This window comes from Acinetobacter sp. YH01025, from assembly GCF_013420185.1.
GTDB lineage: Bacteria > Pseudomonadota > Gammaproteobacteria > Pseudomonadales > Moraxellaceae > Acinetobacter > Acinetobacter indicus.
Window position 1 is genome coordinate 1 of the sequence record NZ_VOYR01000009.1, and the last position, 56,993, is coordinate 56,993.

Genomic DNA, 56,993 nt, shown 5'->3' on the forward strand with positions numbered 1-56,993 from the left:
GAACTCAACCATTTTAGCTAAATCCTTGTTTATCAACAAGTTTTTATCAACATCACCGCCGATGGATGTGCATTATAGAGCAAATAAAACCTGACGCAACCCCTATTTTTAATTATTTTGGGAAATACGACACAACTGTTTATTTATTCAACAAAAATACACTTATTTTTCTTTTTTCACTAAAAATGGGACCGGATTGGCCAAATGATCACCTAATTTTTCTGCCTGATTTTTTTCCTGCCATTTTAAGGCGCGACAATCAATATATTCACAATAGCCGCCTTCGCCCTGTTCTTCGACATCATTTATTTTGACCTGATAATGAAAACTGCCGACATAACCTGCAGCCAAGCCAAATTTAAAATCCCCGCGGCTTTGTGCCTGAATATGGATACGCGTGCCATCTGCACCGCTGTAACACCATTCAAATTCACGCGGCAGATACATGCTTTGCCGGTTTGGAGTCATCACCGCCGGATAAACCCGGTGTACTTTAAAATATACGCCTTCATCAAATAGCCGGCTTTGACCGCTGCTCAGGTCACGCAAATACATCCGCGACTGCAAAATCCGGTTAAAGCGGTCCCGCACTTGGGCCAGTAATAACTGCCGTTGTTGCTGCAGATTAATCACCTGATAGGTAAAAAAGGCTAAAGGTAGATAAGGAAAATTAATGGCTCGCGCATATTCAAAGCTGCCGAGTTGCTGGATCTGATAATGTTGCTGTTTATATTGAAGCTGTCCACTGCATTCACACAGCAAAGACCAGTGATCGGCCAGCCCCATGCGTAGCTTGGCAAAATAGGAAATCACCGGGGTAGTACGAATCTTCAGATCAAAACTGAGTTCAGAATCCAGACGTTGGACCCGAAACTCCGGAAAATGTCCTTCCAGCTGTTCCCGGCCACCAAACTGAAACAGTGCCGGCTTGAAATAACATTCTTTTTCCACTGAATAACTGCTGAGCTGCCCCACCATATGTGGACTGGAACTGACCAGTACCGTAGCAGTATCCAGCGGATGGGTTTGAATCGCGCTGTCATTACGCAGCATCGGGGCATTTGGCTGCCCAATCAGGCTCAGGAAATTAAGATAATGTAAGGGCGCGGGCAAATTGGGAATCATCAGCCCTTGATGAATAATTTTATATTTCTGGTTCGGGGCGTGAAAAGGCAGCTGCTCAAGCTTGAGTTGATGTGGAGCTTGATTCAGTTGTTTGGATCGATCGAGAAAATCTTGAAACATCTGCATAGCAAGCTCCTGGGTGTCATCTTGTTATGATTCGGCGGTTTTTCTCGCCATATAAGTGGTCACAAAACCTGATAATGCATAGATGATAGAAATCACCAGAATACCGACCGGAATATTATAGGTCATGGCCGCCAGTACAAAAACTGCTATCGGCAGCACAATAAACGGCACCCGCTTACGGTCCAATGTCTTAAAGGAATAATATTTAATATTGGAAATCATCAGCAAGCCAACCACCACAATAATCACGGCGTTGATGATCTGAATACCAAAGTCCTGAATATTATAAATTTCAGGAAAATCGCGGCCGACCCAGACCAGCGACACCAGCATTAAAGCCGCCAATGGACTGGCTACACCAATAAAATAACGCTTATCAACCACGCCAATCTGCACGTTAAAACGCGCCAGACGGAAAGCCGCACAGGCGGTATAGACAAAACAGCAGGCCAAGCCAATCCGGCCCAGATCATTCAGGCTCCAGCTATACATTAAAATTGCCGGGGCCACACCAAAGGCCAGCATATCGGACAAGGAGTCAAACTGCTCACCAAACGGACTTTGCGCACCAATGGCACGCGCAACACGACCATCTAAACCATCAAATAAGGCCGCCAGGAAAATGGCATAAATGGCCTGGCTATATTCGCCATTCATGCTGGCAATAATTGAATAAAAGCCCGACAGTAAAGCCGCGGTGGTAATGAGATTAGGCCACAGGTAGATGCCACGGCGTTTGACCTTTTGCCCCTCGCGGGTACGTTCCTCTTCCACCACTTCAAATGTGATTCCATCGTAATCATGTTCACGCGTCACGGAATCACCCTCGGGCTTCGGTGTGTTTATCATTATTTTATTCCTAACTCTAACCTAATCTCTGTTGTGACTGCTTGGGTTATTCGCCAACCAGCCAGCGTACTGCTGCATGTCCACCATTGTCCTGCATGCGTAAATGCGGGAATAACCATTGTAAGGCTTCATCTGCATCTTCAGAGAATTTCCAAGGTGGATTGATCACCAGTAAACCACAGCCATTCAAGCCAACCGGGGTATCATCTGGCCAGACACAGATTTCGCAAACCAGCTGACGGCGAATGCCCGATTTGTACATTTTCTTTTCAAAACGTTCAATCATGGCGCGGTCTTTAATTGGATACCACACCGCAAACACGCCTGTTGGCCATTTTTTATAGGCCGCGACCAGCAGTTCTACCAGCTGCGGGAAGTCTTTACGTTCCAGCTCATAAGGCGGGTCAATCATGACCAGACCGCGTTTTTCTTTCGGTGGAATCACCCCAAGCAGACCTTCGTAAGCATCACGTTCATGCAAGCCAGCACGACGGTCACGGATATTGCTGCGCAATTGCTGAAAAACATCACGCTGCATTTCAAACACCGTGGCTTTATCCATCTCACGCATGCCTTGTAAGGCAAACCATGGTGAACCCGGATAAGCACCCTTGCCATCCGTCTCGCGCATCTGCTCGACCAGATTCAGATACTGCTTCACGCCTTCCGGTGCATTGCGGATAATCGAGTCATCCAGTTTGACCAGACGGTGAATACCATTTAAGAACTCACCCGACTTCTGTGCAGGTGCTAAAGATAAGTCGTATTTGCCTGCACCGCCATGTGTATCAATATAGCGATAAGGTTTATCTTTGGCATTTAAACGTGTCAGTAACTGAAGCAAAAGCACATGCTTCATGACATCGGCAAAGTTGCCTGCATGGAAATGGTGACGGTAATTCATGTTTCTTTAATTCCTGAAATCAACCGGTATTTTAGCATGAAAAAAAGTTTCATTCAGAGGCTTATCTTGCTCTAAAATAGTTCCCCCGCTTTTTTATCCTTGTTCGAGTTTTGCCTATGCAAACACATTCTCTACCACCATCCTGGAATCTGGCACAGATATTCAATGATCTGGATCAATCCGGTTATGCCCTGATTGATGATGCCTATCCACAGGATTATGTACAAGCTTTGGTAGCAGAATGTACCGCACATTTGAATGAGTTTCGTAACGCAGCCATTCAAAACGGTGTGGTCAGCCAGATTCGCAGTGATCATATCTTATGGCTGGATTCAAGCCTGCCGGTTGCCGAGCAGCATACCCAAACCTTAATGGCGCTGGCCGAGCAATTAAATCGTGCCTTTTTTCTGGGCATTAAGGAAGTCGAAGCCCATTTTGCCTGTTATAACGCCGGCGAATTTTATGCCCTGCACCGCGATAATCCGCAAGGTAAAAATGGCCGGATGATTTCCTGCGTCTTTTATCTGCATGAACAGTGGCAGGCCGATTGGGGCGGTGAATTACGCTTGCAGGACAAACAGGGCGAATGGCAGATCATTGCGCCACAGCCCAACCGGATGGCCTTATTCCAAAGTGATTTGCTGCATGAAGTGCTGCTCTCCAAACAGCAGCGCCTTTCGATTACTGCCTGGCTGCGTAGTGATCCACAGTTGTGGTGATCCTTTAAATCCTGGCAAGTGGCCTCATATAAACCGTATTGTGAACTGAGGATTGTGCCGATGCGTGATACCACCCAACCGATTATTCAGCGTATCGGTGAAACTGACCAGCTCTATTTACAGGGCAACACCCCGGAACTGGCGCTGGAACGTGCTTCATTACGCCTAGAACTGGTGATGCTGAGTCAGGTCCGTCAGGAGCAGACCTATTTCCTGCAAGAAGCGATTGTATTGCTGGAGCAGGGCCGGGTTGAATTTGAGGAAATGCCGCTGTCCTTATATTTAAATCTGTCCTTAACCCTGGCCAAGGCCTATATGCTGTATTTTGAAATCAGCCAGGAAACCCGCTTTGCCTTAATTACCCAGCAGATTCTAAAACCGCTGACCAATTATAATCATGGCGATATTTACCTGTTTCTGGCCTATGCCAGCGCAGCGAAAAAAGAAAATGCCCTGACTCAGCACTGGCTGACCAAATACCGTAAAACAGCCGAGTTTGATGCCGATGTACTACGTGAACATACTGCCTTTGAACACTGTCATGGTCAAAGCTGGTTTGTGCAGCTGATTCAGCCGCGTTTACACTAAAGCTCAGCACGAAAAAAATATTTAACAACAAAAATGCCTCATTGATTGAGGCATTTTTTATGGACTACAGAAACGCTTGAATCTTCAGGCGGGATTAAGCGGTTTGGGCTTTATAGGCATCCATATGTAATTGTTGATTCAATTCATCGACCCAGATCGCCCAGTCATCATCCTGGACCAGATGACTGATTAATAAAGCACGCTGGGATTTATTCCAGAACGGCGCATCATGCAAAGAAATATGGGAAGGCAGTTGATGGGTACGTACATAAAGTTCAATGGCCGCCGGACTATTGGCTAAACCAAGTTGAGAAAATAATAGAGCTAAGGATGGTGTGTTGTGATTGAGCATCTCGCCCTCCTTATATATCAGATAAATTGTAGTTATTTATCCATCTAACTTATAAGATAAAGCAAAAAAAACCTAGTCTTTGCGACCAGGTTTGTTGTTTCAATTTGTGATTAAAGTTCGCAAGAGCCGGAAAGCTTATGTTCGGTATGTAATTGCTCGTTTAAGACATCAATCACGATGGCCCATTCATCATCACTTTTCCAGTGACTGATAATGAAATCGTGCTGGGCCTTGCTCCAGAATGCGGCTTTATGTAGGGGAATATCGGAAGTTAATTGATGGCTTTCAATAAATTGATCAATGGCTTCTGAACTGGACTCTAGACCCAGCTGCTCAAATAACAGTTCTAATGTGGGTTGCTGATCAAACATGGCGCCCTCCTCAGCATTTTTTTACTGTATTGTAGCTTTACGTTATAAGAATTCTGCACAAAAGCACAGCCTTGTGACTGCGCTTGTTGTATTTTTTTGTACCAAAGCATGTAAGGCGGATGAACCTGATTGAACTGGCTCCGGCTTATTGCGCCAGCTTGTCGCTTTCAACGTGTAGTAACTGGTTTAATTTGTCGATAATCACAATCCACTCATCATCCTGATGCCAGTGTTCGCGTAAAAAGGCGCTTTGTCCCTCACTCCAGAATCCAGCATCGGGCAAGGTCACTTCTGCCGGCAATTGATGGGCACGCACAAATTGCTCAATAGATGCTTCGTCTGCGGCTAAACCCAGTTGTTCAAATAATAATTCTAAGGTCGGCTGTTGTTCGAGTACCATGGAATGACTCCGTATTTTTCTAGGCGAAGTCCATAAACTAGCAAATCCGGAACAGCATTAGGGCTACAGGCCGATGTATTCTTGTTATGTTTTGTGAGGTTTGTCATGGCGCTGATCAATACAACAATCCATACAGCTGCATAAAAAAAGCACCCCAAATGGAGTGCTTTTTCTAACTTAGTTCAACACTAAATTATTTCACCATGTCAGCAATTGCTGCACGTTCTTCTTCAAGCTCGTTTAGCGTGAAGTTGATACGCTCACGGCTGAATTCGTCGACTTCAAGACCTTGAACGATCTTGTATTCGCCATTTTCGCAAGTTACAGGGAAACCGAACATTACGCCTTCAGGGATACCGTAAGAACCATCAGAAGGAATACCCATGGTTACCCATTCGCCGTTTGTGCCAAGCGCCCAGTCACGCATATGGTCGATTGCAGCGTTTGCAGCAGAAGCAGCAGAAGACAGACCACGCGCTTCGATGATTGCAGCACCACGTTTACCAACAGTTGGAAGGAATACGTCTTTGTTCCATTCAGCATCGTTGATTTTGTCTTTCAAGCTTTCGCCGTTTACGTTCGCAAAACGGTAGTCAGCATACATTGTTGGAGAGTGGTTACCCCAAACTGTCATGTTTTTGATGTCAGAAACTGCAACACCAGCTTTTTGAGCAAGTTGAGTCAACGCACGGTTGTGGTCAAGACGTAACATTGCTGTGAAGTTCTTCGCTGGAAGATCTGGAGCAGATTTCATTGCGATGTAAGCATTCGTGTTCGCAGGGTTACCTACAACAAGAACTTTAACGTCACGGCTCGCAACTTCGTTCAGCGCTTGACCTTGACCGATGAAGATTTCACCGTTGACTTTAAGAAGGTCAGCACGTTCCATACCTGGACCACGTGGACGTGAACCAACTAAAAGTGCATAGTCAGCATCTTTGAATGCAACTTTAGGATCATCAGTACCGATCATGCCAGCCAATAATGGGAAAGCACAGTCGTCAAGTTCCATCATTACGCCTTTCAGCGCTTGTTGAGCTTTCTCAACAGGAATTTCTAATAATTGAAGAATAACTGGTTGGTCTTTACCCAACATTTCACCGCTAGCGATACGGAATAATAGGCTGTAACCAATTTGACCAGCAGCGCCAGTAACGGCAACGCGAACAGGTTGCTTCATGTAATTATCTCCAGTTGAGAGGATAGTTAATGCGATTAAATAGCTGTTCTATCTAATCTTAATAATCATAAACGGCAAAGATTGTACTCCAATCCTTTGTCAGATGCATGTAAAAGGCTATGGATTTCAACAAAAGTCTGATAGGAAATATAAATAAAATGCCGAAAAACGTCGGGTTTTAGTATGAACCTTTAATAATAAAGGCCGATGGACACTGGGTTTCCACGCTACTGCTGCACTGTTTATAGCGCCCATTCGGGCTATAGCAGATTTTCAATTCAGTTAAATAACTTTTGGCCTGATGCGAAGTGCACTGAAAGTGAATGCTCTTGGAATGCATGCCCGGATTCAGGCGAATAAACAGCCGGTTCAGTTCATTCTGCTGCACCACGGTAGTTTCCTGACCGGTCAGCACCGCCGGGACTTTCAGCCGGTCGGCATAGTTAATGATGGTACGGAAATACTGGCTGGCATTCATCGGTACGCAGCCACCAATACCCTGCCACAATTGCACCCGGGCATGTTCATCGGGCATGACCCGTGCCACCACTTTGGCCTGAATGGGAGACAGTTTGGCTGAAGAGCTGGTTTCGCAGTCACGACGGGAGGTTTCCGGATACAGCCCGGTAATATTCAGCGAGTAGCCTTGCAGGCATTTCCGCTGCTTGGCGCGGTTGCTGTCAAACATGCACACGGCGGGTGTCATTTGTACATCCATGACATAGCCCTGCACCGTGGCAGCACATGCAGCACTACTGAGCAATACCCCCGCCCCACCCGAAATCAGGATGAGGATTCCCGCTGGCTGCCCCCCGGCTGTCAATTTCTTCATTCTCAAACTTAGCACCTTCTCGTGTCGTTTTGAGTCCCATCCTCCTGCATCCATGCAGGAGACACCCCATCTTGTTTACTGCGTATTGCGCATTGGAATCTGCTGCATACGTTTACTGATTGATTGCGCGCCCTGACCCAGCAATAATCCATAGTGCGTGGCATTGGTCATGACGTGTTTAACGTAATCGCGTGTTTCCAGCAACGGAATGGATTCGGTATATTGATCCGCTGCCATGTTTTGAAATTCAGGCTGCCAGCGACGGGCACGGTTTGGCCCGGCATTATAGCCCGCAGTTGCTAAAACCGAGTTATTACTAAGCTGACCCTGGATGGTCGACAGATAAAACGTGCCATAACGAATATTGGTATTCATATCGGTGAGTGCCGCCGGATTATAGGTTTCCCTCATTTGGCGGGCAATTAAACGCGCGGTATCCGGCATAATCTGCATTAAACCACCCGCCCCGACATGCGAACGCGCCGTAGTCACAAAACGGCTTTCCTGACGCATCAGGCCATAGGCCCAAGCCGGATCAATCCCGGCGTTCTGGCTGTGGCTGACCACATAATTCTTGTGCGGCATAGCATAACGGTACTGATAGTTATGCTGCTTGGTGGTGCGGTCTGCCGCATAAATGGCCCGGTCATACCAACCCATATCGGTGGCGCGTTTGGCTGCAGCCAATAACAGACCATCATCATGTTTTAAATAGGCCTGACGCACAGCCCAGTTCCATTCACGGTTAATATAACTGGCCGGTGCATTAATCTGGCGCAAGGCAAAGGCGCGTCTAAAGTGAATATCCTGATTTAAACGCTGCATATCCTGCGAACTTGGCTCACGGCTCACAGGAATCGAAGAATAGCTGTATCCGAGCTGATCTTTGGCCAGCAAATTGTGGTAATCATCACCCTGAGCCAAACGTTTATAAATCGCGTCAGCACTGCGTTTTGAAGTGGCATCGCCACGCTGCTCAGAGGCACGCGCCAGCCAGTACTGCCAGCGGTCTTCCTGCTTTTGCGACACGCTCATGGCATCAATCGCGCGAATTACACTTTCCCAAGCACCAAAACGAATCGCCTGACGGGCATAAATTTCCGCTTCTTCCGGGCTAAATGGCAGTCCATAGCTGGCATCCAGCGCATTCAGTACTTCACGGTTAAAATTGTTCTTCATGACGGTGGTGCCGCCAATATAGCCCACAGCACGATACAAGGCGCGCTGCACCGACTGCGGGGTACCTTCTGCAGCACGTTTCACCGCAGATAGAGCCGAGTTCAGGTCGGTATCGGCCAGGCGGCCCAAGGCATAAATCAGATAAGCCTGATCTTCAGCACTGGCTTTTGGTGCAGACCATAAATAGTTAAGCGGATTGGCCTGAATGCTATTCAGCTGCGACAGACTCAGGTTTAAACCTAGTCCCTGTGCAGTGGCAAGCGCCTGTCCGGATTGGCCGGCACGCAGCTGCACCCACAAACGCTGCTGTTTATCTTCCTGGGTCATCAGTGGGCTGGATAACATCATCCGGCCCAGACCGGTACAGGATTCCGGCTGCGAATTGGTGGTTAGCCAGACATCTTTAAATTCGGCAAAAACCAGCGGATCACCCGACTGGGCACGCACCTGCGCCACGGCACAGCTTTCGGCACGGTCGGCATTGGTCACATACGGCAGCACTGATACAGCATTGCTAAAATCGGCCTGTTTGACTTTTTCTTCGACATAATCGGCAGCCAGTTTTTCTGCCATGGCCGACTGTGGATAACGCTGGGCAAACTGCACAATCGAAGCGGGTGACTGAGTGGCCAGATTGGTATTTAAAATCCAGTATTCCGGATAATAGCCGAGCACATCATTTTGCATGGCACTTTGATATTGCTGCAATAAAGAGAGGTTACTGGTATTGGCTGCCCGCAGCGCATCATTAAACTGCTCTTCGGCTGCGTACAAGGTTGGGAAAATGCTCAGTGATGCCAAACCTAACACAAGCTTTTTGCAAAAAATTCTTTTCTTTTCAGTCCATGTGCGCATGTGCCTATTTTCAGTCATTACTTCGCCTCTCCTCTCTTACCGCAATATACTAAAACAGTTTCATTATTCTCAAACACCTCAATTGTTGTGTTATGTAACCTCATGATTAAACAATATTAATTTTCGAACAATTTTAATTGATAAATCAATCTTCTGCTTCCCTCATTTAGGGCTATAAGTTTATACCCAGTTCCTGTTAAAATACGCGTTTTTCTATCACCTCTGCCGTTCAAACATTTCAGAACGGACGATCTCGATTTTATCCTTCAGGAGCCTACATGACGGTTCAAACCTTCATTCCAAATGGTGCCAAAGCTGCCTCAGAAAACACTGTTACCCAGCCACAGCACACCCCAGCCGACGGTTCAGTGAAAAAGCTGTACATCGAAACGCAAGGGTGTCAGATGAATGAGTATGACAGTCATCGTATGGCAGATCTTTTAGGCGATTCTCACGGCTATGTGCTGACCAGCAATCCGGCCGATGCCGATATCCTGCTGATGAACACCTGTTCCATCCGCGAAAAGGCACAGGAAAAAGTGTTCTCGGAACTGGGCCGCTGGCGCAAACTGAAAGAAAAAAATCCGGATCTGGTGATTGGCGTGGGTGGCTGTGTTGCTTCTCAGGAAGGTGACAATATTCAAAAACGTGCGCCGTATGTCGACATGGTGTTTGGCCCACAAACCTTGCACCGTTTGCCACAAATGCTGGATCAGCATAATGATCAGGTTGAAAAACCGAAAAAAGAAAAAATCAAGCTGGTGGATATTTCCTTCCCGGACATTGAAAAATTCGACTTCCTGCCAGAACCGCGCGTCGAAGGTTTTAAAGCCTTTGTGTCGATTATGGAAGGCTGTTCCAAATACTGTTCTTTCTGCGTGGTGCCCTATACCCGTGGTGAAGAAGTTTCACGTCCACTCGATGACGTACTGGCGGAAATTGCCGGTTTAGCAGAAAAAGGTGTGCGTGAGATTTCACTGCTCGGTCAGAACGTGAATGGTTACCGCGGTGAAACTTTTGACGGCAACATCTGTACCTTTGCTGACCTGTTGCGTTTGGTCGCCGAAATTCCGGGGATTGGCCGTTTACGTTATACCACTTCGCATCCGCTAGAATTTAATGATGACCTGATTCAATGCTACCGCGACTTGCCACAAATGGTGTCGCATTTGCACTTGCCGGTACAAAGTGGCTCCAATGATGTATTACAGGCCATGAAGCGTAACCACACCATTGATGTTTACATCGAAAAAATTGCCAAGTTACGTAAAGTGCGTCCGGACATGCATTTGTCTTCTGACTTTATTATTGGCTTCCCGGGCGAAACCGACGAGAACTTTGAAGAAACCTATCAGTTTATTCAAGATATGGACTTCGACCATTCGTACAGTTTTGTCTATTCAAAACGTCCGGGCACCCCGGCGTCTGAACTGCCGGACAACACTCCGGAAGATGTCAAAAAAGAACGTCTGGCCAAAGTGCAGCAATGGATTAAACAGTCCAGTATTGACAAAACTGATGCCATGCTCGGCACCGTGCAACGTGTGTTAATTGAGAGCGTGTCGAACAAAGATCCGAATGTGCTGGTCGGCACGGCGGACAATACACGTTTGGTAACATTTATTGGTGATCCGGCTTGGGTCGGACGCTTTGCGGAGATTGAGATTACCGAGATTAAAACTTTAAATTTAGTTTATGGTGAACTCTTGAATCTTGAACCAGACGTGGCGTAATGTAAGGAAACAATACGACTACTTCTGAATAAGGAATTCTCTTGACTGCAGCAATTCGACGTACAGTAAATTTTCCTGGCATTTCAATGGAACGTCTCAAAAGCATGCTCGGTGCTTATAACGGCCACTTGAAACAGATTGGACAGCGTCTAGATGTGCAAATTTCTCATCGAGGTGATGCCTTTTTTATTGATGGTGAAATAGATGCAGTTGAGAGAGCCGAGCTCTTGCTTCAGCGTTTATATGAAGAATCGGAAAATTCCAGCCAGATTAGTGCCGACACCTTACACATGATGATTCAGGGCAGCCAGACTGACCGTGAATTGCAGATTGATGAAGAGCAGGAACATACCGGTTTAGATGCGGTCTGGTTACAGACCCGCAAAGGCCGGATTAACCCGCGCGGTGCCAACCAGAAACGTTATGTGCAGCGTATTTTACAAAGCGATATTTCGTTCGGGATTGGCCCAGCAGGAACCGGTAAAACCTACCTGGCGGTAGCTGCAGCCGTCGATATGCTGGAGCGTAATGAAATCCAGCGGATTTTACTGGTTCGCCCTGCGGTTGAAGCCGGTGAAAAACTCGGTTTCCTGCCGGGTGATTTAACCCAGAAAATTGACCCGTATTTGCGCCCGCTGTATGACGCGTTATATGAAATGCTCGGCTTTGAAAAAGTCGCCAAGCTGATTGAACGTCAGGTGATTGAAGTCGCGCCGCTGGCCTATATGCGTGGTCGTACCCTGAACCATTCTTTTGTGATTCTGGATGAAGCGCAGAACACCACACCAGAACAGATGAAAATGTTCCTGACCCGTTTGGGCTTTGGCTCACGTGCCGTAATTACCGGTGACGTGACTCAGGTCGATTTACCGCGTGGTCAGCAGTCTGGTCTGGCGCATGCCCTGCGCGTGCTGGAGCACGTCAAGGAAATTCATATTACCCGTTTCCATTCACGTGATGTGGTGCGTCATCAACTGGTGCAGAAAATTGTTGAAGCCTACGAAGGCTGGGACAGTGAGCAACAACGTCTGAGTGCAGAAGCCCGTGCCGAACGCAAAGCCCGTCAGGAAGCGCTGATTGCAGAAAACGATGCCAAGGCCGATGCGCAGGACTAAACTGATCTAAGGATATATTTTGAAACTGAGTCTTTCTCTACAACAGGATGTTCAAGCCCCTGAACTGGTCTTGAAACGTGGCTATATCAAAAAAGTTGTAGAAACCACCTTGCGACATATTGGCACCCAAAGTGACTGTGAAATCGGGATCGCCTGTGTCGACAATGAAGAAAGCCATAAACTGAATCTGGAATATCGCCAGAAAGACAAACCGACCAACGTGCTGTCTTTCCCAAGTGAACTGCCCGATGAAATGGCCGAATTTCTTGATGCCTTCCCCATTGGGGATTTAGTGATCTGTATTCCGGTGGTGCTACGCGAAGCGAATGAGCAAGGCAAAGCACCGCTAACCCATTTCACCCATATGCTAGTGCATGGCACCTTGCATTTGATGGGTTATGACCATGAAACTTCAGATGAAGATGCTGAAGAAATGGAAGGCATTGAAATTGAAATTCTGGATAAGCTCGGTTTTGAAAACCCGTATTTAGAACGCGATTAAAGTAAAAAATGAAGAAGCGGGCTTAGGCTCGCTTTTTTTATAGGGTTTATTTTATGATGAGATGAATAAAAATAGATAAGCCACAATCATGAAATACGTTGTTATTTTTAAAGCGAAAATTAAAACACTTGATCCTCTGTATTTTGCCACAGCACAGCAGTTACGTCAGAAAGCCTTAAGCCAATTCCGCTGCATTCATTTTGAAGCATTAACAGAAGGTTTATCTGAAATCGCCCTATCCTATTGGCATGATCTTTCAGATATACACGCTTGGCATTTAGATGCGGAACACCAAGTCGCACAACAACTCGGACATAACACTTGGTATGAAAATTTCAGTGTTGAAGTTTGTGAAGTATTACGTCACTACAAACGCTAGCGCACCTCAAACTCCGCCTCAGCCGGGTCAAAACGCCAGGTCCGGATAATGCGTAGCTCGGAAATATCTTTCATCTTGGCATCAAAGGCACCAAAAGGAGCAGCTTTACGCACAGAAGCCTTGGCAGCTTCATCCAGCATGGTATGCCCCGAGCTTTCAATTAAACGAATCGCACGAATCCCACCGTTGGCATTTAAAATCACCATTAAACGCACCTCACCGGCCAACTGTTGCTGCTTGGCCGCTTCCGGATAATAACGGTTACCATAAAATTCGACTTTCTGACGGAATCTTTCCAGATAACCGGCTGCGACATCCTGCTTGGCCTGAATTCCATCTACGGTTTTAATTTTCTGCTGACGGCTGAAATTTTGCTGACGCTGTAAATACTGCGCTTCCAGACTGGCCACCATCGCCGCTTTGGCCTGAAACTGGCTGTTTAATTCTTCCAGCGCTTTTTTACGCTGGTTTTCCGCCGCCTGCTTTTGCCAGCTTAAGGTGGTCATTAGCACTTTTTCTTCAAAGCTCAGTTCACGCTGCTGCTGCAAACGCTCCAGACTTTCCAGCTGCTGATCACCGGCACTCTGTTCAATCATTGGTGCGAGCATATCGCTGGACATGCGGTGCGCTTCCCGGAAGGTGCCAGAACCCTGCTGGTCGGCCTGTGCTAAAAAGTCGGCATCCTTAATTTCGGTGGCACTTGGTCTTAAGCTGACTGCAATTTCCTTGACCGCGGCATCGCTTTGCTGTGGCATGACAAATTGCACCGTTAACACAGCCAGATGCGAAAGTGCCGCCAGCGTCAGTACGGTGCCAAATAGTGGATCTTTCCACCACTGCTGCGTCAAAGGTGCAAAATGAAATTTCTTTAACATCACATTAATCCGACAAAATCGCGGATTCCCCAAATCGTATAAAACGAGATAAAATAAGACTGGTTTTTACTTTTGAAAAAAAGCGAGACACTCGTCAACATGTCGTGTCACGATAAATAAAATCTTGAAAATGGTGCAGTTTATTTTGCTAAACTGCAAGCTTCAATTGGCGTATTTTTAATACAATTCGACAAGATCTCTGCAAAGTTAATAAAGATTAACCCATTGGAATGCCCTGTATGTCCCCTCTTATCTCTCTCATTTCAAAACGTTTACGTCAGATGTATCAGAAGGCTGAAGGATTTATTGAAGATGAGCGCGAATTTCCAATGTCTCAGGTTTTTCTGAATGCGACCTTTCAGCGCTTTGTCACCGACAATGTCAAAATGCTGAAAGACTTACATGCCGATTTACATGACGACTGGCTGCGTCTGTATGCGACCCTGGACTACAACGGGCTGTATATTACTTTGTCGGTAGATTTGAAACTGGTGCAGATGGAACTGAATAAAAATGTCCAGCTGATTGTATTTGAACAGATTAGTGATACCCAGGTGATTGAAGCCAAATATCCAAGCATCCTGCATAAGCTGGGTGTGCGGTTTGCGCTGTTCTTCTATCAGAAAGTGCTGAACAAAGATCCACTGGGCATGATTCTGCAAAAACTGAATGTGATTAAAGTTAAAGATGATCTATTACATTTAGACCTGAACCGCTGGCTGGGCAAGAACCGCTCGATCATTGACACTCTGGGCAAAGTGCATGTCAATCATGCGGTGTTGCGTGAAGCCGAACTGGTGGTCATGGGCAATGTCAACCTAACCACCCTATTTCGAAAAATTGCTGAAGATCGCGATCGTGAAGAAGCCGAAGAAGCACAAACGGCCACAGAAGTGACGCCCATCAAACAGAAAAAGAGCTAAAAGCTCAAACAGAGAGATTGCAGATGCCGATCAGGATTGCTACACAAGCGTTACATAAAGTGCATATTTGCAAATTTTCTCTTCATCATTCAAGCGCATAATAGAACAAAGCACAATGTGCGCTTATTTACAGCAATAGGAAACAATTTACTTATGGCTAAACACGTATTGAAAACGATGGGCATGGCAGCGGGAGTTTCGACTGCACTGTTATTTGCAGGGTTCTCAAACCAGACTTTTGCCATGAGTCCATTCCAAGCCAGTTATCAGTTCAGCTATAACGGCAAAAACCTTGGCTCTGCGACCCGAACCTTAAGCAAATCCGGCAATCAGTGGAACTATGTTTTTGCCGCCAAAGCCGGCGGGATTGCTTCGGCCACGGAAACCAGCCGCTTCACCTTTGAAAATGGCAAAATTGGTTCTTCCAGCTTTAGCCGCAGCAGCAAAATCCTGATTCATAACAACACCATGAGTATTCACTTTAATCCGGCTGCGAAAAAAATTAATACCAAAAAAGACAAAGAGTCGCGTTCATTTGCCTGGAAAGCCGGTGTACTCGATGAGCTAAATGCCGAATTGCAGATTCGTGAAGACTTAAAAAATGGTTCGCTCAAATCGACCTATTACCTGGCCGATGCCAAGGAGGTCGAAGCACGTAAATTTGTACGCCAAGGCAGTGAAAGCGTAAAAACCAATTATGGCACCTTTGACACCATTAAAGTGGCGATTAAGCATGACAAGCCGGGCCGTGAAACCATTTTCTGGTTAGCGCCAAAACTGGACTACTTACCGGTGAAAGTGACCCATCTGGACAAGAAGAACTCTTATGGCCTGCTGTTAACCGGCTATAAAGGCCCAACAAGTTAATCATTTTCTCGATTTTTGCTTGCATTTTTTCAGGTGCTTTTTAAAATACGCTTTTGCTTTAAAAAGCACCTGCTGTTGAGGATTCTCCCGTGCACGCACTAGAACAGAAAATCTTAGCTGAAGGTATCGTTCTGTCTGAAGAAGTTCTGAAAGTCGATTCTTTCCTAAACCATCAAATTGATCCGGTCATGATGCAGCAAATTGGTCAAGAATTTGCGCGTTTGTTTAAAGATGCCGGCATCACCAAAATTATTACCATTGAAGCGTCAGGTATTGCACCGGCAGTCATGGCAGGTTTAGAGCTGGGCGTTCCCGTGATTTTTGCACGTAAATATCAGTCTTTAACCCTAAAAGATGACCTGTATCGCTCTAAAGTGTTTTCATTCACCAAACAGGTCGAAAGCACCATCGCGATTTCAAACAAGCACATCAGCTCAAGCGACAAAGTGCTGGTGATTGATGACTTTCTGGCCAATGGTCAGGCGGCTTTAGGTCTGGCTGACCTGATTCATCAGGCCCAAGCGGAAGTGGTCGGTATTGGTATTGTGATTGAAAAATCCTTCCAGCCAGGTCGTGACCTGCTCCTGGAAAAAGGCTACCGGGTTGAATCTCTGGCGCGTGTGAAGTCACTGGCCAATGGTACGGTTGAATTTGTTCGCGACTAAGACTTTGTCTGCAATTTATATCTAAAAGAGCACTCAGGTGCTCTTTTTTTTATGGCGATGTGATTTACAAAATTCTCTACCACGCTCCAGACCGAATGGCTTAGCATAAGCCTAACGGCAAATTCTGAGCGTTTTGACCAAGGTCAGCTAACGCCTTTTGTCCTAAGCTATTGGCTCTTTGGATTGACCCAGCATTTTTAGAAGGCACTCTACACTCATGACACAAGACAATCCGTTGATGGAACACAGTATCGTCTGTCCGAAATGTGGCTCAAATCAGGTTGAAAAGCGCAACCACGAACAAAACTTACAAAAAATTGGCGGAGTATTGCTCGGGTCGGCCGGAACAGCAGCCGGAACTGTCGGCGGGGCCGCCTCCGGTGCCTCTTTAGGCGCTGCCATAGGCACCGTGGCCGGACCGTTGGGGGTGATTATGGGCGGTACCATTGGTACCTTTGTGGGTGCAATTAGTGTTGGGATCACTGGCGGCTTTTTAGGGCATCGCTTTGGTAAAAAAGCAGGTGTAATTGTCGACCAAAATATCTTTCTTGATTTTCATTGTCTGAAATGCAAACACCGTTTTAAAGAACAAATCAAACCTAACCAATCTTAAACATACCAAACACAGATTTTCATATAAAAAAGTGCTGTATAAAACAGCACTTTTATCACATCTTTTTATTATTTTACTTGCACATTTTCGGCTGCAATTACTGGCTTTTGAGCTGCTAAATATTGAACTTCTGCAGGTTGTTTTTGGGCTTGTTGTTCTTGTGGGAAGTTCAGACTATGCACAATTTCAGTTGCAGCTACGCTCGACCACGAGCAGCCTAAACTCAATACAACTATACCGATTAACGTTAACTTATTCATTTCCACTTTTCCTCAATCTCTCATTATTACAGCAGTCCATTGTGCTTGATACATATACCTGCACGAAAAATGCTGTGTGAACCGTGACAGAAAACTCTGCTTTAAAAGTGGCTATTAAATGTGAAAAGTGAAAGACTGAATATCACTACAAATAGTGATTTTGCGTGAAAAGTAATTAGTTTTTTCGTGAATAAAAATATTCAAACCGCTGCAGCCAATGAAGCTCAAATACAATCAAGGTGTAAAACATTCTGTTCGTTTTACACCTGAGTTAATGATTCAGAAGATTACATTCCCTGTAACTTTTTCACCATTTCGCCTAAACGTTGCCCTTGTGCTGCACACAAGATTTTTTCATCCTGACTTAAACTCTGGTCATGACGCGGGCCACTGACATGCGATGCACCATACGGTGTACCGCCGGTTTTGGTATTGGATAAAGCCGGATGAGCATTGCTGAGTCCCATAATCATCATGCCATGATGAAATAACGGCGGTAGCATGGTCAGCAAAGTGCTTTCCTGGCCACCGTGCTGTGAACCGGAAGAAGTAAATACACAGGCCGGTTTATCGTGCAGGGCGCCGCTTAGCCACAGACTGGTGGTCTGATCCCAGAAGAATTTCATTTCCGAGGCCATATTGCCAAAACGGGTCGGCGAACCAAGCGCAAGACCAGCACAGTTGGCCAGGTCATCCAGGCTACAGTAAATATCACCTTCGGCCGGAATACTCGGCTCGGCAGTTTTGACCACCGCGGCAATATTCGGTACTGTACGTATTTTTACCGCTACGCCTGCTGCCTCTACCCCGTTGGCAATCAGATGGGCCATTTCACGGGTGCTGCCATATTTGCTGTAATACAGAACTAAAACATAGGGTTGCATAATGTTATCTGTAGAGTAAAAAAGAAAACTATACGGTATTTTGCTGTATTTTTGGTTAAGCTGGCACAGGAAAACACAGAAAGATCACTAAAAAAATCGAGACTTTAGCCGCATGATTGTTGAGTATTTAAAAAAGCTGCCCTTTTATGACCACCAGTGGTTTCAATTCGTGCTGTTTGTATTACGCCGTTTTGAAGCAGACCGCTGTCGTGAACAGGCCGGCTCGCTCACCTATACCACACTGTTTGCGGTGGTGCCAATGCTGACGGTTTTTCTGGTCATCATCTCCTCGATTAAAGCTTTAGAACCGGCGCGTCAGCAGTTACAGCAGCTGATTTACAGCAACTTTCTGCCCAAAACCACCATCGCCTTTGATAAGGCCCTGAATGCCTTTACCGATAAATCCAGCAATCTCACCATTATCGGGATTCTGTTCCTGTTCATTACCACTGTACTGATGCTGACCAGTATCGAAACTGCCTTTAACCGGATTTGGCGGGTAAAAGAAACCCGAGGCGGGATTATGGGCTTTATGCGCTACTGGACCATTATTTCGCTGGGGCCGATTTTACTTGGCAGCGCCTTTGTGCTGTCATCTACCGTTGCCTCGATGAATGTACTGAGCAATAACTTTGCCGGTTATGAGGTCAACGGTGCTTTTATTCTGTGGATCATTTCCTTTTCCCTGACCATTGTCGGCTTTTTTATTCTGTACTGGACCATTCCCAACCGCAATGTGCCGATTAAAGCCGCGCTGATTGCCGGCGTCTTTAGTGCGGTGGTGTTTGAGGCATTAAAAAACCTGTTCGGCTTTATCATGTCGAATTTCACCAGTTATGAAATTGTCTATGGCGCCTTTGCTGCCGTGCCGATTTTCCTGCTGTGGATTTTTCTGTCGTGGAATATTATTTTGCTGGGCGTGGAAATCAGCTTTGCCCTCACCGCTTTTAATTCCGGCAAAGACCAGAAACGCCATCCGATGATTATGCTGCTGGACCTGCTGGAGCTGTTTTATCAAAAACAGAAAAAAGGCGAAAGCGTGACCGAGCAGGAAGCACTGGAAGTACTGGGCCGCGATGAAATTGGCCGTTTACCGAATTATATCTGGATGCTGGAGCAGCAAAACCTGATTAAACGCACCGATAACGATGAACTGGTGCTGGTACGAAATTTATCGCAGGTCAATTTCTGGAGTTTTTATACCCAGCTGCCTTATCCTCTACCACAGCGCAAAGATGTCGGCAATATTCATCCGGATGATGAATGGATGCAGAAACTCGGACCGGCGCTGATTGAGGCCGATGACTATCTGGCAGCCAAGCTGTCGATTCCATTGTCGAAAATTTTTGAAGAAAAATAGAGGTAGCACCTGCTGATCTTTAAGGCCGGGAAATAAGCGCCAGCTAAGCGGAAATTTCGCTGGTGCTTTTCCAGCAGATCAGCGCACCCAGACTGACCAGACTACAGCCGAGCCAGAACACCCAGCCAGGCTGTAGCTGCAACAGCCACATCGAGATCAATGAAGACAGCACTGGAATAAAATAGGTGGCCAGAATTAGCAGCTGAATACGGCCAAACTGAATACTCTGGTTCCAGTTATGATAGGCCATCCCAATCAGGGCACCGGCCAGCACAATCCATCCCCATAGCGAAAGGCTTGGCCATTGCCATGGCTCATCCAGTCCTACATGCAGCGCCCACAGCAAACCCGCAGTCACCACAAAAAACAGTGACACTGCATTGCTGCCTTGGGCATAGGCTCGGGTCAGCGCCCCGTAGCAGGGCCATAACAAGGCCGCTAAAAATGCCAGACTATAAGCCAACGGATTTTCCGTCAGTACGCTCCAGAGCTGGGCCAAGTTCCAGATCTCCGGATTGACCACCAGCATCAAGCCCAGTACGGCCAGCAAAAAGCCTGGAATTACCGCCCAGTGATAACGCAGCTGTTTGGCCAGAATCGCCAGCACAATACTCAGCGGCGGCCACAGATAATTGATCATGGCAATCATCAGCACCTGTTCGCGCTGTGTCGATAAAGCAATCGACAGCAGGAACAGAATTTCATAGCTGACAAATAATGCCCCACTCCCCCAGAGATAGATTTTCGGCATCTGGCTAAGTTTGGGCCAACCTTGGTGCAGCAGAATCACCAGCGCACTGACACTATAAATAAGCGCAAGTGCCAGCACCGGACTGAGCTGCTCACTAATCAGCTTGACCACACCTACTAGGCTGGCCCAGATCAGCAGTGAGCTCAAGCCCAGTGCAGTAAAGCGTTGTGATTGGCTCAGCATCAGGCCACGCGCCGCTTGAACCAGCCCTGTGCGCTGACCATAACCACGCCCAGCATCACCAGGATAGCACCCATAATAAAGCTGTGTTCCAGTTGCTCACCCAGCAGCCACACGCCGAACAGCACCCCAAATAATGGGGTTAAAAAAGAAAATACCCCCAAGCGTGAGGCCAGATAGTTTTTCAGTAACCAGAACCAGATTAAATAACTGGCAAAAGAAATCAGAATGGCATGAAACAACAGGCTGCCAATAGCGACCGGACTCCAGTGCACCACCGCCTGTCCGGACCAGTAGGCCAAAGGGAATAGCACGATAAAACCGCCCAGCAGCTGATAGAACAAGGTTTGGGTGGCTGGTGCTTCGGCCAGCGGGGTTAAGCGCACCGCTATGGTAGTGGCCGCCCATAAAATACCGGCACATAAAGCCAGAAAGTCGCCATAGAGCATGGAACTGGTTGCGGCACTGAGCTGACTGTCACGCCCCAAAAAAGTCACCACAATGCCCAGAAAAGCCAGCAGAATACCGCTCCATTGCAGCAGGGAAAGCCGTTCACTGGGCAGCTTCCAGTGCAGGCCTAAAGCTACAAAAATTGGCGCGGTATACAGCAGCACCACGGTATGGGAGGCCGAGGTAAAGCGGATGGCTTCAGCCAGCATAAAAAATTCGGCGGCAAATAGCAGCCCGACCAGCAAGCCCGGATACAAATACGTCGGTGTCCATAAATGCACACCTTGAGCCAGCCGGATTAACGGCCAGACCAGCAGCGCAGAAATCCCGGAACGCAGCGCCATTTGCATTAGCGGTGAAATATCAGGCGCGGCAATTTTTAGCACCACCTGCTGCAGTCCCCAGAAAATACACAGCACAAACATTATACTGGCTGCTCTGGCATCCAGTGCCTGTCGTTGTTTCACCAAAATTCCTTGAAAATTCTCGTTTTTCCCTAGCCTACCTTAATTGAATTGGCAGGCATTTAAAATATGTGCTGCACGCTTTTCCTGCAATTTACACATAAACAGCTGCCATAAAAAAACGACCCGTGATGGGTCGTCCTGAGTCTGGCCTGTCACGTTTAGTTATCGCTGACAAAGGCAATATCACTGAGTCCGGCTTCACTCGCACGTGACATTACCTGGGCAACGGTATCATAACGGGCATCTTTGTCGGCACGTAATTGTACCGTTGGCTTACGTTCCTGCTCGCCTGCCGCATTTAAACGGTTTTCCAGCTCATCCAGACTGATGATCTGATCATCCCAGGCCACTTCACCCGAAGCATTAATGCTAACGGTAATCGCCTGTGGTGGTGGATCAATAATTTCTGCCGTGGTTTCTGGCAAGGTTAATGGTATTGATGGGTTGGCAACGGTCGCTGTCACCAGGAAGATGATCATCAAGACCAGCATAATGTCGATGAGCGGAATGAGGTTCATCTCATTCATGCCGCTATCGTTGTCTTCACCCAATTGAAATGCCATTAAGCCTGACCTCCCACTAAACCTTGCTGTGCAGTTTTCACTTCAGCCTGAGCGGTCGCAGAATCCTGCTGCAGCATGGTGTCAATTAACAGGTTGTGTGCATGATCTTGCAGTTCATGTGACAAGGTCCGGTTAAAACGGCTACAGATGTTATAGGCAATAACTGCTGGAATTGCGACAGCCAGACCAAAACCGGTCATGATCAGTGCTTCACCGACAGGCGTCGCCACTTGAGCAAGGCCAGCCTGACCGCTTTTACCCACCGCTACCAGCGCGTGGAAAATCCCCCATACAGTACCAAACAGACCGACAAACGGTGCCAGCGATGCAATAGTTCCGAGTACCGATACGCCTTTTTCTGCAGAGGCTTTTTCTGCCGAAATCTGGCGTAACAGCGCCTGCTCTGCCACGGCCTTGCGCTGTTCAAAACTTAAAGGCGCAAATTTGGCTTTCAGGCTGTTCAGCGCTTGAGCGAGTTGAGCATAGGCTTGCTGTTTAAGTTGGCGGGTGCCCATCAGACGCAGCACAAAAATTGTCCAGGTCGCAATCGACATTGCCAGTAACACGAAATACAGTGTTTTGCTGACTGCATCTGCATGTTGCCAATAAACTGAAAAGTTCATACTCGAACTCCTGATTAAAGTTAGCCGTTAGGATTCAATGTCAATTCAAAGGGTTGCTCGGCACGAATTGGATAAGCAACGCCATTTTCCTTGTACGGTTTGAATTTTGCACTACGCACAGCGCGTAAAATCTTTTCATCTAAAGCAGCAATGCCGCTTGAACGGGTAATCCGCGCACTGGTAATTGAGCCTTTTTCATTGGCTTCAATTAAGACCACAACGCTACGGGTTTCACCCTGTAAATCTCGGTTGGTATACGATGGTTTTGGTGAGCGGCTCCACTGCACGCCCGAGCCCCCAATTGATACCGATTTGGTTGCTGGCACAGCTGGTGCAGGCGGCGCTACTGGCGCAGGCTGTACCACCGGTTGCGGTGCCGGTTTCACCACTTTGGTTTCAGAAACCGTGGTGGTAACGGTTGGCGTTGGCTGCGGCGTTGGCTCAACCGGTTTGACCACAGGTTTTGGCGCTTCGGCCTTTTTCACCTGCTGGACTTTTTCCACTTTTTTCGGTGGTGGTGGCAATGGTTTTTCAACCACCTTCACTTCTTTGACTTCTGGTGGCTTAGGCTGTGCCGGTTTTGGTTCTGCTTTTGGTTGTGGCGGTAAAGGTTTTGGGGGTTCCTGAATTTTGACAAAGCGGACTTTTAGCGGCTCCTTGTCAATCGGTTTCAGTTCCGGTGATTCCATCTGGCTAACCGCCCACAACACCCCGATATGGCCAATAACCACGGCCACCAGTGCAGACAGCACTTTCTTTTTCATGGGATGAGGAGATTGCATCATGGGAGTAGAAGATGGACTCATTAAACTCAGTTACCTTAAAGAGGTGATAGCCAGTTTCAGATTTGACCTATCAAGCTCATCGGTTAGCACAATTAAAGTACCGCAATGATAAATGAGAAGTGTTTTCATTTGCAACAATTAATTTGGCTATTTTAATGGCTTTTTCAAATAATCAATAAAAAAGGCATACTAAAAGTATGCCTTTAAATCTGCTGATTCACAACAACTTATTGGAATACCACTGTTTTATTGCCATCGACAATAATCCGGTCTTCCAGATGCCATTTCACTGCACGCGCCAGCACGTTACGCTCCACATCCTGACCCAGTTCACGCAGCTGCTCGACCGTAAAATCGTGGCTGACACGCTCCACATCCTGCTCGATAATCGGGCCCTGGTCTAAATCCGCGGTCACATAGTGCGCAGTTGCCCCAATCAGTTTCACGCCTTTGTCATAGGCTTGCTGATACGGGTTGGCGCCAACGAAAGCTGGCAGGAAGGAATGGTGAATATTGATCACTTTCATTTCCCATTTGCTGACAAATTCTTCATCCAGAATCTGCATATAACGTGCCAGCACCAGTACATCATTGCCCTGCATCAATTCATCAATTTTGGCATAGGCTTCGCGTTTATTTTCCTTGTTAACCGGCACCACTTCAAATGGAATACCAAAGTTCTCAACCGCTTCACGTAAAGTTTCGTGATTCGACACCACTTTGGTGATTTCACACGGCAGACCACCACGCGCATGACGCCATAACAGTTCCAGCAAGGCATGATCGACTTTAGACACTAAAATACCGACCTTTTTCACATCGGCCACCAAGGCCAGACGCCATTGCATTTCATAACGCTCGGCCACATTGCTGGCAAAGGTCTGGATCAGGCTTTCACGACGGCTTTGCAGATGATCCAGCTCGAATTCAACGCGCATGAAATAACGCCCGCCCTGAGCTTCAGTCGCGTATTGATCAAGTGCGGTAATATTTGCTCCCTGATGATACAAAAAGCTCGATACAGCCTGCACGATACCTGGCTTATCCTCACAAGTAATCAGTAAACGTGCAGTATTCGCAGTCGTCATATTCATGTTGGTTTATATCACTAATCAGTTAAATTGAAAAAATAAGCCGGCTATTCTAGCGCGTTTCCTTAACAGACTAAATAGGGGAATCAGTTTCTGTATTCTTGCTTGAAGATAAGCTGGCAAACAGTTCCGATGAACCCAGGGTCTGTAACAGGCCTTCATAGGTTTGACGGCTTTCACCACGCAAATACGCCCCTTCCAGGAATACCATCTGACGCAGCGCCTGCCAGACCCACTTCTCTTCCAGCGTATTCGAGTCGGTAATATGCCCCGACATATACAGGAAGTTGGTCCAGTTGGTCAGCACAATCCACAGGTTAATAATTAAGGCTTCAATTTCCGAGTCGGTCATTTCCATTAAACCGGCTTCCACGAAAGCTTTATAAATTTTTTGTCCCTGCTGCATCACCTGTCCGGCAAAACGCGGATACATTTTGCGGAAATCTTCGTTATTTTCCACCAGATGATAGACATCCCGATGCAAAAAGCGGTAGTTCCATAACTGGCTGCTAAGGACCTGAAAGTAATGAATCTTATCGTTGGCATCCAGCGGACGGTCATCTGGCAAGGCCAGCATGCTCAGGGTTTCGGCCTGATACTGCTCCATCAGCTCTTTAATAATTTCGTTTTTATTGCGGAAATGATAGTACAAATTACCCGGACTCATACCCAATTCAGCTGCAATATGATTGGTCGTCACGACACGTTCGCCACGTTCATTAAAAAGTTGCAGGCTTAACTGCAAAATACGTTCTTTGGTTTTCACCGTTTTCGAGTGTGACATCCTAAAGTAACCATTCTTTCAAACTGTTAAGAAACTAACAGATAAAGTAACTTGACTATTTAGAGTAAATACTCTAAAAACTAAATTAATTGATTCAATCGAATGGTAACACGCCATGAACAGTCAAACAAAAACAACTTCGATGACCACTCCCGACAGCACGCCCCATAACCTTGATGCACAACGTTTACATGATGTTCTGGCCCTGCAGAAATACGCCTATCAGCGCTATCCGCTGCCAACCGCCAAAGAACGGATTGACCGTCTGGCACGGTTAAAACGGGTGCTGGTTAAATATCAGGATCAGTTTGCCGAAGCAATTAATGAAGACTATGGTAACCGTTCGATGGGCGAGACCAAAATTGGCGAATTACTCACCTGCCTTGAACATATCAAATACTACAGCAAAAACCTCAGTGGCTGGATGAAACCATCCAAGCGACATGTCGGAATTATTCATCAGCCGGCCAAAGCCTGGGTGCAATACCAGCCTTTGGGTGTGGTCGGCATTATTGCACCGTGGAATTATCCGCTGTTACTGTCGGTCGGTCCGTTAATCTGCGCTTTAGCAGCCGGCAACCACGCCATGATTAAAATTTCCAGTGCCTCGATGCATTTTGGCCGTGTGCTGGAAAATGCCATTGCTGAAGCTTTCCCGCAGGAACTGGTGGCGGTCATTACCGGCGGCGGTGCGATTTCCGATACCTTTAGTCATCTGTCCTTCGATAAAATGATTTTTACCGGTTCGACCAATGTCGGTAAAACCGTGATGGCGGCGGCAGCCGAAAATCTGGTGCCGGTGATTTTAGAGCTGGGCGGTAAATCGCCCGTGCTGGTGCATCCATCAAGTGATATGGCCGATGTTGCCGAGCGGATTGCGGTTGGTAAACTCTGGAATGCCGGACAGACCTGCGTGGCACCGGACTATATGTTCCTGCCTAAAGGCAAAACCGCCGAATTCCTGGGTCATTATGAACAATATATTAAGCAGATGTATCCAAGTCTGCGCGACAATCAGGATTACACCTCCATTATTAATGACAAGCAGTACAACCGGCTGCAGGGCTATTTAGACAATGCCCGTGAACAGGGCGCCCAACTGATTGAAATCAATCCGCAAAATGAACTGCTGGACGATGTACGCAAAGTCGCTCCGACCGTACTGACCGGGGTCACCACCGAAATGCGCATCATGAAAGAGGAAATTTTCGGACCACTGCTGCCCATCATGGAATATGAACAAATTGATGATGTAATCGAGTTTATTAATAGCCGTCCGCGTCCACTTGCATTATACTACTTCGACTTTGATCAGGCGCGTGCCGACTATGTCGCACAGCGTACCCATTCAGGGCATTTCGGACAAAACATGGTACTGACCCATGTCGCACAGGATGACTTACCATTTGGTGGTGTCGGTGCGTCAGGGATGGGCAAATATCATGGTCCCGAAGGATTCTTCAGTTTGTCGCATGAACGCTCGGTGATGTCTAATCCGAAGCTGTATAGCTTGAAATACATCCTGCCGCCGTTCAATAAGCCGATTCACAGACTAATTTCAAAGATGCTTCTTCGCTAAATGATCAAGGCATGAGCTATTAGCATGGCTCATGCTGCGTTTTCCTGAAAATCGCTTGTCTTTTAAGCGCATTTTTGGTATAAAACGCCCCTTGAATGAATTCATCCGTTTATTTTTGACTGGCCATACAGATTTGCTGTTGGCTAAATCAATGGAGTTACACCATGTCTAAGGTTTGCCAAGTTACCGGCAAGCGTCCAGTCGTTGGTAACAACGTCTCACACGCCAACAACAAAACTAAGCGCCGGTTCGAGCCGAACCTGCACCACCACCGTTTCTGGTTAGAAAGCGAAAAACGTTTTGTACGTCTTCGTTTAACCACTAAAGGTATGCGTATTATCGACAAATTGGGCATTGAAAAGGTTGTTGCTGACCTACGTGCTCAAGGTCAAAAGATCTAAGTAAGGAGTCAGGACAATGCGTGATAAGATTCGCTTAGTTTCTACAGCTGGTACAGGTTATTTCTATACCACGACTAAAAACAAACGTACTATGCCGGAAAAAATGGAAATCAAAAAATTTGATCCAAAAATCCGTCAACACGTAATCTTCAAAGAAGCTAAAATCAAATAATTTTGGCTTTTTGAAAAAAACGACCTCTCTGCAGGTCGTTTTTTTTGCACTTTTTTTCTTCCAGTTGTTAAAATTTCCTGATCTTTTCAATCTGGCACTCTCTGTGCTTGTCTTTTTTACCCTTAACCTTGGCTTAAGGAGTTGTTAGTGCCGCATGATGTAGAACTTATTATCTTATTGGCTGTCGGCTTTGGACTGGCCTTACTGTTCGGCTATATTGCCGCCCGTTTACGTTTACCGCCCCTGATCGGTTATCTGGTGGCCGGTATCCTGATTAGTCCAAATACGCCCGGCGTGGTCGGTGATATTCACCTGGCCAACCAGCTGGCTGAACTGGGTGTGATGTTCCTGATGTTTGGCGTCGGGATGCATTTCTCGCTCAATGACCTGATGCAAGTCAAACGGATTGCCCTGCCCGGTGCCATCCTGCAGATTACTGTCGCCACTTTACTGGGGATTGGAGTCTCGATGATGTGGGGCTGGAGTTTCGGCTCTGCACTGGTGTTCGGTCTTAGCCTGTCCTGTGCCAGTACGGTAGTTCTACTCAAAGCACTGGGGGATCGCGGCCTGCTAGACTCGGTCAACGGCAAGATTGCCGTGGGCTGGCTGCTGGTCGAAGATCTGGTGATGGTACTGGTGCTGGTACTGTTACCGGCTACTGCGGTCCTGTTGGGTGGACAGGCACTTGCCGGTAGTGCAGCTGATGAAAACATCTGGCTGACACTGGGCATTACCCTGTTAAAAGTCACCGGCTTTATTGCCTTTATGCTGATTGTCGGAAAACGATTGGTACCCTGGATTATGCAGGTGGTGGCGCGTCTAGGTTCCCGTGAACTGTTTACCCTGACTGTGGTCGCGGCGGCCGTGTCAATTGCCTTTGGTGCCTATAAAGTCTTTGGTGTGTCGATGGCACTGGGCGCCTTCTTTGCCGGTATGGTGGTGAAAGAGTCTGACTTTAGCCATCGTGCTGAAGAAGAAACCCTGCCGCTACGGGAGATTTTCTCGATCCTGTTCTTCGTGTCGGTGGGGATGCTGTTTGACCCGCGGATTCTGCTGGAAGAACCGCTGCATGTGCTGGCAGTGGTCGGCATTATCATGATTGGTAAAACCATTGCCGCCATGGCCCTAGTCCTGTTCTTCCGCTACCCGATTAACACTGCATTAACGGTGGGTGCTTCACTGGCGCAGATTGGTGAATTCTCCTTTATTCTGGCCACGCTCGGCGTATCGTTACAGCTGCTGTCTCTAGAAGGTCAAAACCTGATTCTGGCCGGTGCCCTGATTTCCATTACCTTAAACACCTTCCTGTTTTCGGCGATTGAACCGGTACAGCGCTGGATTCGCGAGCGCTCACATCTAGCCCGTTTGCTGGAACGCAGTGGCGACCCGCTGGCGATGTTACCCGATGAAGTTTCACAAGATTATCTGCGGGATCAGGTCGTGATTATTGGCCATGGTGAAGTCGGCCGCCGTATTACCAAAAACCTGATGGCGGAAAATATCAAGGTGGTGATTGCCGAAGAAAACCGTGAGATTGTTGAAAACCTGCGGGAAAAAGGCATTGCTGCGGTATCTGGTGTGGCCACTGAGCCTGGAGTACTGATTCAGGCACATATTCAACATGCCCGTTTACTGGTGATTTCACCGATGGACATTATTGATATTCATAAAATTGTTGATATTGCGACTACTTTGAATCCGCAAATTCAGGTGCTGATCTGCGCGGAAAGCAAAGAAGAAGCCGAAGTCATTCGCCGTGACAATATCGGTGAGGTGTACTTTGCCAAAGAAGAAATGGCCAAGAACATGAGCAATCATATTTTAAACCAGATTGAAATTGCCCATCATCAACCACCCTCACATTAAGCCTCAGGCACAAAAAAGCGCACCTTCAGGTGCGCTTTTGCATTCCAGAGCATGAGCCGACTAGCTCAGATACTTCGGCTGCTCATCAACCACTTCGGCCTGCCATTCATTGACCTGCTTTTCCAGCAGCCCGAATAATGCGGCCTGAATCATGTGCTGGGCGACAATTGGCGTCTGATCTCCCAGCAGGGCTTTGACTTCATCATTAAACTGGATTTTGACCAGAGGTTCCTGTTCTGAACCAGCATTACGCAATGCCAACTCACCACCTTCAAGCTGAACCAATTCCAAAATCGCGTCCTGATTTCCAAATAAGGCTTTTAACTGTTCTATAGACATAATTCCTCCATGTTCAACATGGTGGCAAAGATGGACTCTTTGCATCGCTTAGATAGTTAATATGATGTCAGGTTTTCAGAATTCAAGGGACACTGGTCGGGTTTAGAATTCCACCATTTCATTTCTGAAACCATCAATTAACTGCATCAGCTCACGATGCCATTCACGCAGGATTTTGGTATCTGGCAGCCATGCTTGCGGGGTTTGAGTGACTTTAATAATCAGGTTCGATGAAGTCTCATCTTCCGGTTCCGGTGCGCTTGGCTCCGGCGTATACTGACAAAGACGATAAGCGCGTTTTAATTCAGCAATAAAGCCTTCTTTGGCCAGTTTTTGCAGAATCACCACTTCAGGCGATACCTGACCTTTGGCCGCCATCGCTTCTTCAATTGATTTTAAAGTCGGCTGCAGCTCATTCAGGCGGTAGTAACGCATCAGTTCCTGCAAAAAGGCCAGTACAGCACCATGCAGATGAAACACCGCTGCTTCGCGATGTGCCTGCGCCTGCTGGATATGTTCGGTTTGTTCGGCTTGCTGACATGAAAGACGGGCAAAATACAGTTTTTGATTGGTACGGTCGGCATGAAAGCGAGCAACACGGGACATGAATAGCGTTCCTAAATTTTGGCTTTTATTTCAACATTAAGCTTAAACGCTCTGCGTCCAAATGCCCAACAAAAAATACATATGAGCGCTATCATCAGCATCGATATTTTCTACGATAAGTTTAAATAGAGAAAAATGCAGCGCTAAAAAAGGAGCCACTAAGGACTCCTGTTGATGTTCAAGCTTTCGGCTTGTCTTCCGCAGCTTTAACGCGAATGCCAGCACCTTTGACTTTCAGGGTATTCAGGCCCTTAATCGCTTTGACGGCTTCACGACCATGCGGCATTTCCACAAAGCCAAACCCTTTGGACTTGCCACTGTCAGCCTCTTTAACAATCACCGCAGATTCGACTGTGCCAAACGGCTGAAACAGCGCCAGCAGTTCAGCATCGGTGATAGAACGCTCTAAATTACGTACAAGAATTTTCATTTACTTTTTCCAAATAGGCCAAATCATCCAAAAGCATGCGCCTACTCTACTCTGGAGATTGTGCATCAAGCTGCACAACACATGACTCTAGTTTAATCGAGATCAATCCCAAAATCTAAACGAATCTTCTGGCGTTCGATCAGCGCACTTTTAACAGTTTGTTCACGGGTTTTATAGTGGGTTTCACTTTGACACAGGTTACGGGTCAAATCGTTCAGAAAATAGCTTTCCACAGTACGCCCCTGTTCATCGACCGTATCTCTGGCCCACCAGCTGATGTTCTGCTTGGTCAGAATCAGCTCGTTTTGCGCCCGGGTTAAAGCCACATACAGCACCCGGCGTTCTTCTTCAACTTCGTCAAAATTCCCTTGCGCCCGTGCATGTGGATACTGCCCGGCAGTGACATTGGCCACATAGCAGACCTTCTGCTCGGTACCTTTGGCCGAGTGAATGGTAATGAGCGTGACCACATCATCATCTGACTGACGTTCAATTTCACTAATCGAAATCGGATCAAGCACATATTCTTCCAGAAACTCGCTGAGCTGACCGTGTTTGCTGGCCAGCTGCTTGACCAGATCAAAATCTTTAAGCCGTTTTGACCAGTCTTTTTTGGCGTAATTCTGTTCCAGCTGCTCCACCAGTGCCTCAATCGCCAGACTGACACAGACGTCGACTTCCTGTTTCAGTACCGCCATTTGCTTCATAATCAAAATGGTTTTATCCGGAATCCGGCCAAATTTCTCCAGCTTTTCCGCAATCTGCTCCATTTCCGGATTCAACAATAACTGCTGTGCCAGTTTACTGGCACCGACATCTCCCACGCCATTCCACAGGGTCAGAAAACGCATCCAGGCAATATCATCGGCCGGATTGGCAATGACCCGCAGCAGACTGAGCAAATCCTTAACGTGTGCCGATTCCAGTAATTTCATGCCGCCAATAAAACGATACGGAACATTGGCGGCAATAAAGGCCGCTTCAATATGCCGCGCGGCAAAACTGGAACGCACCAGCACCATATGCTCCTGCCATGCTGCGCCATGGATAAAGTGACGCTCTTTGATATCAATGGCAATCCATTTGGCTTCATCAAACTCATTCGGAAAAATGTGCATGCGCGGTTTTAAGCCGCTGCCGCGATACGCCTCCAGCCGTTTGTCATAGCCGATCGGACTTTGCTCCAGCAACCAGTTCGACAGATCCAAAATTTCCTGGGTTGAACGATAATTACGCTCCAGCTTATAAATCTGGGCACCCGGAACACGTTCTTTAAAGTGATGAATGTTTTCAAAGTCTGCACCACGGAAACCGTAAATCGACTGCGCATCATCACCAACACAGAACAGCTGCACCCGCTCTTTTAACGGCTCTAGTAAGGCCCATTGCAAAGGATTGGTGTCCTGCATTTCATCGACCAGCATGTGCTGGCACAACGACGCGACATAATCGACCAGCCCCTCTGATTGGGCCAGCGCCGAAGCGACAATTGCCAGAATATCGTCATAATCCAGAAAATGACGCGCCTGCTTGCGCGCTTCATATTCTTTCATGATCTCGGCAATCTGATCTTTATAATCCAGACATTCCGGTAACTGTTTTTCCAGGGCAATACTCAGTTTTTGCCGGGTATTGCGGGCAAATGAATACAGGTCACACAGCTGCTGTGGCTTGGGCAAGGCATTTGGATTTTTCTTGTCATCTTTACCACGCAGTAAACGGAACATCATGATCTGGTCATCACGATCAATAATCGAGAACTGTTCCAGCCCAAAGGCTTTTGGAATCCGGCGCAGCAGATACATACAGAAGGTATGGAAGGTCGAAGCACGCAAGCCCTTGGCCTGCTCGCCCAGCGCCAGTTCGACCCGCGCTACAATTTCGGCAGCGGCACGGCGGGTAAAGGTTAAAATCTGAATCTGGTTGGCCGGAACGCCCTGATCAATCAGATAAGCCGCACGCGCCACAATGGTTTTGGTTTTGCCACAGCCTGCCCCAGCCAAGACCAAACTGTGCTTTGCTTCAGTGGTGGCTGCATTTTTCTGTTGGGGATTTAACTCGTCGATGAGCTGTGCAAGTGACATACCAAATCATTTCTCGAAAATTCAAAGCGAGATCTTATCATAAGCATCCCATCAACATAAAAACTAGCCTATTTGTAAACCCGGATCGTTTTCGAATTGAGTACTTCGTATTGCAGCCCCAGCTGTCTGGTCGTTACGTCCAAAAATTCAAAAAAGTTCGCATTGCGTAAATGAAGGGGGAATTGATGATTCATGTCGACATCTGAATCCACAATCAGCGTGACCTTCTTTTCAATTGCCAGCAGATTTTTTAAAACGTTCAGATGTATCTCATCAAAATTAAAAGACAGTACTCTCGGCTGTGAGTTTTGCTGTACAGGATTTTTCTTGAGATAATTTTGCATATTTTCGCGGTAGGCTGGTTTTGCAAAACCGTGTACGGTGATGCAGCTTAATATCAAAACCAAGATGATCTTTTTCATAATTTCCCTATTTATCATTTTTTTAAACCCTATTGGCATCTGGGTTTATCAAGCTTTCTTTAGCGATCGCATGACATTTTCGACGCTGTCGGTTAAATTATTTTCCGCATTTCGAATCGCATCTTCTACTGAAATATCAGGTAGATTAATACCAATAATCTGTGTAAATCCCGCCTCCAGCAGCGGCTCAATATCTTCACCGATCATTCCTGCAAACGCATAGACCGGTTTATTCAAGCTTTTCGCAACCTGTGCCACGCCAAATGGGGTTTTGCCCATGCAGGTCTGCCGATCAATTTTCCCTTCGCCGGTCAGGACCACATCGGCCTGTGCAATTTTTTCAGCCAACCCGGTTTGCTGAATTAGCAATTCAACACCTGACTGAATTTTTGCACGTGCAAAAGCAAGCAAGCCAAAGCCCAGTCCACCGGCAGCACCGGCCCCGGCCTGATGTTGCACATTAACCCCGAGCGTTGTTTCAACCAGATTGGCAAAATAACCCAAGTTCTGATCGAGAATTTTGACAAGCTCCGGTGTGGCACCTTTTTGCGGTCCAAAAATGGCCGAGGCACCATATTCCCCACAGAGCGGATTATTGACATCGCTGGCAATCAGCATCTCGGTGGTTGCCAAACGGGCATCCAAAGCACTAAGGTCAATCTCGCAGATCTGCTTTAAATTGCCGCCACAAGGTTGCACCTCCAGGCCAGCCTGATCTAAAAATTTCACCCCCAACGCCTGCGCCATTCCACTGCCGGCATCATTGGTGACACTGCCGCCCAGTCCAATCACGATTTTAGACACGCCCAGATCCAGCGCCTGGCGGATCATCTCGCCAGTGCCATAAGTAGAAGTAAGCGCCGGATTGCGCTGCGCCAACGGAATAAGATGAATACCATTGGCCTTGGCCATTTCAATGACTGCAGTTTTGCCGTCGTCAATCAGGGCAAAGTAGCTTTCAACCTGTTGCTGCGGCAAAGGGCCGCGTACCCGACACGAAACTTTCTGCCCGGCACATGCATTTAACAGGGCATCGACGGTGCCTTCACCGCCATCGGCCAGCGGTACCAAGCGACAGATTGCATCCGGAAACTGCCGCAAGATTCCGCGCTGCATGGCCTGGGCGGCCTGTACTGCGCTCAGGCTTTCTTTAAAGGAATCTGGTGCAATCACAAAACGAAGTGGCATGTGGTTTATCCCCAGTGTGGGTGTCCATTGTGGATAAGTGTTGACTTATCCGCATATTAGCGTAGCCAGCCAATTTCCGCGGCGGTCAGGTCATTAATGACGGTGTATTGCAGGCTGTCCGACATTTTGCTGGTGCTGCTACTTAGCGGAATATGCCCGCCCATTAACTCAGCTTTCTGCTGTGGATAGCGTGGCTGTTGCTGCGGGTTGGCATAACCCAGCGGATAAATCGGCAGTCCGGTGGCCAGATCATATTTATCACTGGCGCCAAAGGCATGCAGTAATTCATGTGCCAGTACCACATGATTCTGCTGGTTCTGACGCTCGGCGGCAAACAGGTTAACCGAACCAATCCGGCCTTTTTCCAGCGCGGTAGAATGTTTTAAAGCTTTTTGATGAGCTGGATCATAATAGTTTAAATACAGGGTCACATGCGGTGCGCCATCAACTGACTGATGCTGACGCCAGGCATAAAGCCGGAACTTGAGACTCCAGATGATGCTATCGAGTAAAGAAGCCTGTTCCGGTACCTGTGGCGGCAACTGTTTCAGTTCCCGGCCAAGCTGCAGATAAAAATATACCGGTTGCTGGCGATACTGTGCTGCGGCCTGCTGCAAATACTGCTGCACCGTTTGAAAACTGCTGTTAGACAGCTGCTGGATATAACGCTGCGTGCTGTCCTGTCCATCAGCATTCACCGGATGCAAGAGCACCCGCACTGGTTTATTCCAGTCCTGATTCTGGTCACGATAGGCATTTACCGCCACAATGAAAAGAATCAGCAACAGGATCAGGATACGAATCTTTTTCCACATCGGCTTAAGCGCTCTGTTTTTTGAGTTTTCTCAGATACATCTGACTCATTTCAATTTTGGTTTCAAATAGATTCAGAGTTTTAATGAGTCCGGAAAGCTTGGCCCGGCCATAGTTTCTGGAATCAAAATCCGGTTTTACCGCGCTGATATATTGCCCGACCATGCCCAGATTGGCCCAGCCATTTTCATCGGCATTGTCTTTGACTGCTTTATAAATCAGATTCAGTGTGGCGCGATCCATCATCTCTGCAGCCGGGTTTTCTTTCGGCACAGTGCTGGATTTTAGCTCGGAGTTTTTTGCACTTTCTAGGTTCTTTTTGTCCTGAACCGGGCTGATTTCATCTTCTTCAGCATTTTTCAGTTCATTTTCAGAGATCAGGTTTTCAATATAAATAAATTTATCACAGGCTTTTTTAAAGGCTTCCGGAGTGGATTTTTTGCCAAACCCATAAACACTCAGGCCATTTTCACGAATCCGCGAAGCCAGCGGAGTAAAGTCACTGTCACTGGATACAATACAGAAACCATCCAGCGCTCCGGCATAGAGTAAATCCATGGCATCAATAATCAGGATCATGTCGGTGGCATCTTTGCCTTTGGTATAGGCAAACTGCTGTACCGGGGTAATGGCATGCGGCAACAGCACATCACGCCACTTTTTCAGGGTTTCACTGCTCCAGTCCCCATAGACCCGTTTCACGCTGGCAATGCCATATTTGGCGACTTCTTCAAGCACCGAAGCAATAGCGTGAATCGAAGAGTTATCGGCATCAATTAACACCGCAAATTTTTTTGTTTGGATATCCACCGGTTCCCCAAGCGCTTATTATTCAAATTTATTGTGGAGTTGATTTTGACATAAAAAATGCCGACTGATGTCGGCATTTTTTATTTTTAGCTTTTAGGCTTCAACCCATTTGCCATCCTGATATACCAGACTCCATTTGGTCTGCTTGCCTTCAGGGGTTTCAGAGCCAATATATTGCGCCTGATTTTTACGGCTGAATTTCACCAGAGTCGGGTTGCCTTCTGGGTCTACATCGGGTGCTTGCAAAATGAATTGATATTTTGGATCAAGCTGGTCAGCAACCGTACGCAGTTCCGCCACCTTCGGTGCACGGGTTTCACGCACTTTCGGGAACTTGCTGGCCGCCAGGAATAGACCGGCAGCGCCATCACGCAGGACAAAGAAGTCATCGTGCTTGGTCGAGCGTAAATGTTCCATCTTGATGGGGTCGACACGCGGCGGCGCAGGCTGACCGTTTTTCAAGACTTTACGGGTATTGTCACAGCTGGTGCAGGCAAAGTATGGACCAAAACGGCCAGTTTTCAGCTGCATTTCGCCATCACATTTATCACATGGAATGGTCGGGCCATCATAGCCTTTAATCTTGAACTCGCCTTCTTCCAGCTCAAAACCGGCACAGTCCGGGTTATTACCGCAAATATGCAATTTACGGCCACCATCAATCACGTAGCTATCCATGGCAGTTTCACAGATCGGGCAGCGTTTTTTCGACATCAGGTCGGCGGTTTCAGCACTGTCATCATCTGACAGGGCTGCCAGAGACTCTACAGGTGTTAAATTCAGAGTGCCCTTACAGCGTTCTTTTGGCGGCAGGTTATAACCGGAACAGCCGAGGAATACCCCGGTAGTGCCGGTACGAATCTGCATTGGACGTTCGCATTCCGGACAATGCACGGCATCCACTTCCACCGGCAGGTTACGGCGCATACCCTGTTCGCCCTGTGCATTGGTCAAACGGGTTTTAAAATCACCATAGAAGCTGTCGAGCAGATCTTTCCAGTTGCGTTCACCATCGGCCACTTTATCCAGCTGACCTTCTAAGTCCGCGGTAAAGTCGTAGTTCATCAGGTTGTTAAAGCTTTCATCCAGACGGTCGGTGACAATTTCACCCATCTTTTCCGCAAACAGGCGGCGGTTTTCCAGCTTGACATAACCACGGTCCTGAATGGTGGAAATAATCGCCGCATAGGTCGATGGGCGGCCAATGCCACGTTTTTCCAGTTCTTTCACCAGCGAGGCTTCGGTAAAACGTGCAGGCGGCTTGGTAAAGTGTTGTGATGGGTCCAGCTTTTGCAGTTTCAGCACTTCGCCGACTTTCACTGCAGGCAGCAATACATCATCATCAGACTTGTTCTGACCACGTACTTTGGTAAAACCATCAAAGACCAGGGTACGGCCTTTGGCTTTCAGTTCTACCCCATTGGCATTGACCAGAATGGTCGATGATAAATACTCGGCCGGAGTCATCTGACAGGCCACAAACTGACGCCAGATTAAATCGTATAAACGCTGGGCATCACGCTCGACACCAGCCAGGCTGTCGCCTTTCAGACCGACATTGGATGGACGAATCGCTTCGTGAGCCTCTTGCGCGCCGGCTTTGTTGCCGTAGCGGTTTGGCTTGGCCGGTAAATATTTTTGGCCATACTCGGATTCAATATGCGTACGCACCATATTCACGGCGTCATCACTCAGGAACGTCGAGTCGGTACGCATATAGGTAATAAAACCGGCTTCATACAGACGCTGTGCCAACATCATGGTTTTCTTGACCGAGAAACCTAGACGGGTACTGGCCGCCTGTTGCAGCGTTGATGTGATATATGGCGCACTCGGATTCACCTTGGTTGGCTTGTCTTCACGTGCAGCCACCGTATAGTCTGCATCTTTAATCAGGTTCAGCAAGGCATCGGTTTCAGCCTTGTTACGCAGCTTTAGGGTCTTGCCATTTTGCTTGACTGCTTCCAGACGAATATCATCTTGTGCAGATTTGGTATCGGCAAATACCTGCCAGTATTCTTCCGGAATGAAGGCACGAATTTCACGTTCACGCTCTACCACCAGTTTGACGGCTACTGACTGGACACGACCGGCTGACAGACCACGGGCAATTTTTTCCCACAGCAATGGCGAAATCATAAAGCCAACCACACGGTCCAGGAAACGGCGCGCCTGCTGCGCATTGACTTTATTGGTGTCTAGACGTGCCGGATGCTTAAAGGCTTCCTGAATGGCATTTTTGGTAATTTCGTTAAATACCACACGCTGATAACGCGCATCATCACCGCCAATGACTTCTTTTAAATGCCAGGCAATGGCTTCCCCTTCACGGTCCAAATCCGTTGCCAGATAGACTTCATCGACCTGCGATGCCAGTTTTTTCAATTCAGCAACAACATTTTCCTTGCCCGGTAGCACTTCATACTGGGCTTTCCAGCCATGCTCCGGGTCTACCCCCATGCGGTTGACCAAGGCCTGCTGAGCTTTTTCTGCTTTTTGTGCTTCGGTCAGTTTGGCACGTGTGGTGGTTTTCTTTTCTGTACTTTTACTGGCGCCTGTAGGCAAATCACGCACGTGACCGACCGACGACTTTACAATGTAATTCGAACCGAGGTATTTGTTGATTGTTTTCGCTTTTGCAGGCGACTCCACAATCACCAAGGCACGTTTAGCGCCATCGGCAGATTTTGCTGTAGTGCTTTTCGATGTGGAGCGAGGAGCGTTCGCCATAGTTAACCGTAGTTCCTGTGAAAATGTTTTAAATTAAAGTTCAGCCAAAGAATGTAAATATGCCTTGATGTCATCCAGTTGGGTGGCTTTCAGATCAGCTTCTTCATCCCAATAGAGTCCTACACAGTTTGCCTGCATATCAATAGCATAAATGCCCTTTAATGCAACGGGTGTATGATTAAATTTTTCCTCACCATGCACCAGTTCAAGCTGCTGATCGACCACCCGGGCGCGCATTAACGGCAAGCGGGCCTCTGGAATCAGTACGCTATAATAGGCCACCATACTGGCACGGCTTTCTGTGGCCATCGGAATTTTGGTCCAGTCCGGCGCAGCCACCAGACGCGGATGCAGGCCCATCTTGCGGGCTTTTTCACGCATCAGGCCGAGGGCTTTTTCTCTTGGACTGACACGCAAACCAAAAATCGAGCCCAGCACAAAAATGATGATGGCCAGTGCCACCCAAATTCCAGTATTTTCCATAGCTCAACCTTTATGTTCTTTTATTAGAGTTGCATAAGCGCCATATAAAACGCAAGTTTGCACGATAAAATTAATTCAGGAACATTTCGTGGCTATAGACCACTTCATGCCCGTTCCAGTAGATATAGCCTTTTTCCAGCAGTTCCTTGAGCAATAACCGCACGTCGGACTGGGGAAACATCTGTTCTAACAGGTCACGCAAGGCATAAATATCTTTGGGTTTATCGGCTTTCAGTTCGCGCAGTTTACGCGCCACTTCCAGCTGTACCGGATCAATCTGGTCAAAGTTTTTAAACAGCGGCTGCTGCGCACTTTGAATCGGCGCGGCGACAGAGTCCTGTTCAATAACAGGAGCAGCTCCGCTTTCTGTCGACTGTAACTGTTTTAAGGCCTGATCCAAACTGCTGGCCACCGGTGTTTTTTCAGCAGAGGCATTTAAATCCAGCTGAATCCACTGTTTCAGCACCTTCTTGCGAAAGGCAATTTGCTCATCATAACGCTTGATAATTTTCAGATTAATTAACAAACCGACCAGACGCTGGGCTTTTTCCGGCACCACCTGCAAAATATTGCTGAGAGAGTTTTTCAGCTTCTCGACCGTATTCGGTTTACCACTCATTTTTGCCAGAGCATCACAGTATTTTTTGACCAGTTGCAAATACGGTTTTTGCTGGATGGTGGCAATACTCGGCAAGCTGTATTTTGGCGTATGAAGTGGCTGCGCCGCATCTTCTGGCTGAATCAAAATCAGATGGGCACTGATATTCGAGGCCTGTAGCATCTGCACCAGAATATCGCTGCTGTCCTGGGCCGAAATAATTTCGACATGGCTATCTGGCTCAAGTAATGCCATTAACTGCCCGACCACCACGGCATATTCAAACTCTTTATGCGGTGCTTCTGGGGTGTCCAGTACCACCACCTGAGCGCTATTCATCCAGCTGGCCAGTTCAGTCAGGTCATCCAGCGCGTACTCAAAGCGTCCGGCACAGTTAAACAGGTAGAGTGTCGAATAATGCTGCAGAATATCGCGCAGCAGTTGTGCCGTAGGCATATTCTGTTCAAGATCTAAAAGTACAACTTTCTGGGTCATGACAAAAAATAAAGGATCTGAGAGCCGAAAGTGGGCATTAGAGCCGGAAGTGAGATAAAGGTCAAATTTTTTTATTGCGGCGCTGTGATCGCTGCCTCAAAAGCGGCTGGAGCTAAACCGATCTACCAGTATCTTCTTTATATGGATACCTTAAAATAAACCCGCATTCAGGCTGCGGGTTTATCAATAGATTGTGCGGAATGTTCTAGCAATTGACGGATTAATAATGCGGCGGAATATTGGTCAGCGGATCGAAGGGAGCAATGCCTTCAGACAGGTCAGCTGACTCAACCCGTTGATAAAGCAGCTGCATTTGTTTCTTGAGGTCGGCAATTTCCAGATTCTGTTTAGTCACCTGCTCATTCAGCTGTTCAACTAAATCATCTAAAAATGCAATTCGGACTTGCAAATCTTCAATGGGTGCGGAAAATGACGCCTGATCATTTAGATTTTGTTGTTTAGTCATTTTAAATCCTCATTTGAGATTTTTCAGGAAACACTATGGCCTATATTACCCTAAGGGATGTCCAACTCGCGTTTGGTGGACCCGCCCTGCTCGACGGCGCGAACTTTACTCTTGAACGTGGCGAACGAGTGTGTTTGATCGGCCGTAATGGTGAAGGTAAGTCTACCTTACTTAAACTGATTGAAGGAAGCTTACTGCCCGATGCCGGTGAAGTCTCGATTCAAAATGGCTTAACCGTGTCCATGCTCACCCAGGATGTCCCGATGGATTCGGGCAAGGTTGCCGATATTGTCGCCGATGGTGCCGGTGAAGCAGCAGAGGTCCTGCGTGCCTATCATGCCGCCAATGATGCCTGCGTACTGGGCGATATGGCCGCCTGCGAGCGCATGGGTGAACTGCAACACAAACTGGATCAGCTTGATGGCTGGGCACTGGAAAACAAGGTCAACTCTATTTTAAGCAAAATGGGGCTGGACCCGAATGCCGATCTGGCAGATCTTTCCGGTGGCCGTAAACGCCGCGTGCTGCTGGCCCGTGCCCTGCTGACCCAACCGGACATCCTGTTACTGGATGAGCCGACTAACCATTTAGATGTTGAAAGTATCGAATGGCTGGAAAAATTCCTGCTCGATCAGAACAACCTGACCTTATTGTTTATTTCGCACGACCGGACCTTTGTTGACAGTCTGGCGACCCGTATTGTCGAACTGGATCGCGGGATTCTGCGCAGTTATGAAGGCAACTATTCACGCTATCTGGATCTCAAAGCCCAGCAGCTGGAAGCAGAAGAAAAACAGAATGCCCTGTTTGAGAAAAAACTGGCCGAAGAAGAAGCCTGGATCCGTCAGGGTATTAAAGCGCGTCGTACCCGCAACGAAGGTCGTGTTCGTGCCCTGAAAGCCTTACGCGAAGAATCCAAAGCGCGTCGCTTCCAACAAGGCAAAGTCAACATGGGGGTACAGGAAGCTGCGCGTTCAGGCAAACTGGTCTTTGATATTGAGCATCTGGGCGTCAGCTATGATGGCAAGCCGCTAATCAAAGACTTCTCGGCCATTGTCATGCGTGGCGACCGGATTGGTCTGGTCGGAGATAACGGGGTCGGTAAAACCACCCTGATTAAAGCCATTTTGGATGAAGTGGAACACAGCGGTACCGTTAAAATTGGCACCCAACTGGAAATTGCCTATTTTGATCAGCTGCGTAACCAGCTCGATTTGGAAAAATCGGTCAAGGACAACGTTTCTGAAGGTTCCGACTTTGTTGATGTCAATGGACAGCGCCGTCATATCTACAGCTATCTGCAAGACTTCCTGTTTAACCCGGAACGTGCGCGTACCCCGGTCAAAGCCTTGTCCGGTGGTGAACGTAACCGCGTGCTACTGGCCAAACTCTTGCTGAAACCATCCAATTTAATTGTGATGGATGAGCCGACCAACGATCTGGATATGGTCACGCTGGAACTACTGGAAGAAATGCTGGCTGAATACAAAGGCACCTTGCTGCTGATTTCGCATGACCGTGCCTTTATGGACAACGTGGTCACCTCGACCTGGGTGTTTGATGGCAAAGGCCATATTGAAGAATATGTCGGCGGCTATCAGGACTATTTACAGCAGCGTCCGGATCAAACCGTGGTTGACCAGAAAATGGCGGTGAAAAAGGCCCAGGCCAAGGCAGAAGCAGCAAAAGTAGAAGCTGCTCCGGCGCCTGTGAAAAAGAAACTCAGCTATAAAGATCAGCGTGAGCTGGACCAGCTGCCGGCTGAAATTGAAGCGCTGGAAACAGAACAGGCTGAACTGTCAGAGAAACTGGCTGATGGTTCCTGGTTTGTATCCGATGCCGAAGCTGCAACCCAAGCCTCGCAGCGTCTGGCAGAAATTGAAGAAATCCTGCTGGAAAAACTGGAACGCTGGGATGAGCTGGAAAATATGAGCAAAGGCGGTTAATTCACCCGCTTCACAGCATCTGCCGGACAGCGGCAGATGCTTTTTATCTTCAAAATCGTTCATGCTACACTGCATTTAACCTTCATTTTAAAACGTCACTATGCCGCAACCGCAAGATTATCAACCTGGTGAATTTCAATGGTCCTTTCTGCTACCGAAATACTGGAGCATCTGGATCGGTATTATCTTCCTGATGATTTTGGCAATCTTGCCGTGGGCCATTCAGTACCGTTTAGGCCAGTGGCTGGGCCAGCTGGCGTTTCGCTATCTGCATTCACGCCGTAAAACCACTGTCCGCAATCTGGAGCTTTGCTTTCCAGAATGGTCTGCGCAAGAGGTGCAGGACAACGCGCGCCAGGTTTTTGTTGACCAGATGATTGGCGTATTTGAAACCCTAAATGCCTGGTATAGCCCGAAATGGTTCCAGGGCCGGGTCAGTATTGAAGGTCTGGAATATATTCAGCAGGCGCAAGCGGAAGGCAAAGGCGTCTTGTTGCTGGGCACCCACTCGACCCTGCTTGATGCTGGCGGCTATTTATGTGCCCAGTATTTTGAACCTGATGTGGTCTATCGTCCGCAGAACAATCCGCTGTTAGATATGCTGATTTACCGCTGCCGGGCCACCATTTATGCCCATCAGATTGACCATGATGATATGCGTGGTCTGGTACGCAACCTGAAAAATGGCCATGCCATCTGGTACAGTCCGGATCAGGATTTTGGCCTGAAACAAGGCGTAATGGCGCCATTCTTTGGCGTGCCGGCAGCCACCGTGACTGCGCATCGTCGTTTACTGAAAATGACCAAAGCCGCCGCAATTCCGCTGTATTTCTACCGCCATGGTGATCTTAAAAATCCGAAATATCATGTCTTGATTGAGCCACCGGTTGAGCGTTTACCAAGTGAGGATGAAGTCGATGATGCGACGCGTGTTAATTTGATTATTGAACGTCAGCTGCGCATCGCGCCGACTCAATATATGTGGTTTCATCGCCGTTTTAAGACCCGTCCACAAGGCTATGAGCAGCTGTACTAAGCAATACAGCTGTATTAAGCCAATCTTTCTGCGAGTCAAATACCATATGCTGATCAAAATACCAGGACACGACAGCCCATAAAGTTAAACCCGAGTTCTGCATCCTGCAAAACTCGGGCTTATGAGGTTGTGCTTTCAAAACTTTTTTGTTGTTATCTCTGGCTTTCCATTCCTGCATCATCTCCATGATGACAATCCACCGGCTTCAACTTCCTTAACGGGACTCTCCTTTCCCAACTCCATCTGCCGATATGCTTAGAATACGCAGCTTGCTCGGTTTCAGCTATTGGCCATCGGCCTAAATCTGTGTAAGCCATTTCTTACACTTTTCCTCAAATTTCATGGCGTCTTGCTGCCCTGCTTATAATCCTGAGCCAAATCATCGGTCACGATTTTTTCTTCCCGCTCGGCTTTTTCAATGCCTTCCTGAATCGCCTCCTGCGCTTCTTCTTCATCGGCTTCAGTCTGTTCCAGCTCTTCCTGAATGTGCTCAAACACCCGACCGGTCTGTAACACCACATAGACCGGAAAATGATCTGAGCCCATATGTGGCAAACGCTTCATCTCCACCAAGGCAAAATCGGTACTGTGAAACACATGGTCCAGCGACCAGCGCAATAAGGGATAATCTGCATGGAAAGTATTGACATAATGCCGGCCGACGCGCGGGTCCAGCAGGCCACTGATGCGCTGAAACAGACGTGTGGTGCGGGACCAGGCCACATCATTCAGGTCGCCCATCACAATACAGCTTTCATCCAGATCTTTAATCTGATCGCCGACAATTAATAGCTCGGCATCACGCAGGGTCGAATCTTTGGCTTCAGTCGGACTCGGCGGTTTTGGATGCAGACAATACAGCTGCACCGGCTGGCCTGAACGCAAGATGACCGTGGTATGAATTGACGGAATTTCATCGCTAAGGATAAATTTCACTTCAGTCTCTTTTAAGGGCAGGCGGCTATAGAGATGCATGCCATATAAATTGTCCAGCGGCACCGGCACGCGATAAGGATAATCCGGTTCAATCACCGCCAGCTGCTGCTGCCAGACCGTATCGGTTTCCAGCGTCAGTACCAAATCGGGCTGGTATTTCCGGATTTCAGCAATGAGCAGGTGATATTTCTGGTTGGTGGTCAGCACATTGGAGACCATTAACGAAATTTGCTGATCAGGGTTCAGCTGCTCCGGCTTGACCTTTTTGACCTGCTTTTTCCAGATAAAGGTATAAGGCAGCACCATTTTCAGCTGGTACGCCAGAGCGGCAATCAGACCGGTTAAAATCACATAGCGCGGCGTATCCCAGGCCGCATCCCACAGCAGCATCAGCACAAAGGCCACAATCCCCAGCACCAGAACCTGCAATCTGGGAAAATCGGCACCTCGAAACCACCATTCATCCCGCGGAATCAGCGACCAGAAGCTGATCCAGATGACGAAAATGGCCAGCATTTCCACCCAAATCATATGCACCTACTTAGAAAGTTCATTTTTCTCGTTTTTTTTAAATAGAAATCTAACGTTATCAATTTTGTATGTAACACAAACAAGTTATTTCACTCAATAATAATGATGTTTTGATTATGTAGAGCTTGCAGTTGTGTCCCCTTTTGATACACTCATACTCCTTTTTGTTTTTTTACGCACCGAGGCAAAGTGACATGAAAGTAGGTCTGGTCGGTTGGCGCGGGATGGTAGGTTCCGTCCTTATGCAACGTATGGTTGAAGAGAATGATTTTGCTCATTTTGAGCCATTTTATTTCTCTACCAGTAATGCCGGTGGTGAAGCACCAGCGTTTGGCGGTAAAACTGCCCCAGCACTTATGGATGCAACGGACATTAACAGTCTGAAGCAAATGGATGTCATTATTACCTGTCAAGGTGGCGACTATACCTCAGACGTGTTCCCGAAACTGAAAGCTGAAGGCTGGAACGGTTACTGGATTGATGCAGCATCTACCCTGCGTATGGATGATGAAGCAATTATCGTACTTGATCCGGTGAACATGAACGTGATTAAAGACGGTCTGGTGAAAGGCACCAAAACATTTGTGGGCGGTAACTGTACGGTTTCACTCATGTTGATGGGCTTAGGCGGTCTGTTCCAGAACAATCTGGTGGAATGGGCAACCTCGATGACTTATCAGGCTGCTTCTGGTGCAGGCGCGCAAAACATGCGTGAACTGATCACCGGTATGGGCTACCTGTATAACAACACCAAAGAACTGCTAGATGACCCACGTTCTCCAATTCTGGACATCGACTCTAAAATTGCTGAACTGCAACGTGGCGAAGGTTTCCCGTCAGCCAACTTTGGTGTACCGCTTGCTGGCTCTTTAATTCCATACATCGACAAACAGCTGGAAAATGGCCAGTCGAAAGAAGAATGGAAAGGTCAGTCTGAAACCAACAAGATTTTAGGCAACCAGCAAATCGTACCAATTGATGGTCACTGTGTCCGTATTGGTGCCATGCGTTGTCACTCTCAGGCCCTTACCCTGAAACTGCGTAAAGATGTACCTCTGGATGAAATCGAAGATATCATCGCCAGCGCCAATGACTGGTCGAAAGTGGTACCAAATACCCGTGAAGCCTCTATGACAGATTTAACCCCTGTTGCAGTAACCGGTACCTTAACTGTTCCTGTGGGCCGTTTACGCAAGCTGAACATGGGTAAAGAATACCTGGGCGCGTTCACCGTCGGTGACCAGTTGCTTTGGGGTGCGGCAGAACCATTACGCCGTATGCTACGCATCTTAATTGACTATAAAAACGCGTAAGCCTTTTAAGCAAAAGTAAATTACAAAAAGCCGATCTGAAAAGATCGGCTTTTTATGTAACTAGCCTGTAAATATTTTACAATCGACTTACAACTCGCTAATCTATTCTTTTCGCTATGCGATAAATGACCGAGCTAACGATTAAGATGACCGTATATAACAAATTAAAGATCGCGATTTTAGCTATTCTTGCCTCACAACATATTCATGCGATTAATGTCGATCCTGTTCAGATTCAGTCAGCACCTGGGGAATTGCTGTATGCTGAAATGAACTTCCGTCAGTCCAATGTCAATGCGCCAATTGAAGTCAGTCTGGCCTCGGCAGAAGACTTGATGGCCATTGGTGCCAGCCATCGTCCACCGGGTCATTTAAATTTCTTTACCCGACGTGATGGTGCCGGCAACGGGGTGATTACCATTACCTCTTCTCGGCCACTGACCGATACCGAACTGAATATTGTGGTCAAAATTCGTGAAGGCTCGGCCACGCGTTTACAGCATATTAAAACCTCACTAAAACGTAGTACCCTGGCAGAACAACGCGCGCAGTTGCAACCGAAAGAGCAGCCACTAACACCGGTCATGGTCGTGAATGAACGGGACATTGCCTTAAACTTGCCGACCAGTACCGCCTATACCACAGCCACGGCATCTGCCAGCACCACGCGCAGTGTAGAAGCACCCCTAGCGATTCAAGCCAGCCCGCCACCGGCTTTAAGTCCATCAACCACACCAGCTGTCAGCGCAGCAGCACAGCCGGCTGCAAGCCCTGTGTCAGCGGTTACGCCATCGACTTCGGCGACATCAGCTCAACCGGCCTCTACACATAACGCGGGCAACACAGCTGCCGTAAATACAGCTGCTCCGGTTTCAGCAGATCCACTGGTCAAGAAATATGCCGAGCAGTTAAAAGCTCAGCAACAGCAAGCACCGGCAAAGCCGGCACCAGTTACAGCACCCAAAGCACCTGCTCCATCTGCGCCAGCATCAACCACAGCACGGCATGTGGTGCAATCCAATGAATCGCTATGGGCCATTGCCTCACGTATTGCCGCAGAGAACCAGCAGCCGGTCGGCGAAGTGATGCAGCAGATTAAAGCCCACAATGAACATGCCTTTATTCAGGGCGATGCCAACCGTTTACGCCGCGGTGCAACCTTGAATTTACAGGCCGTCAGCAGCGGGCAAAAAGCCGCGAAAAAGACCGTGCCAATCCCGGCAACCCAGCCTTCACGCCAGTCTGGCAAGGCCAAATACCGGATCAGTCAGGCCGAAATGAGTCTGGTGGCAGAAAATCAGCAAGATTCTGCCCAAGGTTCTGCCAAAAAGAACACACAAAGCGCGCAAACCTCAGAAGAGTTGTCACTAAAAGTTATGACAGCGCGTGAGAAAACCGTTAAATTACAGAGAAACGTAACACAGTTAGAATTGGCATTAAGTCAGAAGGATCAAAGAATTCAATTACTCAATGCGCGTCTTGCTGAATTGCAACAACAGTTGAAAAAGCAACAAGCCGAAAATAAGCCAAAACTCTAACGTATTACTCAACATGATTTTTTCAGGAGAGATGGTTTATTCCTCTCTGCCTAAGGGGTAGCAACATGCTGATTTATGTGATTCCATTTATTTTGTTACTGGTCATCGCGCTGGTGTTAAAAAAGCGTGAAGCCAATAAAGAATCCGAACCAGCAGCAAAAAAACCGGCTGCAGCCAGTAAAACCAAGGCCAAAAAAAGCACCACTACGAAAAAAACTACGGTTAAAAGCACTGTAGTGGCCGAGCCTGTTGCCGAACCACAAGGAAGCACACCACTTCCGGCAGATTTACGCCAGACCATTGAAACCCAGATTCGTGACCGTAACTTTTTCTCGGCCGAAGCGCAGATTAATCAGGCCCTGAAACGCGACCCGTCGTTGCATGAGCTGTATCTGCTGTTACTGGATGTGCATCTGACCCAAAAAGATGAATTTGCCACCCGCCAATTGCTGGATCATCTGAAAAATCTGGGATTGGAAGATATTCTGGTTCAGGCTGAAGCCAGAATCGAAGCCCAGAAAGCCTCTCAAACCAAAGAAGAAACACCGGCCTCTGCAGCGCCAACTACTGCAGCGTTTTCTGAAACACCAGTTAGCGCAAAAACACAAACCCCTGCGGATTTTGATGCACTGATTCAATCCAGCAATTCAAGCACAGCCAGCACGTCATTTGACCAGTTACAACAGTCACTCAAAACCGAAACGCCAGTCGCAAAAACCGAAAGTGCTCCGGTAGCAGATCTGGAATTTACCCCAAGTACTCCGGCTGAGCCTGTTAACACCCCTGCGCCAGCAAAAGCAGAAGAAGTTCAACCTCTTGAATTTAATCTGTCTTTTGACTCGGCTGCCGGCACACAAGCAGCTACACCGATCGAACCGGCTCCAGCAGCAGCGCAGGAACCTCAGGCATTAGATTTCTCGTTTGAGCTGGAACCAACACCAACCCAAGCTGCACCGGTAACACCGGTTGAGCCAGTAACTCCGGCTGCACAAGAACCTCAGGCACTGGATTTCTCGTTTGAGCTGGAAAAGACTACAACTGAAGCCGCACCTGCGACCACACCGGCCGTCACCACCCCACCTGCGGAAGAAAAATCAGACTTTAATTTTGATTTCTCGATCAGTCCTACACCGGTGGCTGAACAGCCGGTAGAGCCTGCAGTTACCGCACCAGTAGACACTGCACCGCTATTCCAGTTTGACCTAGATAGCGCACCAACCATTGAAGCGACACCAGCAGCAGCGCCTGAAGCATCAATGGTTGAAGAGCCCGCTATGGCTGCCGTGGCGGCAACCGCGGTTGATCCGCATGATCCACTGATTCAGTCCTTCCCTGAACTGGCCGAAGTCAATGAAATCCAGCTGAATCTGGAGCTGGCTCAGCAATATATTGAGCTGGGTGCCTATGATGCGGCCCGTGCCCTGCTGGCAGAAAAAGAAGCAAACTATTCTGCAGCGCAGCAGCAACACGCCACGCAGTTACTCAATCAAATAGCTTCTTGAAGCAAATCTCACTAAGATAAAGCAGTCATCCTTGGCTGCTTTTTTTATGATGAAAAAAATTGCATTAATTTATATGGGCGGTACCTTTGGCTGTGTCGGCGAGCCACTCAGCCCCATGCCTGCAAAGCAGTTTCTTCCCCAGCTGCGTCATGTGCTACCGCTGCATCTATCGGTAGAATGTTTTGTGGCGCCGGTGATTCAGGACAGCAGCCGCTGTACCGCGACCGACTGGTTACGTCTGGTGCAGTTTATCCAGCAGCTGCAGTTACAACAGTTTCAGCATTTTGTCGTCATTCATGGCACCGATACTTTAAGCTATGCCAGTGCCGTGCTGGCACACTTTATCGCGCAGTCTGCACATGTAGTGCTGACTGGCAGCCAGTATCCACTGCTGACCATAGATGGACAGAACACCCGTGACTTCAGCGATGCGCTGGATAACCTGAATTTCGCCCTGGAATCGGTGCTGCAATTGCCGGTTGGCGTGTATCTGGCGTTTCATCATCAATGTTTCCATGGTCGCAGCGCCTTAAAATGCCACACCACTGAATTAGATGCTTTTCAGGGTCAGGCCGCCAGCAGTGCTTTACATCAAAAAGAACAAGCCGCCTACTTGGTACAGGCTGCAGATCTGGACAAAGCACAGCATTTCAACTGCATGAGTGTGATGATGCAGCCGATTGGTTTAGAGCAGCAGCTCGCCAATTTGAAACTGATCGCCCAGCAGCCACCGCATTGCCTGATTTTACAAGGCTTTGGTACTGGTAATCTGGCTGTAAATGAAACACTCCTGACGTTGCTACAGTCCTTACAGACGCAAGATTGTGCCGTGATTCTGACCACCCAAGTGCCATTTGGCCCATTGGATCAGCGTTATGCGATCAGCAGCTGGATCCAGAACAGTAAAATTTTAGTCAATGATGGCTTTGGACATGCAGATCTGTATGCAAAAGCATTAAAAATGTATTTACAATACCCGCGCAGAGAACAATGGCAACAGCATTGGTATGACTAAGGCCAATTTGAGGTGAATATGCAACGTTTTGCGGTCGGGATTGAATTTTGTGGTATTCGCTACCGGGGCTGGCAAACCCAGCAACCAGGCGTCCCGAGCGTGCAGGAAACGCTGGAAAAGGTCCTCTCCAAAATTGCCGATGAACCGATTATCCTGCATGGCGCTGGCCGTACCGATGCCGGCGTGCATGCCACCAATATGGTGGCACATTTCGACACGGCAGCCATTCGCCCTGAACGCGGCTGGCTGATGGGAGCCAATAGCCAGCTACCCAAAGACATTGCCATTCAGTGGATTAAGGCTATGGACATGGATTTTCATGCCCGCTTTAAGGCCTGTGCGCGCCGCTACCGTTATGTGGTGTATAACCATCCACAGCGCCCGGCCCTGCTGCATAAACAGGTCACCCATGCCTACTATGCGCTGGATGTCGACAAGATGATTGCCGCTGCGCAAAAGTTTGAAGGCACGCATAATTTTGAAAGTTTTCGTGCCGCAGCCTGTCAGTCCAATCAGCCGGTCCGTACCGTCAGCCATTGCCGCCTGATCCGTCATGGGCATTATTTGGTGCTCGATATTCAGGCCGATGGTTTCCTGCATCATATGGTGCGGAATATCATGGGCTGTCTGCTGGAAATTGGCCAAGGTATGTATGATATTGACCATATTGATACAATTTTTGCCGCACAGGATCGTAAAGCGGCTGGCATTACCGCCCCACCCGATGGCCTGTACTTTATCCAGGCGCACTATCCAGAGCAGTTTGACTTGCCTCAAGTGCCTTTAGGTCCGCATTGGCTGAATATGCCGGAATAATTGTATTCCGCCCCCCTTTTACTCAGGGAGTGGTTTCATTCTTGCCACTCCAAGCTTTAAAAACGAAAGTCACCCTTGCATCAAGCGGCAACTCTAAAAAAATCCCCCTTTAATCAAGGGGGACTGCGGAGATGCTTAACGCTGTTTACGTTTCCGGTACTCGACCGGTGTTTCATTGGTCCAGCGTTTAAAAGCCCGGTAAAAGGTGCTCGGTTCAGAAAATCCGGTCAGATACACAATCCGCTCCACGCTTTCATTGGTATTGGCCAGCAGTTTTTTAGCCAGACGGCAACGATAATCCGAGAGAATCTGCTGGAAACTGGTATTGGCCTCACTCAGCTGGGTGCGTAAACGACGCGGCGTGATATTCAGCTGCGCTGCCACGGTTTCCAATGTGGTTTCCCCACTTTCTAGGGTCGACCCAATCGCCCGGCGTACTTCACCGACCAGATCATAACGCGCCAGTTCCTGCAGCTTCTCCAGCGCCAGCTGCTCATGTAACTGCAACAGCTCCGGCTCGGCCTGCCACAGCGGATATTCTAAAATAGAGGGATCGAAATACAGTCGTGTTTCATTCTGCCCCAGACTGACCGGGCACTCATAGACCCGGAAATATTCATCATCGGCAGCGCCCTGCTGGAAATTAAAGTCGATATACAGCGGCTGGAATTTGCCTTCGGTAATAAACTTGAAGAAACGCAAAATGCCCGACATGGCACATTCAGAAAAGTGACGATTGACAATATTGTCAGCCCACGGCTGTTGACCATTGGTTAAATAACAGCGGTCATCTTCAATCACCAGTTTGGCATCAAAGGCATCACTGATTAAACGCTGATAGGCCAGTGCCCGTTTTAAACCTTCACCAAAATTTTCCGAAGAAATAAACAGATGCTCAATCACCTGACCACGATAGAGCGGCAAATGTTCACCCAGATGCAAACCAATATCCGGGTCACGGCTGACTTCTTCCGCCGCCACCCAAAACGCATACTGCGCGCCCAAAGGCGTACGATCATTGGCCTCAACCTGATTAAGTGCGACACCTGCTTTTGTTAATATTTCTTCGGTTGGCAAACCGGCACGACGAATCGCTTGGTAGCCTAATCGCAATACAACCGATGCATCAGTTAGCTGACCCACGCAAAGACCTTCCTTGTATGTTCTTCATTTATACTTAAAAAGATTGATTTTAGATTAACTGTGATTGACCAAACTGACAACCATCCACCACGTTTTTTTGTAGAAAAAATTTAAATGTTTTGTTCGCTTATTTTACTGACAGATGATTCATCTGCGGCGGGTTTCACCTTGATTTTTTCAAAAAAATTGACTATAATTTGCGCCTTTCCAATTTGATCATCAGGTAGGCTATGGCCAATAAAGAGGAACTCATCGAGTTCGAAGGCGTTGTCACCGAAACGCTTCCTAATACTATGTTCCGTGTACGTTTAGAAAACGGTCACGAGGTGATTGCCCATATTTCAGGTAAAATGCGCAAGCACTATATTCGCATTTTAACTGGCGACAGCGTGAAAGTTGAAATGACGCCTTATGACTTAACGAAAGGTCGTATTACCTATCGTGCACGCTAAGTTTTAGCGCAAGCAAAAAGCCACCTTCAACAGTGGCTTTTTTATTGGCTGCTGATGCTGTGTAACAGCCAAGAATGGCGTCGAGATCTGCCGCTTATCGAATATACACATATTTTTAGGCTATCCTTGCCTAGAATGAAGTTTTATTCAATGGAGATCGCGCATGTTTGTCTCTCGCTCCGTTGCTTTGGCGCTCCTCGCGTTCAGTCTCTCCGCTTGTGTAACCACGCCGTCCAGTACCCGAGCTGAACGTGATGCCTATCTGGCCCAATTTGTCGGCCAGTCCAGCCAGCAGATTCGCCAGCAGCTCGATTTAAGCCTGCTCGGTTACGAACAGGTCAGTTCACCACAAATCAGCCCACAGGCGCTCACCTACACCGTTATACGCCCAATCAGCATTCCGATTCCTGTAGCGAATGCCCCGGCCACCGGTCCAGCCCATATTCCAGCGCCCATTGGCCCAGCCAACAGCTATGATGTTAACCTGCACTGCCAGATTGTGTTCCGGCTGGAACAGGATATTGCCCGCTCTGTACACTATACCGGTCGCACCTGTTAAGCGCTGAATTTAGAGCTGACCATTCAATAGCCATAAAAAAACGCAGCCTGAAGCTGCGTTTTTTGATTTGCTGTCGAGACTTAACCCAATGCGGTAACCACAGCCTGACCCATTTCCTGAGTACCCACTTTATTCATGCCTTCAGACATGATGTCAGCCGTACGTAAACCTTGATCAAGCACATTGCCCACTGCATCTTCAATCGCTTTCGCGGCAGCTTCTTCACGGAAGGTATAACGCAGCATCATTGCCACAGACAAGATGGTCGCCAACGGGTTGGCAATGTTCTGGCCAGCGATGTCTGGTGCTGAACCATGACATGGCTCATACATACCTTTGCCATTTTCATCTAGCGACGCTGATGGCAACATACCGATAGAACCGGTCAGCATTGCTGCTTCATCAGACAGGATGTCACCAAACAGGTTACCGGTTACCAGTACATCAAACTGTTTTGGCGCACGTACCAATTGCATTGCAGCATTGTCGACATACATGTGGGACAGGTTGATTTCTGGATATTGTTCAGCATGTAGCTGGGTCACGGTCTGCTTCCACAGCTCAGTCACTTCCAGCACGTTGGCTTTGTCCACCGAGCAGACTTTACCACCACGCAGTTTGGCCATTTCAAAAGCCACTTTGGCAATACGCTTGATTTCTGATTCAGCATAGACGTCGGTGTTAAAGCCCTGTTTCTCGCCATTTTCCAGCTCGCGAATACCACGTGGCTGACCAAAGTAAATCCCACCCGTCAGTTCACGTACAATCAGGATATCCAGACCCGATACAATTTCCGGCTTTAAGCTAGACGCATCAGCTAGTTGCGGATACAGAATCGCTGGACGCAGGTTAGCAAACAGGTTTAATTCGCTACGTAATTTTAACAGGCCACGTTCCGGGCGGATCGAACGCTCAATCGTATCCCATTTTGGACCACCAACTGCACCGAGCAATAAAGCATCGGCTTTTTTCGCCTGTTCAGACGTCACATCCGGATAAGGTGAACCATGCGCATCAATCGCGGCACCACCTAACAATCCCTGTTCCCACGTCAAGCCCAGATTGAACTTTTCATTAACACGCGTAAGCACCTGCTCCGCTGCTGTGACGATTTCTGGGCCAATACCGTCACCGGCAAGAATCAAAATATGTTTTGACATGAGTTTTTCCATTTCCTGTAGCAGTCAACGACTGTGGAGACTAAATTTTCTGTTCCACAAATTCCCCCAGTCCATGTAAGACATTATAAGGTTTGCAGAAACGTCGAATAATTTTCTGGTTTTGTAAAAGATCCACACACAGCGGCTCTGGCGCCGAAACATTCAGCAGACTGCCTTTATGCTTGCTGCGGTCACGGTACATTTTAAAAGTGTACGTTTGACGCGGCTTAAACTGATGAATGACGTGCAGGGTTTCGGCCTGATCACGGGAAATCGGATAGAACCGGATCACCACTTCATGCTGTTTAGCTGGAACCGACAGATATAGCGGATTAGGCTGCCGTAGTGAATCTGCCTGCAAGCGCACCAGTCCCTGCTTGATGGCTTCACGACTCAGACGCTGACTTTCAGCATCCATGATCATGACCCGGTTCAAGCGTTCAAACTCGCAATGCTCGGTACCTGAACAATAAATACGTGCATTGGATTGGGATGCCTGTGTCTCTTTTACCTGTTTTAGACGTGCTGTATCCCAGGTTTGACATGCTGTTAACAGCGTAGCCACTCCCCCCAATACAGCAAGCCGACGAAAAACCTTCAACATAGCCCGAGCCCAACCTCATCAAAAAGCAGAATATTTAAATTATTATGCCTTGAATGTTAACAAGAGTTCGACGCCCGTGCTATGCCTATTTACGAAATAACTTAAGCTTGAATTTCCGCAAACACCCACGGACGCGCGGCTTTGGTTTTCTCCTCATACGCGCGAATATCATCGGCATCTTGCAAGGTCAAACCAATATCATCCAGACCGTTTAACAGGCAATGCTTGCGGAATGGATCAACTTCAAACTTGAATGCTTCACCGTTTGGCGTACGGACTTCCTGTGCTTCAAGGTCAATAGTTAACTGATAACCTTCATTGGCTGCACATTCCTTAAATAGCTGATCAACCTGCGCTTCGGTTAAAATCACCGGTAACATGCCGTTTTTAAAGCAGTTATTAAAGAAGATATCCGCAAAACTTGGGGCAATGACTGTACGCAAACCGTATTCGCTTAAAGCCCACGGCGCATGCTCACGGCTGGAACCGCAACCAAAGTTGGCACGTGAAATTAAAATGCTGGCGCCCTGATAACGCGGCTGGTTCAAGACAAAATCTGGGTTTTTAGGACGGATTGAATTGTCCTGACCCGGATAGCCTTCATCTAAATAACGCAATTCATCAAACAGGTTGTCACCGAAACCGGTACGTTTGATTGATTTCAAGAACTGTTTTGGAATAATTAAATCGGTATCGACATTGGCACGGTCTAAAGGTGCAACGATACCCTGTTCAACGGTATAAGCTTTCATATTTATGTTCCAATGAATCCGTAGTCTCTCTCACATCCGCTCCAGCAAGGAGCGGCCTGGGATGAGGGCTTAAACTTAGAATGAACGAACATCCACAAAGTGACCGGCAATTGCCGCTGCTGCTGCCATGGCCGGGCTGACCAGATGGGTACGACCTCCATTGCCCTGACGACCTTCAAAGTTACGGTTTGAGGTCGATGCACAGTGCTCGCCTGGCTGTAACTTGTCAGCATTCATGGCCAGACACATCGAGCAGCCTGGTTCACGCCATTCAAAACCGGCTTCCAGGAAGACCTTGTCCAAACCTTCTGCTTCTGCCTGCTGTTTGACCAAACCAGAACCCGGTACCACCATCGCCTGTTTAATGCTTGGCGCCACTTTACGGCCTTTAATCACATCTGCCGCAGCACGGATATCTTCAATACGCGAGTTGGTGCATGAACCAATAAAGACACGATCCAGCTGGATATCTGCCAAAGCCTGACCAGCAGTTAAGCCCATATATTGATAAGCACGGGTCCAGTCATTGCGCTGTACCTCATCTTTGGCCTGTTCCAAAGTTGGTACTGCCTGAGAAACCGGAATGACCATTTCAGGTGAAGTGCCCCAAGACACTTGTGGTTCAATCTCTTCGCCCTGTAATACCACAACAGTATCAAAATGCGCATCGGCATCTGAATGCAAGGTATTCCAGTACGCTACCGCCTGATCCCACTGCTCGCCTTTTGGTGCATAAGGACGGTCTTTTACATATTCAATGGTTTTTTCATCAACCGCGACCATACCGACACGTGCACCGGCTTCAATTGCCATGTTACACACGGTCATACGGCCTTCAATCGACATATCACGGAACAC

61 protein-coding genes (1 of these 61 running past the window's edge) are annotated in these 56,993 nt (G+C 47.7%); 24 read left to right on the plus strand and 37 right to left on the minus strand.

Annotation, left to right across the window (positions count from 1 at the left end):
* Positions 1–162: 162 nt before the first annotated feature.
* From FTT89_RS09980 to FTT89_RS09990, 3 genes are read right to left on the minus strand one after another with little or no spacing between them, the layout of a single operon-like run.
* Positions 163–1,251: a DUF6670 family protein gene (locus tag FTT89_RS09980; protein ID WP_180006789.1), complete on the minus strand. Its 1,089-nt coding sequence runs from the start codon at positions 1,249–1,251 to the stop codon at positions 163–165.
* 24 nt (positions 1,252–1,275) lie between these two features.
* Positions 1,276–2,100: a CDP-diacylglycerol--serine O-phosphatidyltransferase gene (pssA, locus tag FTT89_RS09985; RefSeq protein ID WP_016659558.1), complete on the minus strand. Its 825-nt coding sequence runs from the start codon at positions 2,098–2,100 to the stop codon at positions 1,276–1,278.
* A 46-nt stretch (positions 2,101–2,146) separates the two neighbouring features.
* Positions 2,147–3,004, minus strand: a complete 858-nt coding sequence (locus FTT89_RS09990; protein WP_005182209.1) for a 23S rRNA (adenine(2030)-N(6))-methyltransferase RlmJ — start codon at positions 3,002–3,004, stop codon at positions 2,147–2,149.
* A gap of 116 nt (positions 3,005–3,120) precedes the next feature.
* Between FTT89_RS09990 and FTT89_RS09995 the strand changes: the two genes are divergently transcribed.
* On the plus strand, positions 3,121–3,723 hold the full coding sequence (locus tag FTT89_RS09995; protein WP_005182206.1) for a 2OG-Fe(II) oxygenase: 603 nt from the start codon (positions 3,121–3,123) through the stop codon (positions 3,721–3,723).
* A gap of 60 nt (positions 3,724–3,783) precedes the next feature.
* Entirely contained in the window at positions 3,784–4,311 is a 528-nt protein-coding gene (locus FTT89_RS10000) for a hypothetical protein (RefSeq protein ID WP_005182203.1), read from the plus strand.
* 94 nt (positions 4,312–4,405) lie between these two features.
* Here FTT89_RS10000 and FTT89_RS10005 read toward each other — a convergent pair whose 3' ends face one another.
* From FTT89_RS10005 to FTT89_RS10030, 6 genes are all read right to left on the minus strand, one after another.
* Positions 4,406–4,663 carry a DUF2789 family protein gene (locus tag FTT89_RS10005; RefSeq protein WP_005182199.1) on the minus strand — a complete coding sequence of 86 codons (258 nt, stop codon included), beginning with the start codon at positions 4,661–4,663 and terminating at the stop codon, positions 4,406–4,408.
* 110 nt (positions 4,664–4,773) lie between these two features.
* Positions 4,774–5,034, minus strand: a complete 261-nt coding sequence (locus tag FTT89_RS10010; RefSeq protein WP_005182196.1) for a DUF2789 family protein — start codon at positions 5,032–5,034, stop codon at positions 4,774–4,776.
* A 145-nt stretch (positions 5,035–5,179) separates the two neighbouring features.
* A complete protein-coding gene (locus FTT89_RS10015; protein ID WP_005182193.1) occupies positions 5,180–5,434 on the minus strand; it encodes a DUF2789 family protein in 255 nt (84 codons plus the stop codon).
* Between the two features lie 193 nt (positions 5,435–5,627).
* Positions 5,628–6,614: a malate dehydrogenase gene (locus tag FTT89_RS10020; protein ID WP_180006788.1), complete on the minus strand. Its 987-nt coding sequence runs from the start codon at positions 6,612–6,614 to the stop codon at positions 5,628–5,630.
* A 178-nt stretch (positions 6,615–6,792) separates the two neighbouring features.
* Entirely contained in the window at positions 6,793–7,446 is a 654-nt protein-coding gene (locus tag FTT89_RS10025) for a ribonuclease I (protein ID WP_045796419.1), read from the minus strand.
* A gap of 75 nt (positions 7,447–7,521) precedes the next feature.
* On the minus strand, positions 7,522–9,498 hold the full coding sequence (locus FTT89_RS10030; protein WP_373684730.1) for a transglycosylase SLT domain-containing protein: 1,977 nt from the start codon (positions 9,496–9,498) through the stop codon (positions 7,522–7,524).
* Positions 9,499–9,758: 260 nt separating this feature from the next.
* On the opposite strand from FTT89_RS10030, the gene miaB reads away from it, so the two are divergent.
* The 4 genes from miaB to FTT89_RS10050 all read left to right on the plus strand — a co-directional run bounded on the left by miaB (position 9,759) and on the right by FTT89_RS10050 (position 13,209).
* Positions 9,759–11,213: a tRNA (N6-isopentenyl adenosine(37)-C2)-methylthiotransferase MiaB gene (gene miaB, locus FTT89_RS10035; RefSeq protein ID WP_005182171.1), complete on the plus strand. Its 1,455-nt coding sequence runs from the start codon at positions 9,759–9,761 to the stop codon at positions 11,211–11,213.
* A 41-nt stretch (positions 11,214–11,254) separates the two neighbouring features.
* On the plus strand, positions 11,255–12,328 hold the full coding sequence (locus FTT89_RS10040) for a PhoH family protein (protein WP_016659561.1): 1,074 nt from the start codon (positions 11,255–11,257) through the stop codon (positions 12,326–12,328).
* 19 nt (positions 12,329–12,347) lie between these two features.
* Positions 12,348–12,830, plus strand: coding sequence for an rRNA maturation RNase YbeY (gene ybeY, locus FTT89_RS10045; protein WP_005182166.1), 483 nt, complete (start codon positions 12,348–12,350; stop codon positions 12,828–12,830).
* An 88-nt stretch (positions 12,831–12,918) separates the two neighbouring features.
* Positions 12,919–13,209, plus strand: a complete 291-nt coding sequence (locus FTT89_RS10050) for an antibiotic biosynthesis monooxygenase (protein ID WP_163169943.1) — start codon at positions 12,919–12,921, stop codon at positions 13,207–13,209.
* Here the strand turns inward: FTT89_RS10050 and FTT89_RS10055 are convergent.
* Positions 13,206–14,084 (minus strand): energy transducer TonB, encoded by an 879-nt coding sequence (locus tag FTT89_RS10055; protein WP_180006786.1) that lies wholly within the window; start codon positions 14,082–14,084, stop codon positions 13,206–13,208. The genes FTT89_RS10050 and FTT89_RS10055 overlap by 4 nt on opposite strands.
* A 239-nt stretch (positions 14,085–14,323) precedes the next feature.
* Between FTT89_RS10055 and FTT89_RS10060 the strand changes: the two genes are divergently transcribed.
* The 4 genes from FTT89_RS10060 (at position 14,324) to FTT89_RS10075 (ending at position 17,152) form a co-directional block, all read left to right on the plus strand.
* On the plus strand, positions 14,324–15,007 hold the full coding sequence (locus tag FTT89_RS10060; protein ID WP_016659565.1) for a hypothetical protein: 684 nt from the start codon (positions 14,324–14,326) through the stop codon (positions 15,005–15,007).
* Between the two features lie 153 nt (positions 15,008–15,160).
* The gene (locus FTT89_RS10065; protein WP_005182145.1) at positions 15,161–15,874 is read left to right on the plus strand and encodes a DUF3108 domain-containing protein; all 714 of its coding nucleotides are present in this window, start codon (positions 15,161–15,163) and stop codon (positions 15,872–15,874) included.
* A gap of 89 nt (positions 15,875–15,963) precedes the next feature.
* Positions 15,964–16,539: a xanthine phosphoribosyltransferase gene (locus tag FTT89_RS10070; protein WP_005182137.1), complete on the plus strand. Its 576-nt coding sequence runs from the start codon at positions 15,964–15,966 to the stop codon at positions 16,537–16,539.
* Positions 16,540–16,756: 217 nt separating this feature from the next.
* On the plus strand, positions 16,757–17,152 hold the full coding sequence (locus FTT89_RS10075) for a hypothetical protein (RefSeq protein ID WP_016659567.1): 396 nt from the start codon (positions 16,757–16,759) through the stop codon (positions 17,150–17,152).
* Between the two features lie 68 nt (positions 17,153–17,220).
* Here FTT89_RS10075 and FTT89_RS10080 read toward each other — a convergent pair whose 3' ends face one another.
* Positions 17,221–17,412, minus strand: a complete 192-nt coding sequence (locus FTT89_RS10080) for a hypothetical protein (protein WP_016659568.1) — start codon at positions 17,410–17,412, stop codon at positions 17,221–17,223.
* Positions 17,413–17,699: 287 nt separating this feature from the next.
* Entirely contained in the window at positions 17,700–18,296 is a 597-nt protein-coding gene (gene wrbA, locus FTT89_RS10085; RefSeq protein ID WP_016659569.1) for an NAD(P)H:quinone oxidoreductase, read from the minus strand.
* 112 nt (positions 18,297–18,408) lie between these two features.
* Here wrbA and FTT89_RS10090 point away from each other — a divergent pair, with 112 nt between their 5' ends.
* Positions 18,409–19,656, plus strand: a complete 1,248-nt coding sequence (locus tag FTT89_RS10090) for a YihY family inner membrane protein (protein ID WP_005182132.1) — start codon at positions 18,409–18,411, stop codon at positions 19,654–19,656.
* Positions 19,657–19,699: 43 nt separating this feature from the next.
* Here FTT89_RS10090 and yddG read toward each other — a convergent pair whose 3' ends face one another.
* The 7 genes from yddG to FTT89_RS10125 all read right to left on the minus strand — a co-directional run bounded on the left by yddG (position 19,700) and on the right by FTT89_RS10125 (position 25,350).
* Complete coding sequence (gene yddG, locus FTT89_RS10095; protein ID WP_160241633.1) at positions 19,700–20,590, minus strand: aromatic amino acid DMT transporter YddG; 891 nt, start codon at positions 20,588–20,590, stop codon at positions 19,700–19,702.
* A complete protein-coding gene (locus FTT89_RS10100; RefSeq protein ID WP_127799009.1) occupies positions 20,590–21,504 on the minus strand; it encodes a DMT family transporter in 915 nt (304 codons plus the stop codon). Before FTT89_RS10100 ends, yddG begins: the two co-directional genes overlap by 1 nt.
* 158 nt (positions 21,505–21,662) lie before the next feature.
* Positions 21,663–22,067 carry a biopolymer transporter ExbD gene (locus tag FTT89_RS10105; RefSeq protein ID WP_005182129.1) on the minus strand — a complete coding sequence of 135 codons (405 nt, stop codon included), beginning with the start codon at positions 22,065–22,067 and terminating at the stop codon, positions 21,663–21,665.
* Positions 22,067–22,690 (minus strand): MotA/TolQ/ExbB proton channel family protein, encoded by a 624-nt coding sequence (locus FTT89_RS10110; protein WP_005182127.1) that lies wholly within the window; start codon positions 22,688–22,690, stop codon positions 22,067–22,069. The genes FTT89_RS10105 and FTT89_RS10110 overlap by 1 nt, the downstream gene beginning before the upstream one ends.
* Positions 22,691–22,710: 20 nt before the next feature.
* On the minus strand, positions 22,711–23,496 hold the full coding sequence (locus FTT89_RS10115; RefSeq protein ID WP_016659573.1) for an energy transducer TonB: 786 nt from the start codon (positions 23,494–23,496) through the stop codon (positions 22,711–22,713).
* Between the two features lie 206 nt (positions 23,497–23,702).
* Positions 23,703–24,569, minus strand: coding sequence for a formyltetrahydrofolate deformylase (gene purU / locus FTT89_RS10120; protein WP_005182122.1), 867 nt, complete (start codon positions 24,567–24,569; stop codon positions 23,703–23,705).
* 70 nt (positions 24,570–24,639) lie between these two features.
* Positions 24,640–25,350 carry a TetR/AcrR family transcriptional regulator gene (locus FTT89_RS10125; RefSeq protein WP_005182118.1) on the minus strand — a complete coding sequence of 237 codons (711 nt, stop codon included), beginning with the start codon at positions 25,348–25,350 and terminating at the stop codon, positions 24,640–24,642.
* Positions 25,351–25,465: 115 nt separating this feature from the next.
* Here FTT89_RS10125 and FTT89_RS10130 point away from each other — a divergent pair, with 115 nt between their 5' ends.
* The 4 genes from FTT89_RS10130 (at position 25,466) to FTT89_RS10145 (ending at position 29,368) form a co-directional block, all read left to right on the plus strand.
* The gene (locus tag FTT89_RS10130) at positions 25,466–26,929 is read left to right on the plus strand and encodes a coniferyl aldehyde dehydrogenase (RefSeq protein WP_005182115.1); all 1,464 of its coding nucleotides are present in this window, start codon (positions 25,466–25,468) and stop codon (positions 26,927–26,929) included.
* Positions 26,930–27,093: 164 nt separating this feature from the next.
* Entirely contained in the window at positions 27,094–27,330 is a 237-nt protein-coding gene (gene rpmB / locus FTT89_RS10135) for a 50S ribosomal protein L28 (RefSeq protein WP_000048256.1), read from the plus strand.
* 16 nt (positions 27,331–27,346) lie between these two features.
* On the plus strand, positions 27,347–27,502 hold the full coding sequence (rpmG, locus tag FTT89_RS10140; RefSeq protein WP_003654787.1) for a 50S ribosomal protein L33: 156 nt from the start codon (positions 27,347–27,349) through the stop codon (positions 27,500–27,502).
* Between the two features lie 147 nt (positions 27,503–27,649).
* Positions 27,650–29,368: a cation:proton antiporter gene (locus FTT89_RS10145; protein WP_075167257.1), complete on the plus strand. Its 1,719-nt coding sequence runs from the start codon at positions 27,650–27,652 to the stop codon at positions 29,366–29,368.
* A 60-nt stretch (positions 29,369–29,428) separates the two neighbouring features.
* Here FTT89_RS10145 and FTT89_RS10150 read toward each other — a convergent pair whose 3' ends face one another.
* The 12 genes from FTT89_RS10150 to FTT89_RS10205 form a co-directional block, all read right to left on the minus strand.
* Positions 29,429–29,707: a hypothetical protein gene (locus FTT89_RS10150; protein ID WP_005182110.1), complete on the minus strand. Its 279-nt coding sequence runs from the start codon at positions 29,705–29,707 to the stop codon at positions 29,429–29,431.
* A 102-nt stretch (positions 29,708–29,809) separates the two neighbouring features.
* Positions 29,810–30,313, minus strand: coding sequence for a DUF6586 family protein (locus tag FTT89_RS10155; RefSeq protein WP_180006785.1), 504 nt, complete (start codon positions 30,311–30,313; stop codon positions 29,810–29,812).
* Positions 30,314–30,491: 178 nt separating this feature from the next.
* Positions 30,492–30,743, minus strand: coding sequence for an RNA-binding protein (locus FTT89_RS10160; protein WP_005182105.1), 252 nt, complete (start codon positions 30,741–30,743; stop codon positions 30,492–30,494).
* Between the two features lie 92 nt (positions 30,744–30,835).
* Entirely contained in the window at positions 30,836–32,827 is a 1,992-nt protein-coding gene (locus FTT89_RS10165) for an ATP-dependent helicase (RefSeq protein ID WP_180006784.1), read from the minus strand.
* A 68-nt stretch (positions 32,828–32,895) separates the two neighbouring features.
* On the minus strand, positions 32,896–33,249 hold the full coding sequence (locus FTT89_RS10170; RefSeq protein ID WP_180006783.1) for a hypothetical protein: 354 nt from the start codon (positions 33,247–33,249) through the stop codon (positions 32,896–32,898).
* Positions 33,250–33,297: 48 nt separating this feature from the next.
* Positions 33,298–34,437, minus strand: coding sequence for a glycerate kinase (locus tag FTT89_RS10175; protein WP_180006782.1), 1,140 nt, complete (start codon positions 34,435–34,437; stop codon positions 33,298–33,300).
* Positions 34,438–34,493: 56 nt separating this feature from the next.
* The gene (locus FTT89_RS10180) at positions 34,494–35,252 is read right to left on the minus strand and encodes a hypothetical protein (protein WP_180006781.1); all 759 of its coding nucleotides are present in this window, start codon (positions 35,250–35,252) and stop codon (positions 34,494–34,496) included.
* 4 nt (positions 35,253–35,256) lie between these two features.
* On the minus strand, positions 35,257–36,060 hold the full coding sequence (locus FTT89_RS10185; protein ID WP_005182091.1) for an NYN domain-containing protein: 804 nt from the start codon (positions 36,058–36,060) through the stop codon (positions 35,257–35,259).
* Between the two features lie 93 nt (positions 36,061–36,153).
* Positions 36,154–38,790: a type I DNA topoisomerase gene (gene topA / locus FTT89_RS10190; RefSeq protein ID WP_005182090.1), complete on the minus strand. Its 2,637-nt coding sequence runs from the start codon at positions 38,788–38,790 to the stop codon at positions 36,154–36,156.
* 33 nt (positions 38,791–38,823) lie between these two features.
* Positions 38,824–39,273, minus strand: a complete 450-nt coding sequence (locus FTT89_RS10195; RefSeq protein WP_005182089.1) for an ammonium transporter — start codon at positions 39,271–39,273, stop codon at positions 38,824–38,826.
* A gap of 70 nt (positions 39,274–39,343) precedes the next feature.
* Positions 39,344–40,366 (minus strand): hypothetical protein, encoded by a 1,023-nt coding sequence (locus tag FTT89_RS10200; RefSeq protein ID WP_005182088.1) that lies wholly within the window; start codon positions 40,364–40,366, stop codon positions 39,344–39,346.
* A gap of 220 nt (positions 40,367–40,586) precedes the next feature.
* Positions 40,587–40,832: a SlyX family protein gene (locus tag FTT89_RS10205; RefSeq protein ID WP_005182087.1), complete on the minus strand. Its 246-nt coding sequence runs from the start codon at positions 40,830–40,832 to the stop codon at positions 40,587–40,589.
* Between the two features lie 35 nt (positions 40,833–40,867).
* Here FTT89_RS10205 and FTT89_RS10210 point away from each other — a divergent pair, with 35 nt between their 5' ends.
* A complete protein-coding gene (locus FTT89_RS10210; RefSeq protein WP_075174964.1) occupies positions 40,868–42,778 on the plus strand; it encodes an ATP-binding cassette domain-containing protein in 1,911 nt (636 codons plus the stop codon).
* A 100-nt stretch (positions 42,779–42,878) separates the two neighbouring features.
* Positions 42,879–43,814, plus strand: a complete 936-nt coding sequence (lpxL, locus tag FTT89_RS10215) for an LpxL/LpxP family Kdo(2)-lipid IV(A) lauroyl/palmitoleoyl acyltransferase (RefSeq protein ID WP_016659582.1) — start codon at positions 42,879–42,881, stop codon at positions 43,812–43,814.
* Positions 43,815–44,153: 339 nt separating this feature from the next.
* Here lpxL and FTT89_RS10220 read toward each other — a convergent pair whose 3' ends face one another.
* On the minus strand, positions 44,154–45,281 hold the full coding sequence (locus tag FTT89_RS10220; RefSeq protein WP_016659584.1) for an endonuclease/exonuclease/phosphatase family protein: 1,128 nt from the start codon (positions 45,279–45,281) through the stop codon (positions 44,154–44,156).
* A 194-nt stretch (positions 45,282–45,475) separates the two neighbouring features.
* On the opposite strand from FTT89_RS10220, the gene asd reads away from it, so the two are divergent.
* The 5 genes from asd (at position 45,476) to truA (ending at position 51,465) form a co-directional block, all read left to right on the plus strand.
* Positions 45,476–46,594, plus strand: a complete 1,119-nt coding sequence (gene asd / locus FTT89_RS10225) for an aspartate-semialdehyde dehydrogenase (protein ID WP_005182074.1) — start codon at positions 45,476–45,478, stop codon at positions 46,592–46,594.
* Positions 46,595–46,719: 125 nt separating this feature from the next.
* Positions 46,720–48,132 (plus strand): FimV family protein, encoded by a 1,413-nt coding sequence (locus tag FTT89_RS10230; protein ID WP_171502416.1) that lies wholly within the window; start codon positions 46,720–46,722, stop codon positions 48,130–48,132.
* Positions 48,133–48,197: 65 nt separating this feature from the next.
* Positions 48,198–49,634, plus strand: coding sequence for a fimbrial protein FimV (locus FTT89_RS10235; protein WP_180006780.1), 1,437 nt, complete (start codon positions 48,198–48,200; stop codon positions 49,632–49,634).
* A gap of 46 nt (positions 49,635–49,680) precedes the next feature.
* Entirely contained in the window at positions 49,681–50,649 is a 969-nt protein-coding gene (locus tag FTT89_RS10240) for an asparaginase domain-containing protein (protein ID WP_104472118.1), read from the plus strand.
* Positions 50,650–50,667: 18 nt separating this feature from the next.
* On the plus strand, positions 50,668–51,465 hold the full coding sequence (gene truA / locus FTT89_RS10245; protein WP_016659589.1) for a tRNA pseudouridine(38-40) synthase TruA: 798 nt from the start codon (positions 50,668–50,670) through the stop codon (positions 51,463–51,465).
* Between the two features lie 135 nt (positions 51,466–51,600).
* On the opposite strand, the gene FTT89_RS10250 is transcribed toward truA, so the two are convergent.
* Positions 51,601–52,608 carry an AraC family transcriptional regulator gene (locus FTT89_RS10250; RefSeq protein WP_005182061.1) on the minus strand — a complete coding sequence of 336 codons (1,008 nt, stop codon included), beginning with the start codon at positions 52,606–52,608 and terminating at the stop codon, positions 51,601–51,603.
* 230 nt (positions 52,609–52,838) lie between these two features.
* Here FTT89_RS10250 and infA point away from each other — a divergent pair, with 230 nt between their 5' ends.
* Together infA and FTT89_RS10260 are read left to right on the plus strand one after the other, a co-directional pair.
* Positions 52,839–53,060 carry a translation initiation factor IF-1 gene (gene infA, locus FTT89_RS10255; protein ID WP_001284370.1) on the plus strand — a complete coding sequence of 74 codons (222 nt, stop codon included), beginning with the start codon at positions 52,839–52,841 and terminating at the stop codon, positions 53,058–53,060.
* A 163-nt stretch (positions 53,061–53,223) separates the two neighbouring features.
* Positions 53,224–53,619, plus strand: a complete 396-nt coding sequence (locus FTT89_RS10260) for a hypothetical protein (RefSeq protein WP_180006778.1) — start codon at positions 53,224–53,226, stop codon at positions 53,617–53,619.
* A gap of 80 nt (positions 53,620–53,699) precedes the next feature.
* Here FTT89_RS10260 and leuB read toward each other — a convergent pair whose 3' ends face one another.
* The 4 genes from leuB to leuC all read right to left on the minus strand — a co-directional run.
* Positions 53,700–54,779, minus strand: a complete 1,080-nt coding sequence (gene leuB / locus FTT89_RS10265; protein WP_152342195.1) for a 3-isopropylmalate dehydrogenase — start codon at positions 54,777–54,779, stop codon at positions 53,700–53,702.
* Positions 54,780–54,819: 40 nt separating this feature from the next.
* Complete coding sequence (locus FTT89_RS10270) at positions 54,820–55,383, minus strand: hypothetical protein (protein WP_016659592.1); 564 nt, start codon at positions 55,381–55,383, stop codon at positions 54,820–54,822.
* A 101-nt stretch (positions 55,384–55,484) separates the two neighbouring features.
* Positions 55,485–56,135 (minus strand): 3-isopropylmalate dehydratase small subunit, encoded by a 651-nt coding sequence (gene leuD, locus FTT89_RS10275; protein WP_045795487.1) that lies wholly within the window; start codon positions 56,133–56,135, stop codon positions 55,485–55,487.
* A 75-nt stretch (positions 56,136–56,210) separates the two neighbouring features.
* Positions 56,211–56,993 carry the 3' portion of a 3-isopropylmalate dehydratase large subunit gene (leuC, locus tag FTT89_RS10280; RefSeq protein WP_005182046.1) on the minus strand. 651 nt of this gene lie beyond the right edge of the window, so only the last 783 of its 1,434 coding nucleotides appear in the window; its start codon lies off the right edge, out of view; the stop codon is at positions 56,211–56,213.

Bases quoted from the DNA above. Each gene is read 5' to 3' on its own strand.
- FTT89_RS09995 (WP_005182206.1), top strand. From the start codon at position 3,121: ATGCAAACACATTCTCTACCACCATCCTGGAATCTGGCACAGATATTC.
- leuD (WP_045795487.1), bottom strand. From the start codon at position 56,135: ATGAAAGCTTATACCGTTGAACAGGGTATCGTTGCACCTTTAGACCGT.
- FTT89_RS10125 (WP_005182118.1), bottom strand. From the start codon at position 25,350: ATGTCACACTCGAAAACGGTGAAAACCAAAGAACGTATTTTGCAGTTA.
- FTT89_RS10200 (WP_005182088.1), bottom strand. From the start codon at position 40,366: ATGACCCAGAAAGTTGTACTTTTAGATCTTGAACAGAATATGCCTACG.
- purU (WP_005182122.1), bottom strand. From the start codon at position 24,569: ATGAATATGACGACTGCGAATACTGCACGTTTACTGATTACTTGTGAG.
- FTT89_RS10270 (WP_016659592.1), bottom strand. From the start codon at position 55,383: ATGTTGAAGGTTTTTCGTCGGCTTGCTGTATTGGGGGGAGTGGCTACG.
- FTT89_RS10165 (WP_180006784.1), bottom strand. From the start codon at position 32,827: ATGTCACTTGCACAGCTCATCGACGAGTTAAATCCCCAACAGAAAAAT.
- FTT89_RS10030 (WP_373684730.1), bottom strand. From the start codon at position 9,498: ATGACTGAAAATAGGCACATGCGCACATGGACTGAAAAGAAAAGAATT.
- FTT89_RS10080 (WP_016659568.1), bottom strand. From the start codon at position 17,412: ATGAATAAGTTAACGTTAATCGGTATAGTTGTATTGAGTTTAGGCTGC.
- FTT89_RS09990 (WP_005182209.1), bottom strand. From the start codon at position 3,004: ATGAATTACCGTCACCATTTCCATGCAGGCAACTTTGCCGATGTCATG.
- rpmG (WP_003654787.1), top strand. From the start codon at position 27,347: ATGCGTGATAAGATTCGCTTAGTTTCTACAGCTGGTACAGGTTATTTC.
- yddG (WP_160241633.1), bottom strand. From the start codon at position 20,590: ATGCTGAGCCAATCACAACGCTTTACTGCACTGGGCTTGAGCTCACTG.
- FTT89_RS10000 (WP_005182203.1), top strand. From the start codon at position 3,784: ATGCGTGATACCACCCAACCGATTATTCAGCGTATCGGTGAAACTGAC.
- FTT89_RS10220 (WP_016659584.1), bottom strand. From the start codon at position 45,281: ATGATTTGGGTGGAAATGCTGGCCATTTTCGTCATCTGGATCAGCTTC.
- FTT89_RS10230 (WP_171502416.1), top strand. From the start codon at position 46,720: ATGACCGAGCTAACGATTAAGATGACCGTATATAACAAATTAAAGATC.
- FTT89_RS10195 (WP_005182089.1), bottom strand. From the start codon at position 39,273: ATGGAAAATACTGGAATTTGGGTGGCACTGGCCATCATCATTTTTGTG.
- FTT89_RS10025 (WP_045796419.1), bottom strand. From the start codon at position 7,446: ATGAAGAAATTGACAGCCGGGGGGCAGCCAGCGGGAATCCTCATCCTG.
- leuB (WP_152342195.1), bottom strand. From the start codon at position 54,779: ATGTCAAAACATATTTTGATTCTTGCCGGTGACGGTATTGGCCCAGAA.
- pssA (WP_016659558.1), bottom strand. From the start codon at position 2,100: ATGATAAACACACCGAAGCCCGAGGGTGATTCCGTGACGCGTGAACAT.
- lpxL (WP_016659582.1), top strand. From the start codon at position 42,879: ATGCCGCAACCGCAAGATTATCAACCTGGTGAATTTCAATGGTCCTTT.
- FTT89_RS10005 (WP_005182199.1), bottom strand. From the start codon at position 4,663: ATGCTCAATCACAACACACCATCCTTAGCTCTATTATTTTCTCAACTT.
- FTT89_RS10020 (WP_180006788.1), bottom strand. From the start codon at position 6,614: ATGAAGCAACCTGTTCGCGTTGCCGTTACTGGCGCTGCTGGTCAAATT.
- FTT89_RS10010 (WP_005182196.1), bottom strand. From the start codon at position 5,034: ATGTTTGATCAGCAACCCACATTAGAACTGTTATTTGAGCAGCTGGGT.
- rpmB (WP_000048256.1), top strand. From the start codon at position 27,094: ATGTCTAAGGTTTGCCAAGTTACCGGCAAGCGTCCAGTCGTTGGTAAC.
- FTT89_RS10150 (WP_005182110.1), bottom strand. From the start codon at position 29,707: ATGTCTATAGAACAGTTAAAAGCCTTATTTGGAAATCAGGACGCGATT.
- topA (WP_005182090.1), bottom strand. From the start codon at position 38,790: ATGGCGAACGCTCCTCGCTCCACATCGAAAAGCACTACAGCAAAATCT.
- FTT89_RS10155 (WP_180006785.1), bottom strand. From the start codon at position 30,313: ATGTCCCGTGTTGCTCGCTTTCATGCCGACCGTACCAATCAAAAACTG.
- FTT89_RS10235 (WP_180006780.1), top strand. From the start codon at position 48,198: ATGCTGATTTATGTGATTCCATTTATTTTGTTACTGGTCATCGCGCTG.
- asd (WP_005182074.1), top strand. From the start codon at position 45,476: ATGAAAGTAGGTCTGGTCGGTTGGCGCGGGATGGTAGGTTCCGTCCTT.
- FTT89_RS10205 (WP_005182087.1), bottom strand. From the start codon at position 40,832: ATGACTAAACAACAAAATCTAAATGATCAGGCGTCATTTTCCGCACCC.
- FTT89_RS10260 (WP_180006778.1), top strand. From the start codon at position 53,224: ATGTTTGTCTCTCGCTCCGTTGCTTTGGCGCTCCTCGCGTTCAGTCTC.
- FTT89_RS10210 (WP_075174964.1), top strand. From the start codon at position 40,868: ATGGCCTATATTACCCTAAGGGATGTCCAACTCGCGTTTGGTGGACCC.
- FTT89_RS10175 (WP_180006782.1), bottom strand. From the start codon at position 34,437: ATGCCACTTCGTTTTGTGATTGCACCAGATTCCTTTAAAGAAAGCCTG.
- truA (WP_016659589.1), top strand. From the start codon at position 50,668: ATGCAACGTTTTGCGGTCGGGATTGAATTTTGTGGTATTCGCTACCGG.
- FTT89_RS10115 (WP_016659573.1), bottom strand. From the start codon at position 23,496: ATGAGTCCATCTTCTACTCCCATGATGCAATCTCCTCATCCCATGAAA.
- miaB (WP_005182171.1), top strand. From the start codon at position 9,759: ATGACGGTTCAAACCTTCATTCCAAATGGTGCCAAAGCTGCCTCAGAA.
- wrbA (WP_016659569.1), bottom strand. From the start codon at position 18,296: ATGCAACCCTATGTTTTAGTTCTGTATTACAGCAAATATGGCAGCACC.
- FTT89_RS10160 (WP_005182105.1), bottom strand. From the start codon at position 30,743: ATGAAAATTCTTGTACGTAATTTAGAGCGTTCTATCACCGATGCTGAA.
- FTT89_RS10105 (WP_005182129.1), bottom strand. From the start codon at position 22,067: ATGGCATTTCAATTGGGTGAAGACAACGATAGCGGCATGAATGAGATG.
- FTT89_RS10075 (WP_016659567.1), top strand. From the start codon at position 16,757: ATGACACAAGACAATCCGTTGATGGAACACAGTATCGTCTGTCCGAAA.
- infA (WP_001284370.1), top strand. From the start codon at position 52,839: ATGGCCAATAAAGAGGAACTCATCGAGTTCGAAGGCGTTGTCACCGAA.
- FTT89_RS10090 (WP_005182132.1), top strand. From the start codon at position 18,409: ATGATTGTTGAGTATTTAAAAAAGCTGCCCTTTTATGACCACCAGTGG.
- FTT89_RS10170 (WP_180006783.1), bottom strand. From the start codon at position 33,249: ATGAAAAAGATCATCTTGGTTTTGATATTAAGCTGCATCACCGTACAC.
- FTT89_RS09980 (WP_180006789.1), bottom strand. From the start codon at position 1,251: ATGCAGATGTTTCAAGATTTTCTCGATCGATCCAAACAACTGAATCAA.
- FTT89_RS10110 (WP_005182127.1), bottom strand. From the start codon at position 22,690: ATGAACTTTTCAGTTTATTGGCAACATGCAGATGCAGTCAGCAAAACA.
- FTT89_RS10065 (WP_005182145.1), top strand. From the start codon at position 15,161: ATGGCTAAACACGTATTGAAAACGATGGGCATGGCAGCGGGAGTTTCG.
- FTT89_RS10180 (WP_180006781.1), bottom strand. From the start codon at position 35,252: ATGTGGAAAAAGATTCGTATCCTGATCCTGTTGCTGATTCTTTTCATT.
- FTT89_RS10240 (WP_104472118.1), top strand. From the start codon at position 49,681: ATGATGAAAAAAATTGCATTAATTTATATGGGCGGTACCTTTGGCTGT.
- FTT89_RS10015 (WP_005182193.1), bottom strand. From the start codon at position 5,434: ATGGTACTCGAACAACAGCCGACCTTAGAATTATTATTTGAACAACTG.
- FTT89_RS10130 (WP_005182115.1), top strand. From the start codon at position 25,466: ATGAACAGTCAAACAAAAACAACTTCGATGACCACTCCCGACAGCACG.
- FTT89_RS10050 (WP_163169943.1), top strand. From the start codon at position 12,919: ATGAAATACGTTGTTATTTTTAAAGCGAAAATTAAAACACTTGATCCT.
- FTT89_RS10060 (WP_016659565.1), top strand. From the start codon at position 14,324: ATGTCCCCTCTTATCTCTCTCATTTCAAAACGTTTACGTCAGATGTAT.
- FTT89_RS10055 (WP_180006786.1), bottom strand. From the start codon at position 14,084: ATGTTAAAGAAATTTCATTTTGCACCTTTGACGCAGCAGTGGTGGAAA.